The sequence below is a fragment of the Microcystis ichthyoblabe FBCC-A1114 genome (assembly GCF_050500245.1).
In the GTDB taxonomy this organism is placed as follows: domain Bacteria; phylum Cyanobacteriota; class Cyanobacteriia; order Cyanobacteriales; family Microcystaceae; genus Microcystis; species Microcystis ichthyoblabe_A.
Genome location: NZ_CP191408.1, coordinates 3,976,397 through 4,032,957 on the forward strand (window position 1 = coordinate 3,976,397; position 56,561 = coordinate 4,032,957).

57 protein-coding genes and 3 pseudogenes (2 of these 60 running past the window's edge) are annotated in these 56,561 nt (G+C 41.8%); 36 read left to right on the top strand and 24 right to left on the bottom strand.

Annotation, left to right across the window (positions count from 1 at the left end):
• From ACQY1Y_RS19255 to ACQY1Y_RS19290, 8 genes are all read left to right on the top strand, one after another.
• Positions 1 to 2,511: the 3' portion of a tetratricopeptide repeat protein gene (locus ACQY1Y_RS19255; RefSeq protein ID WP_430013370.1), read on the top strand. 87 nt of this gene lie to the left of the window's left edge; the window shows 2,511 of its 2,598 coding nt (coding positions 88-2,598); its start codon lies beyond the left edge, outside the window; its stop codon occupies positions 2,509 to 2,511.
• Between the two features lie 72 nt (positions 2,512 to 2,583).
• On the top strand, positions 2,584 to 2,805 hold the full coding sequence (locus tag ACQY1Y_RS19260) for a hypothetical protein (RefSeq protein WP_002736659.1): 222 nt from the start codon (positions 2,584 to 2,586) through the stop codon (positions 2,803 to 2,805).
• Positions 2,783 to 3,040: a hypothetical protein gene (locus ACQY1Y_RS19265; protein ID WP_002737575.1), complete on the top strand. Its 258-nt coding sequence runs from the start codon at positions 2,783 to 2,785 to the stop codon at positions 3,038 to 3,040. The genes ACQY1Y_RS19260 and ACQY1Y_RS19265 overlap by 23 nt, the downstream gene beginning before the upstream one ends.
• A gap of 16 nt (positions 3,041 to 3,056) precedes the next feature.
• The gene (locus ACQY1Y_RS19270) at positions 3,057 to 3,368 is read left to right on the top strand and encodes a tetratricopeptide repeat protein (protein ID WP_430013371.1); all 312 of its coding nucleotides are present in this window, start codon (positions 3,057 to 3,059) and stop codon (positions 3,366 to 3,368) included.
• A 93-nt stretch (positions 3,369 to 3,461) separates the two neighbouring features.
• Positions 3,462 to 3,704, top strand: coding sequence for a hypothetical protein (locus tag ACQY1Y_RS19275; RefSeq protein WP_002735297.1), 243 nt, complete (start codon positions 3,462 to 3,464; stop codon positions 3,702 to 3,704).
• Between the two features lie 2 nt (positions 3,705 to 3,706).
• Complete coding sequence (locus ACQY1Y_RS19280; protein ID WP_008197333.1) at positions 3,707 to 4,114, top strand: type II toxin-antitoxin system VapC family toxin; 408 nt, start codon at positions 3,707 to 3,709, stop codon at positions 4,112 to 4,114.
• Positions 4,115 to 4,615: 501 nt separating this feature from the next.
• On the top strand, positions 4,616 to 4,930 hold the full coding sequence (locus tag ACQY1Y_RS19285; protein WP_002737075.1) for a nucleotidyltransferase domain-containing protein: 315 nt from the start codon (positions 4,616 to 4,618) through the stop codon (positions 4,928 to 4,930).
• A complete protein-coding gene (locus ACQY1Y_RS19290) occupies positions 4,927 to 5,325 on the top strand; it encodes a HEPN domain-containing protein (RefSeq protein WP_002736237.1) in 399 nt (132 codons plus the stop codon). The genes ACQY1Y_RS19285 and ACQY1Y_RS19290 overlap by 4 nt, the downstream gene beginning before the upstream one ends.
• A gap of 291 nt (positions 5,326 to 5,616) precedes the next feature.
• On the opposite strand, the gene ACQY1Y_RS19295 is transcribed toward ACQY1Y_RS19290, so the two are convergent.
• Positions 5,617 to 6,138, bottom strand: a complete 522-nt coding sequence (locus ACQY1Y_RS19295) for a DUF2062 domain-containing protein (RefSeq protein WP_123230562.1) — start codon at positions 6,136 to 6,138, stop codon at positions 5,617 to 5,619.
• A gap of 64 nt (positions 6,139 to 6,202) precedes the next feature.
• Between ACQY1Y_RS19295 and mnmE the strand changes: the two genes are divergently transcribed.
• Complete coding sequence (mnmE, locus tag ACQY1Y_RS19300; protein ID WP_430013372.1) at positions 6,203 to 7,576, top strand: tRNA uridine-5-carboxymethylaminomethyl(34) synthesis GTPase MnmE; 1,374 nt, start codon at positions 6,203 to 6,205, stop codon at positions 7,574 to 7,576.
• 62 nt (positions 7,577 to 7,638) lie between these two features.
• Here the strand turns inward: mnmE and ACQY1Y_RS19305 are convergent, their stop codons facing one another.
• The 4 genes from ACQY1Y_RS19305 to ACQY1Y_RS19320 all read right to left on the bottom strand — a co-directional run bounded on the left by ACQY1Y_RS19305 (position 7,639) and on the right by ACQY1Y_RS19320 (position 9,175).
• A complete protein-coding gene (locus ACQY1Y_RS19305) occupies positions 7,639 to 7,956 on the bottom strand; it encodes a polyhydroxyalkanoate biosynthesis repressor PhaR (protein WP_104396203.1) in 318 nt (105 codons plus the stop codon).
• 112 nt (positions 7,957 to 8,068) lie between these two features.
• The gene (locus ACQY1Y_RS19310; RefSeq protein ID WP_287743092.1) at positions 8,069 to 8,365 is read right to left on the bottom strand and encodes a polyhydroxyalkanoate biosynthesis repressor PhaR; all 297 of its coding nucleotides are present in this window, start codon (positions 8,363 to 8,365) and stop codon (positions 8,069 to 8,071) included.
• A 112-nt stretch (positions 8,366 to 8,477) separates the two neighbouring features.
• Entirely contained in the window at positions 8,478 to 8,786 is a 309-nt protein-coding gene (locus ACQY1Y_RS19315) for a DUF4164 family protein (protein ID WP_002760170.1), read from the bottom strand.
• Between the two features lie 113 nt (positions 8,787 to 8,899).
• Positions 8,900 to 9,175 (bottom strand): polyhydroxyalkanoate biosynthesis repressor PhaR, encoded by a 276-nt coding sequence (locus tag ACQY1Y_RS19320; RefSeq protein WP_430013373.1) that lies wholly within the window; start codon positions 9,173 to 9,175, stop codon positions 8,900 to 8,902.
• Between the two features lie 368 nt (positions 9,176 to 9,543).
• Between ACQY1Y_RS19320 and alr the strand changes: the two genes are divergently transcribed.
• Positions 9,544 to 10,740 (top strand): alanine racemase, encoded by a 1,197-nt coding sequence (alr, locus tag ACQY1Y_RS19325; protein WP_430013374.1) that lies wholly within the window; start codon positions 9,544 to 9,546, stop codon positions 10,738 to 10,740.
• A 213-nt stretch (positions 10,741 to 10,953) separates the two neighbouring features.
• A complete protein-coding gene (locus tag ACQY1Y_RS19330) occupies positions 10,954 to 12,258 on the top strand; it encodes a cytochrome P450 (RefSeq protein ID WP_430014698.1) in 1,305 nt (434 codons plus the stop codon).
• A 122-nt stretch (positions 12,259 to 12,380) separates the two neighbouring features.
• On the opposite strand, the gene ACQY1Y_RS19335 is transcribed toward ACQY1Y_RS19330, so the two are convergent.
• A complete protein-coding gene (locus ACQY1Y_RS19335) occupies positions 12,381 to 14,372 on the bottom strand; it encodes an ABC1 kinase family protein (protein ID WP_430013375.1) in 1,992 nt (663 codons plus the stop codon).
• A 520-nt stretch (positions 14,373 to 14,892) separates the two neighbouring features.
• Between ACQY1Y_RS19335 and ACQY1Y_RS19340 the strand changes: the two are divergent.
• A pseudogene (locus tag ACQY1Y_RS19340) lies at positions 14,893 to 15,697 on the top strand (ISAs1 family transposase); the annotation flags it as partial.
• 282 nt (positions 15,698 to 15,979) lie between these two features.
• On the opposite strand, the gene arsC reads toward ACQY1Y_RS19340, so the two are convergent.
• From arsC to ACQY1Y_RS19360, 4 genes are all read right to left on the bottom strand, one after another.
• A complete protein-coding gene (arsC, locus tag ACQY1Y_RS19345) occupies positions 15,980 to 16,378 on the bottom strand; it encodes an arsenate reductase, glutathione/glutaredoxin type (RefSeq protein WP_430013376.1) in 399 nt (132 codons plus the stop codon).
• A gap of 23 nt (positions 16,379 to 16,401) precedes the next feature.
• Positions 16,402 to 17,049 carry an arsenical resistance protein ArsH gene (arsH, locus tag ACQY1Y_RS19350; protein ID WP_002750383.1) on the bottom strand — a complete coding sequence of 216 codons (648 nt, stop codon included), beginning with the start codon at positions 17,047 to 17,049 and terminating at the stop codon, positions 16,402 to 16,404.
• A gap of 9 nt (positions 17,050 to 17,058) precedes the next feature.
• Positions 17,059 to 18,204, bottom strand: coding sequence for an ACR3 family arsenite efflux transporter (gene arsB / locus ACQY1Y_RS19355; RefSeq protein WP_002750381.1), 1,146 nt, complete (start codon positions 18,202 to 18,204; stop codon positions 17,059 to 17,061).
• A 125-nt stretch (positions 18,205 to 18,329) separates the two neighbouring features.
• On the bottom strand, positions 18,330 to 18,668 hold the full coding sequence (locus ACQY1Y_RS19360) for an ArsR/SmtB family transcription factor (protein WP_002802329.1): 339 nt from the start codon (positions 18,666 to 18,668) through the stop codon (positions 18,330 to 18,332).
• A 194-nt stretch (positions 18,669 to 18,862) separates the two neighbouring features.
• Between ACQY1Y_RS19360 and psb30 the strand changes: the two genes are divergently transcribed.
• The 4 genes from psb30 to ACQY1Y_RS19380 all read left to right on the top strand — a co-directional run bounded on the left by psb30 (position 18,863) and on the right by ACQY1Y_RS19380 (position 25,023).
• Complete coding sequence (gene psb30, locus ACQY1Y_RS19365) at positions 18,863 to 18,982, top strand: photosystem II reaction center protein Ycf12/Psb30 (RefSeq protein ID WP_002736367.1); 120 nt, start codon at positions 18,863 to 18,865, stop codon at positions 18,980 to 18,982.
• Between the two features lie 237 nt (positions 18,983 to 19,219).
• On the top strand, positions 19,220 to 21,550 hold the full coding sequence (locus ACQY1Y_RS19370; RefSeq protein WP_430013377.1) for an NACHT domain-containing protein: 2,331 nt from the start codon (positions 19,220 to 19,222) through the stop codon (positions 21,548 to 21,550).
• A 10-nt stretch (positions 21,551 to 21,560) separates the two neighbouring features.
• Positions 21,561 to 22,928: a hypothetical protein gene (locus ACQY1Y_RS19375; RefSeq protein WP_430013378.1), complete on the top strand. Its 1,368-nt coding sequence runs from the start codon at positions 21,561 to 21,563 to the stop codon at positions 22,926 to 22,928.
• Between the two features lie 538 nt (positions 22,929 to 23,466).
• Complete coding sequence (locus tag ACQY1Y_RS19380; RefSeq protein ID WP_430013379.1) at positions 23,467 to 25,023, top strand: M16 family metallopeptidase; 1,557 nt, start codon at positions 23,467 to 23,469, stop codon at positions 25,021 to 25,023.
• Positions 25,024 to 25,288: 265 nt separating this feature from the next.
• Here ACQY1Y_RS19380 and ACQY1Y_RS19385 read toward each other — a convergent pair whose 3' ends face one another.
• Positions 25,289 to 25,690: a hypothetical protein gene (locus ACQY1Y_RS19385; RefSeq protein ID WP_002735395.1), complete on the bottom strand. Its 402-nt coding sequence runs from the start codon at positions 25,688 to 25,690 to the stop codon at positions 25,289 to 25,291.
• A gap of 72 nt (positions 25,691 to 25,762) precedes the next feature.
• Between ACQY1Y_RS19385 and ACQY1Y_RS19390 the strand changes: the two genes are divergently transcribed.
• Complete coding sequence (locus ACQY1Y_RS19390) at positions 25,763 to 26,044, top strand: DUF6439 family protein (protein ID WP_002735085.1); 282 nt, start codon at positions 25,763 to 25,765, stop codon at positions 26,042 to 26,044.
• Here the strand turns inward: ACQY1Y_RS19390 and ACQY1Y_RS19395 are convergent.
• From ACQY1Y_RS19395 to menA, 4 genes are all read right to left on the bottom strand, one after another.
• Positions 26,041 to 26,442 (bottom strand): ATP-binding protein, encoded by a 402-nt coding sequence (locus ACQY1Y_RS19395; RefSeq protein ID WP_002735716.1) that lies wholly within the window; start codon positions 26,440 to 26,442, stop codon positions 26,041 to 26,043. The genes ACQY1Y_RS19390 and ACQY1Y_RS19395 overlap by 4 nt on opposite strands.
• Before the next feature lie 344 nt (positions 26,443 to 26,786).
• Positions 26,787 to 28,151 carry a 23S rRNA (uracil(1939)-C(5))-methyltransferase RlmD gene (gene rlmD / locus ACQY1Y_RS19400; RefSeq protein ID WP_430013380.1) on the bottom strand — a complete coding sequence of 455 codons (1,365 nt, stop codon included), beginning with the start codon at positions 28,149 to 28,151 and terminating at the stop codon, positions 26,787 to 26,789.
• A gap of 82 nt (positions 28,152 to 28,233) precedes the next feature.
• Positions 28,234 to 29,928 carry a helicase HerA domain-containing protein gene (locus ACQY1Y_RS19405; protein ID WP_002750369.1) on the bottom strand — a complete coding sequence of 565 codons (1,695 nt, stop codon included), beginning with the start codon at positions 29,926 to 29,928 and terminating at the stop codon, positions 28,234 to 28,236.
• Positions 29,929 to 30,101: 173 nt separating this feature from the next.
• The gene (gene menA / locus ACQY1Y_RS19410) at positions 30,102 to 31,010 is read right to left on the bottom strand and encodes a 2-carboxy-1,4-naphthoquinone phytyltransferase (protein ID WP_430013381.1); all 909 of its coding nucleotides are present in this window, start codon (positions 31,008 to 31,010) and stop codon (positions 30,102 to 30,104) included.
• A 229-nt stretch (positions 31,011 to 31,239) separates the two neighbouring features.
• Here menA and ACQY1Y_RS19415 point away from each other — a divergent pair, with 229 nt between their 5' ends.
• Complete coding sequence (locus tag ACQY1Y_RS19415) at positions 31,240 to 31,533, top strand: hypothetical protein (RefSeq protein WP_430013382.1); 294 nt, start codon at positions 31,240 to 31,242, stop codon at positions 31,531 to 31,533.
• Here ACQY1Y_RS19415 and hrcA read toward each other — a convergent pair.
• From hrcA to ACQY1Y_RS19430, 3 genes are all read right to left on the bottom strand, one after another.
• Entirely contained in the window at positions 31,520 to 32,596 is a 1,077-nt protein-coding gene (hrcA, locus tag ACQY1Y_RS19420) for a heat-inducible transcriptional repressor HrcA (protein WP_430013383.1), read from the bottom strand. The two genes, ACQY1Y_RS19415 and hrcA, sit on opposite strands and share 14 nt — an antisense overlap.
• A 173-nt stretch (positions 32,597 to 32,769) precedes the next feature.
• Complete coding sequence (locus ACQY1Y_RS19425) at positions 32,770 to 33,813, bottom strand: IS630 family transposase (protein WP_069474877.1); 1,044 nt, start codon at positions 33,811 to 33,813, stop codon at positions 32,770 to 32,772.
• A 40-nt stretch (positions 33,814 to 33,853) separates the two neighbouring features.
• Positions 33,854 to 34,225 (bottom strand): rhodanese-like domain-containing protein, encoded by a 372-nt coding sequence (locus tag ACQY1Y_RS19430; protein WP_430013384.1) that lies wholly within the window; start codon positions 34,223 to 34,225, stop codon positions 33,854 to 33,856.
• 354 nt (positions 34,226 to 34,579) lie between these two features.
• Between ACQY1Y_RS19430 and sbcC the strand changes: the two genes are divergently transcribed.
• From sbcC to recJ, 3 genes are all read left to right on the top strand, one after another.
• Complete coding sequence (sbcC, locus tag ACQY1Y_RS19435) at positions 34,580 to 37,603, top strand: exonuclease subunit SbcC (protein ID WP_430013385.1); 3,024 nt, start codon at positions 34,580 to 34,582, stop codon at positions 37,601 to 37,603.
• 19 nt (positions 37,604 to 37,622) lie between these two features.
• Positions 37,623 to 37,877 (top strand): MoaD/ThiS family protein, encoded by a 255-nt coding sequence (locus ACQY1Y_RS19440; RefSeq protein ID WP_430013386.1) that lies wholly within the window; start codon positions 37,623 to 37,625, stop codon positions 37,875 to 37,877.
• A gap of 283 nt (positions 37,878 to 38,160) precedes the next feature.
• On the top strand, positions 38,161 to 40,443 hold the full coding sequence (recJ, locus tag ACQY1Y_RS19445; RefSeq protein ID WP_430013387.1) for a single-stranded-DNA-specific exonuclease RecJ: 2,283 nt from the start codon (positions 38,161 to 38,163) through the stop codon (positions 40,441 to 40,443).
• Between the two features lie 44 nt (positions 40,444 to 40,487).
• Here recJ and ACQY1Y_RS19450 read toward each other — a convergent pair whose 3' ends face one another.
• A complete protein-coding gene (locus tag ACQY1Y_RS19450; protein WP_002736180.1) occupies positions 40,488 to 41,435 on the bottom strand; it encodes a fused MFS/spermidine synthase in 948 nt (315 codons plus the stop codon).
• A 350-nt stretch (positions 41,436 to 41,785) separates the two neighbouring features.
• Between ACQY1Y_RS19450 and accA the strand changes: the two genes are divergently transcribed.
• The 3 genes from accA (at position 41,786) to ACQY1Y_RS19465 (ending at position 43,574) form a co-directional block, all read left to right on the top strand.
• The gene (accA, locus tag ACQY1Y_RS19455) at positions 41,786 to 42,775 is read left to right on the top strand and encodes an acetyl-CoA carboxylase carboxyl transferase subunit alpha (protein WP_002744097.1); all 990 of its coding nucleotides are present in this window, start codon (positions 41,786 to 41,788) and stop codon (positions 42,773 to 42,775) included.
• A 165-nt stretch (positions 42,776 to 42,940) separates the two neighbouring features.
• On the top strand, positions 42,941 to 43,231 hold the full coding sequence (locus ACQY1Y_RS19460) for a nucleotidyltransferase family protein (RefSeq protein ID WP_016516799.1): 291 nt from the start codon (positions 42,941 to 42,943) through the stop codon (positions 43,229 to 43,231).
• Positions 43,221 to 43,574, top strand: a complete 354-nt coding sequence (locus ACQY1Y_RS19465) for a HepT-like ribonuclease domain-containing protein (protein ID WP_002744095.1) — start codon at positions 43,221 to 43,223, stop codon at positions 43,572 to 43,574. The genes ACQY1Y_RS19460 and ACQY1Y_RS19465 overlap by 11 nt, the downstream gene beginning before the upstream one ends.
• Positions 43,575 to 43,606: 32 nt before the next feature.
• Here ACQY1Y_RS19465 and ACQY1Y_RS19470 read toward each other — a convergent pair.
• The 3 genes and pseudogenes from ACQY1Y_RS19470 to rplU form a co-directional block, all read right to left on the bottom strand.
• Positions 43,607 to 43,699: pseudogene (locus tag ACQY1Y_RS19470) on the bottom strand (PEP-CTERM sorting domain-containing protein); the annotation flags it as partial.
• A gap of 86 nt (positions 43,700 to 43,785) precedes the next feature.
• Positions 43,786 to 44,055: a 50S ribosomal protein L27 gene (gene rpmA, locus ACQY1Y_RS19475; RefSeq protein WP_002744094.1), complete on the bottom strand. Its 270-nt coding sequence runs from the start codon at positions 44,053 to 44,055 to the stop codon at positions 43,786 to 43,788.
• A gap of 34 nt (positions 44,056 to 44,089) precedes the next feature.
• Entirely contained in the window at positions 44,090 to 44,479 is a 390-nt protein-coding gene (rplU, locus tag ACQY1Y_RS19480; protein WP_002750362.1) for a 50S ribosomal protein L21, read from the bottom strand.
• A 195-nt stretch (positions 44,480 to 44,674) separates the two neighbouring features.
• Here rplU and murQ point away from each other — a divergent pair, with 195 nt between their 5' ends.
• From murQ to xth, 8 genes are all read left to right on the top strand, one after another.
• Positions 44,675 to 45,595, top strand: coding sequence for an N-acetylmuramic acid 6-phosphate etherase (gene murQ / locus ACQY1Y_RS19485; protein ID WP_002736540.1), 921 nt, complete (start codon positions 44,675 to 44,677; stop codon positions 45,593 to 45,595).
• A gap of 27 nt (positions 45,596 to 45,622) precedes the next feature.
• Positions 45,623 to 47,113, top strand: coding sequence for a site-2 protease family protein (locus ACQY1Y_RS19490; RefSeq protein WP_430013388.1), 1,491 nt, complete (start codon positions 45,623 to 45,625; stop codon positions 47,111 to 47,113).
• A gap of 180 nt (positions 47,114 to 47,293) precedes the next feature.
• Positions 47,294 to 47,671: a DUF4164 domain-containing protein gene (locus ACQY1Y_RS19495; RefSeq protein ID WP_002744089.1), complete on the top strand. Its 378-nt coding sequence runs from the start codon at positions 47,294 to 47,296 to the stop codon at positions 47,669 to 47,671.
• Positions 47,672 to 47,780: 109 nt separating this feature from the next.
• Positions 47,781 to 48,359 carry an esterase/lipase family protein gene (locus ACQY1Y_RS19500; protein WP_002750357.1) on the top strand — a complete coding sequence of 193 codons (579 nt, stop codon included), beginning with the start codon at positions 47,781 to 47,783 and terminating at the stop codon, positions 48,357 to 48,359.
• A gap of 94 nt (positions 48,360 to 48,453) precedes the next feature.
• Complete coding sequence (locus ACQY1Y_RS19505; RefSeq protein ID WP_002737039.1) at positions 48,454 to 48,813, top strand: hypothetical protein; 360 nt, start codon at positions 48,454 to 48,456, stop codon at positions 48,811 to 48,813.
• A gap of 69 nt (positions 48,814 to 48,882) precedes the next feature.
• Positions 48,883 to 49,341, top strand: a complete 459-nt coding sequence (gene rplI / locus ACQY1Y_RS19510; protein ID WP_002737358.1) for a 50S ribosomal protein L9 — start codon at positions 48,883 to 48,885, stop codon at positions 49,339 to 49,341.
• A gap of 99 nt (positions 49,342 to 49,440) precedes the next feature.
• Positions 49,441 to 50,025 carry a chromophore lyase CpcT/CpeT gene (locus ACQY1Y_RS19515; RefSeq protein ID WP_430013389.1) on the top strand — a complete coding sequence of 195 codons (585 nt, stop codon included), beginning with the start codon at positions 49,441 to 49,443 and terminating at the stop codon, positions 50,023 to 50,025.
• Positions 50,026 to 50,047: 22 nt separating this feature from the next.
• Positions 50,048 to 50,836, top strand: coding sequence for an exodeoxyribonuclease III (gene xth / locus ACQY1Y_RS19520; protein ID WP_002744083.1), 789 nt, complete (start codon positions 50,048 to 50,050; stop codon positions 50,834 to 50,836).
• A gap of 18 nt (positions 50,837 to 50,854) precedes the next feature.
• Here xth and ACQY1Y_RS19525 read toward each other — a convergent pair.
• Together ACQY1Y_RS19525 and purM are read right to left on the bottom strand one after the other, a co-directional pair.
• Positions 50,855 to 51,067 (bottom strand): annotated as a pseudogene (locus tag ACQY1Y_RS19525) (transposase); the annotation flags it as partial.
• Between the two features lie 243 nt (positions 51,068 to 51,310).
• On the bottom strand, positions 51,311 to 52,336 hold the full coding sequence (purM, locus tag ACQY1Y_RS19530; RefSeq protein WP_069475095.1) for a phosphoribosylformylglycinamidine cyclo-ligase: 1,026 nt from the start codon (positions 52,334 to 52,336) through the stop codon (positions 51,311 to 51,313).
• A 583-nt stretch (positions 52,337 to 52,919) separates the two neighbouring features.
• On the opposite strand from purM, the gene lysA reads away from it, so the two are divergent.
• From lysA to ACQY1Y_RS19550, 4 genes are all read left to right on the top strand, one after another.
• The gene (gene lysA, locus ACQY1Y_RS19535) at positions 52,920 to 54,323 is read left to right on the top strand and encodes a diaminopimelate decarboxylase (RefSeq protein WP_123230298.1); all 1,404 of its coding nucleotides are present in this window, start codon (positions 52,920 to 52,922) and stop codon (positions 54,321 to 54,323) included.
• A gap of 22 nt (positions 54,324 to 54,345) precedes the next feature.
• Positions 54,346 to 55,266, top strand: coding sequence for a diadenylate cyclase CdaA (gene cdaA / locus ACQY1Y_RS19540; protein ID WP_002790821.1), 921 nt, complete (start codon positions 54,346 to 54,348; stop codon positions 55,264 to 55,266).
• The gene (uppS, locus tag ACQY1Y_RS19545; RefSeq protein ID WP_430013390.1) at positions 55,263 to 56,012 is read left to right on the top strand and encodes a polyprenyl diphosphate synthase; all 750 of its coding nucleotides are present in this window, start codon (positions 55,263 to 55,265) and stop codon (positions 56,010 to 56,012) included. Before cdaA ends, uppS begins: the two co-directional genes overlap by 4 nt.
• 238 nt (positions 56,013 to 56,250) lie before the next feature.
• Positions 56,251 to 56,561 carry the 5' portion of a DUF1825 family protein gene (locus ACQY1Y_RS19550; protein WP_002738222.1) on the top strand. Its footprint extends 4 nt past the window's final position, so the window shows 311 of its 315 coding nt (coding positions 1-311); the start codon lies at positions 56,251 to 56,253; its stop codon lies beyond the right edge, outside the window.

The following is a 56,561-nucleotide window of genomic DNA, read 5'->3' on the forward strand; positions in this document are numbered from 1 at the left end:
GAAGCGGGTTATTCTGTCATTATTCAAGCTTGGGATTTTCGCCCCGGCAATAATTTTGCTTTAGAAATGCAGAATGCGACTGCTCAAGCTGAAAAAACGCTCGCTGTTCTCTCCAGTAACTACTTAAATGCGCTCTATACCCATCCAGAATGGGCGGCAGCTTTCGCTCAAGATCCAAAAGGTCAAAAAAGAACTTTAATCCCCATTCGTGTCTCAGAATGCGAAATTAAGGGGCTGTGGCAACAGATTGTTTATGCAGACGTGGTTAATCTTTCGGAAGCTGAGGCGAAGGATGTGGTTTTAGCCGCATTGCAGGAGAGGGCAAAACCGACGCAAGCACCGGGCTTTCCGGGAGTCAGTCTTCCCCCTGCTGAACGTATTACGCCGCAGCGAGTGGATTATCCGGGGGCAGAAGTTCCCCATAATTTAGCCAAGGCGCGTACTGGGGCGGTTAATTTCGTGGGGCGTGAAGATGCAATGGTACAACTGCACCACCAGTTACAGCAACAAGAAAGAATTGCGATTACCGCCGTCGTTACGGGAATGGCAGGAGTCGGCAAGACAGAATTAGCACTCCAGTATGCGCTATATCATAAGAAAAAATCAACTTATCCCGGCGGTATTTGCTGGATAGGGGTGCAAAGTGAAACAGTGGGGGTACAACTATTAGATTTTGCTAAGTCACTGTTGGGTTTGTTTCCCCCTGAAGATTTGAATTTGCGGGGGCAATTGGATTATTGTTGGGCGAGATGGCAACCGCCGGGGGATGTACTGCTAATTTTAGATGATGTGCATCAGTATGAGGAAATCCAAGATTATTTGCCTCCCCAAGAACAACGCTTTAAGGTATTGATTACGACGAGGCAACATTGGCTGGCGGCATCTTTTGAGCAGTTGCGCTTACCCGTTTTAAGCGAATCAGCCGCCCTTGCTTTACTGGAATCTCTGATTGGTGCGTCGCGTCTGCAAGCTGAATTAGAGGTAGGGAAGGGGCTATGTGCGTGGTTGGGTTATTTGCCTTTAGGGTTGGAATTGGTGGGGCGTTTCCTCAAGCGGCGTACTAATTGGACATTGGCGAGGATGCAGCAGCAGTTGATAGATAAGGGTTTACAGTTGTCTGCTTTGCAGAATCCTTCGGGAGATATGACGGCGCAAAGAGGGGTAGAGGCAGCTTTTGAGGTAAGTTGGGAGGAGTTGAATCAGCCAGCGCGGGATTTAGGCTGTTTTCTCAGTCTCTTTGCTTTGGCTCCTATTCCTTGGCGGTTGGTGATAGAAAGGTGTTTGTCTGCTGAAGATGAGGAGGAGTTGGAAGATATTAGAGAGGAGCAATTACTCAATCTTCATCTGTTGCAAGCAGTAGAAGGAGAAGTTTATCAGTTTCATCCGTTGGTGCGAAAGTTTTTTCAAGCTAAGTTAGCGCTGCGAGAGGATGGGGATGAGTTGAAATGCTCCTTTTGTCGGGGTATGGTTGAGGAGGCAAAGACTATTCCTCAAAATCCAACCAAGGAGCAAATAGAAGCCGTCGCCCCATCTATTCCCCATATTGCGGAGTCAGCGACAGAGTTGGAACAATGGCTAGAGGAGGATGATTTAGGTTCACCTTTTGCAGCATTGGGACGATTTTATAAGGGACAAGGATTCTACGATTTAGCTGAACCTTGGTATGAGCAATGTCTAGAAGTAAATCGCCGCCGATTGGGAGAAGAACATCCCGATGTTGCATCTTCCCTCAATAATTTAGCATTATTGTACCAATCTCAAGGAAAGTACGAACAAACAGAACTCCTCTTATTACAAGCTTTAGAATTGTGTAAACGACTATTAGGAGAGAATCATCCCAATGTAGCATATTGCCTCAACAATTTAGCAGGATTGTACGAATCCCAAGGAAAGTATGAAGAAGCGGAACCACTCTATTTACAAGCATTAGAATTATTTCAACGACTCTTAGGAGAAAATCATCCTAATGTAGCATATTCTCTCAACAATTTAGCAGGATTGTACGAATCCCAAGGAAAGTATGAAGAAGCGGAACCACTCTATTTACAAGCATTAGAATTATTTCAACGACTCTTAGGAGAAAATCATCCTAATGTAGCATATTCTCTCAACAATTTAGCAAGATTGTACGAATCCCAAGGAAAGTACCAAGAAGCAGAACCCCTCTTTTTACAGGCATTAGAATTGTTTCAACGACTATTAGGGGAAGATCATCCCGATGTAGCAACTCCCCTCAACAATTTAGCAAAATTGTACAATTCCCAAGGAAGGCACAAAGAAGCAGAACCCCTCTTTTTACAAGCTTTAGAATTGAGGAAACGACTCTTAGGGGAGAATCATCCCGATGTAGCTGATTCCCTCAATGGTTTAGCAAAATTGTACGATTCTCAAGGAAGGTATGAAGAAGCAGAACCTCTCTATTTACAAGCATTAGCAATTGCCGAGCAAGCTTTAGGGGAGAATCATCCTACTACTGTTAAGATTCGGGAAAACTTAGAGTCGCTCCCGTAGGATGGGTTATTAACCCATCCGATAATACAACAATATAAAATAATACAATCACCTTCAATCAACCAAACAATCATGACTACACTCAAAGATATTGAATCCGCAATTCTCCAGTTGCCTGACGAAGAAATCCATCAATTATCAGCTTGGTTACAAGACTATCTTGATGATAGTTGGGACAAACAGATAAAAAACGATCTCGAATCAGGGAAACTCGATCGACTATTACAAAAAGTCAACAATGATATCAGTAACAATCAAGTTAAGCCTTTAGATGAAATCCTTAACAACTCCTGATTTTTGGCAATGTTATGCCAACTTACCTCCCTACATTAAGCAACAGGCAAAAAAAGCCTATCGTCTCTGGATTAGTAATGTTTTCCATCGATCATTACATTTCAAGAAAGTAGGGAAAAATGTCTGGTCAGTCCGAATAACTGAGAATTATAGAGCTTTAGCATTGAAAAAAGGTGAAGATTATTACTGGTTTTGGATTGGTTCTCATGATGAGTATGAAGAGTTAATTAAATAGAAGGAGAAAATTAACCATGCTAGATCCTAAAGAATTTCGCAATATTATCCACCAAGATTTTACTGAAGTTACCTCACAGGAATTTCTGGCAAATCAAAAAAAATACTGTCCAGAAATTTTTGAAGGCGATAACTATCCCAATATCACTGAAAATCTTAATAATTTAGCAAAACTCTACCAATCTCAAGGAAGATACGAAGAAACTGAACCACTCTTAATACAAGCTTTAGAATTGAGAAAACGACTATTAGGGGAGAATCATCCTACTACTGTTAAGATTCGGGAAAACTTACAAACGCTGCGACAACAGCAACATCCATCGTCTTAACTGTGATTGATGGGATTATGGGATGGACTATAATTGAATTAATCACTGATAACTGATATAGGCTATAGTTGAAGAACTTACAAAGGTAAAATTATGACCATTAAAGAACAACTAATTCATGAAATTGAAACAGTATCCGATGAGGTAATAGAAGAAGTTTTTGACTTTTTATTGTTAGCCAAAATCAAACATCATCGATCGCAAGAACAATCTAAACCTTTCGCGCGATTTATCGAAGAACTCACTGCTGATATTCCTCAAGAAGTTTTAGATACCTTACCAACCGATAGTGCAGAGCAACATGATCATTACATCTACGGTACTCCTAAACATTAACCATGAAGCAAATTTTTGCCGACACCTTTTATTGGATCGCTTTACTCAACCCCAAAGATGACTGGCATCAAATCGCACTCAACTATGCTCATAATTGTATCAATGATCAACTAATAACAACGGATGGCATTATTGATGAGATACTGAACTATGCTTCATGTAGAGGAACTATTATGAGACAGAAAGCACTCTTAATGTGTACGCAAATGCTACGGGAAAAAACAATACAAGTTATTTCCTATACACCAGAATTACGTCAATTAGGTTTTGAATTATATAAACAACGGTCAGACAAAGGTTATAGTATTACAGACTGCATATCAATGATAATTATGCAACAAATGGATATTTTTGAAGTGCTTACCCATGACAAGCACTTTACCCAAGAAGGTTTTATTATTCTTTTTTAAAAAATAGAACTACTATAAAATGGAGTCAACGACTATTAGGAAAAATCACTCTACTATTGTTCAAATTCGGAAAAGTTTACAAATGATGCGACAACAGCAATATCCATCGTCTTAACTGTGATTTATGGGATTATGGGATGGACTATAATTGATCATTGATGAAGACTTGCTGAATACAACACAATCATAGTATTCATTCAATCATTTCAATCATAGTTTGGACTTATTATGGGATTATGGGATGGACTATAATTGATCATTGATGAAGACTTGCTGAATACAACACAATCATAGTATTCATTCAATCATTTCAATCATAGTTTGGACTTATTATGGGATTATGGGATGGACTATAATTGATCATTGATGAAGACTTGCTGAATACAACACAATCATAGTATTCATTCAATCATTTCAATCATAGTTTAGACTTATTATGGGATTATGGGATGGACTATATTGTTAATATTGTTTTGCAGTACAAAAAGGTAATAAAAAATCATGGACAAACAACTATTACTCAATAAAATTAAACAAGCAGTACAAGCGATCGAACCACAAGCGCAAATATTTCTTTATGGTTCACGGGCGCGAAACGATGCTCAACCAGACTCTGATTGGGATATATTAGTATTAGTTGATGGGATCACTAACCCTACTCGCACATCTCAAATCCGTCGTCAAATTTATGAAATCGAATGGGAAACAGAAGAAGTTATTTGTACCATTGTTCGCAGCAAAAATCAATGGGAACATCCCTTATTACAAACTACTCCTTTCTGGCAATCAGTTAACAAAGAAGCTATTATGCTATGAGTAAAAATTCCCCTCACGATCAACTAATTAGGTATCGTTTAAATCGTGCAGAGGAAGCTTATCAAGATGCTTGTTCTCTTGCTGATGGTGCAAGATGGAATAGTTGTATCAATCGTCTGTACTATAGTTGCTTTTATGCTGTTACGGCTTTACTTGCTTATGATAATCTCTCATCTCCAAAACATACAGGTGTCCGTAGTCTCTTCAACAAAAACTACATCCGTAGCGAAATTATTTCAAAAGACTTTGGTGCAGTTTATAACGAATTATTTGAATACCGTCTCGAAGCAGATTATACAGACTTTGCAGATTTTGATGAATTACAAGTTCTTCCTTTTATTGCAAAAGTGAGAGATTTTTTAAATATAATTTCAGACCTGCTTCCTACTGATTAAATGACAAAAGTATTGTATGTCAATACATTAAGTAAAGAGCATCTCAATACACAAATGATTCGTAATAATTTACAAATGATGCGACAGTCACATCCATCGTCTTAACTGTGATTGATGGGATTATGGGATGGACTATAATTGATCATTGATGAAGACTTGCTGAATACAACACAATCATAGTATTCATTCAATCAAATAACAGTTTAGACTTATTGTGGGATTACCGTAGGTGCTTCTCATCGATGCCTCTTAGATTACCAGATTTCGTCCCCCCCGAACGGTTACAATTTATCAGCGTTTTCTCCTTGTTTGTCGCCGGTGATACCGTTGATGAACTAGGCGATAGCTAACAAAATAGGTTATAGTAGCAAATACCGTCGCTGATAGTAAGCAACCAAAAAACAGGGTCAAAAGAAATTGGCCGCCAGAACTAGCTAACTTTTCGATGAAGCTTTGATTAGTTTGAAAAATGTCACCCACATTCGATCGCCCGCTTTGACCAAGAATAAACTCTCCCAATCTATAATTAAACAGGAAAATCGGCAGATCGGTCACGGGATTGCTGATATAAGTACCAGCAGCAGCGGCAATTTTGTTGGCACGAAATAGGGTAGCTAAAAAGATAGCGATGATGATTTGAAGGCCGATCCACGGGAAAAATCCCGAAAAAACTCCCAAGGCAAAACCCCTGGCAATTTCCCTAGGATGTCCTTGTAATCGCATTAAGCGAATATACCAATAGCGCAAAAATCGCAGTAAGCGATTACTTGAATATTTGCGGCTTTTTCTCGCTTTTAATGACCTTGAGCGCATATTTTCGGGATAAATGCTGACAAAATTGATCCTGACTTCAATTTTAGCAAGGAGTGATTAAGAGATGTTAAACACAGGGGATACGATCGCCGCCATCGCTACGGCGATCGTTCCGGAACAGGGTAGTATCGGTATTGTCCGTTTATCCGGTAGTCAGGCAGTGGCGATCGCTCGTCGGCTTTTCCATACCCGCAATCGTCAAAAATGGCAAAGTCATCGTCTTCTCTACGGTTATATCCGGCATCCCCAAAGTCAGGCAATTATCGATGAAGCTTTGCTGTTGCTCATGTTAGCGCCCCGCTCTTTCACCCGCGAGGATGTGGTGGAATTTCACTGTCATGGCGGCATTATTCCCGTACAACAGGTGTTACAGTTATGTCTAGAAAATGGGGCGCGTTTGGCCCAAGCGGGGGAATTTAGCCTGCGTGCCTTTCTTAACGGCAGAATTGACCTAACTCAAGCCGAAAGCGTCGTCGATCTCGTTGGGGCGCGTTCTCCCCAAGCGGCACAATTTGCCCTCGCTGGGTTGCAGGGGAAACTCGCGCAACCGATCCGCCATTTGCGGGCCACCTGTCTCGATATTTTGGCTGAAATTGAGGCCCGTATTGACTTTGAAGAGGATTTACCGCCCTTGGATTGCGAGGCGGTTCTCCATAGCATAGAACAGGTTTTTTGTCAAGTAAATTTAATTTTAGCCACCGCCGAGCGCGGGGAATTGCTGCGTAGTGGTCTGAAAGTGGCGATCGTGGGGCGGCCGAATGTGGGTAAATCCAGTTTGTTAAATGCTTGGAGTCGGAGCGATCGAGCGATTGTCACCGATTTACCCGGCACTACCCGCGATATCGTCGAATCTCAGCTAGTTGTGGCGGGAATTCCCGTACAAGTCCTCGATACGGCAGGAATTCGCTCGGCCAGCGATCGAGTTGAACAAATTGGGGTGGAACGTTCCCGTCAAACGGCCCGGTCTGCTGATTTAGTTCTCTTAACCGTCTCCGCAGAGTCCGGATGGACAGAGGAAGATGAGGAAATTTATCGCTCTGTCAGCGATCGCCGATTAATTTTAGTGATTAATAAAATTGATTTAGCTCATCCCGAAACGGTAATTTATCCAGCAGAAATTGAGCGAGTTGTCAAGCTTTCCGCCGCCCAAAATCAGGGTATTGAAGAGTTAGAAAAAACTATTATTAATGCTGTCCAAAATCAAGAAATACAGGCGGCTAATTTGGATTTAGCCATTAATCAACGACAGGCGGCCGCTTTAACTAGGGCGAAAATTGCTTTGCAACAGGTCAAAAACACAATTGACCAAAATTTGCCTTTTGATTTTTGGTCGATCGATCTGCGTACTGCCATTCAAGCTTTAGGAGAAATTACCGGCGAAGAAGTGACTGAATCGGTACTTGATCGCATTTTTAGCCGTTTTTGTATTGGTAAATAAGCAATGAGGAAATCTGGTCAACTGTGTTGGGTTAACTGTAGTCTTGTTGAGGATTGTATAACTCAGATATTACTGGAAAAAAAGACTTTCCAAGCGGCCGTAATAATGGCACTTCCCAAAAGGATAATCAATGTCCAGACCTGATTTTTTTGGGTTCCTTCCACTGATTTTAGCCGATTGTCGATGCCTTCAATTTTCCCGTCTAAAACTTTAATATCCCCTTTGATATCTGCTTGTCCTATCTCAAGTTTTGTTAAGCGATTATCTAATCGATCAAACCGTTCATCAATCTTATCGAATTTCTGGCTAACTTCCTTGATACTGTCTTTAATTTCTTTAAGGACGACATCCAGGGAATAAGTAACAGTTTCGTTAGACATTGGGTCAACTCCTATACTGCATCTGGTTGGATATAATTTTATCTTAGTCTAGGCTTTAAAAAAATTTTCTTTCAGGAGCGGTTAACTGTAGTTTTGTTGAGGATTGGAGAACTCAGATATTGCCGGAAAAAAATACTTTCCAAGCGGCCGTAATAATGGCACTTCCCAAAAGGATAATCAATGTCCAGACCTGATTTTTTTGGGTTCCCTCTACCGATATTAGCCGATTGTCGATGCCTTCGATTTTCCCGTCTAAAACTTTAATATCCCCTTTGAGATCGGCTATTCCTATTTCTACTTTGGTCAAGCGCTCATCAATCTTATCGAATTTTTGACTAACTTCCTTGATACTGTCTTTAATTTCTTTAAGGACGACATCCAGGGAATAAGTGACAGTTTCGTTAGACATTGGCTAAACTCCTATACTGCATCTGGTTGGATATAATTTTATCTTAGTCTAGGCTTTAAGAAAATTTTCTTTCAGGAGCGATTAACTGTAGTCTTGTTGAGAATTAGAGAACTCAGATATTACTGGAAAAAAATACTTTCCAAGCAGCCGTAATAATGGCACTTCCCAAAAGGATAATCAATGTCCAGACCTGATTTTTTTGGGTTCCCTCTACCGATATTAGCCGATTGTCGATGCCTTCGATTTTCTCGTCTAACACTTTAATATCCCCTTTAAGATCAGTTACTCCTATTTCTAGTTTGGTTAACCGATCTTCTACCTTGTCAAATCTTTCGTTAACCCGCTTCTCAAGCGAGTCGATCTTTCCCTCAATCCTTGTGAGGACAGCTTCTAGGGAATAAGTAACAGTTTCGTTAGACATTTGGTAAACTCCTATACTGCATCTGGTTGGATATAATTTTATCTTAAGTCTAGGCTTTAAGAAAATTTTCTTTCAGGAGCGGTTAACTGTAGTCTTGTTGAGAATTAGAGAACTCAGATATTACTGGAAAAAAATACTTTCCAAGCGGCAGTAATAATGGCACTTCCCAAAAGGATAATCAATGTCCAGACCTGATTTTTTTGGGTTCCCTCTACCGATATTAGCCGATTTTCCATGCCTTCGATTTTCTCGTCTAACACTTTAATATCTCCTTTGATATCGGTTAATCCTATTTCTACTTTTGTCAAGCGCTCATCAATCTTATCGATCTTCCCCTCAATCCTTGTGAGGACAGCTTCTAGGGAATAAGTAACAGTTTCGTTAGACATTGGCTAAACTCCTGTACTGCATCCGGTTGGATATAATAATTTTATCTTAGTCTAGGCTTTTTGGCATTCCTTACCCTATAGTTAACTTCACTTCTGTCCAACCACTGAGATAGTGTTAGGTGAAAACTTCGCTACTTTCTTGTCACTGATTACCCGTTACTGTTCATTCTCTACGGAAAAACCCTAACCCCTAACACCGATAACCCTAACTGCCAATTTTTTCGGGAACTTCCTAACATCCCATTCATCTTAAAGCCTAGATTCCGCCTGGAAAAAGGAGGAAATCCAGAGGAGTTTCCGGCTTTTTTCCTAGCCCTCTCGGTTTTCTTTTGGTATAAATTGGGTTATGCGTGCAAAGGAGTGAGCGAGTGACGTTTAGCATCGAACCAAAAATTATCAATCCGCCCAAAAACCGTCATGATTATCAATTGTCGGAAGTAATTCGCTATCGTGCTTGGGTAGAGATTGATCGATCTGCCCTACAACAAAACGTGCGAAAAGTCAAGGCCTTATTAGCCCCAAAAACGGAATTAATGGCGGTAATTAAAGCTGATGCTTACGGACACGGGGCAGTTAAGGTGGCTAACAGCGTTTTAGAAGCTGGGGCGCAATCTTTAGCCATCGCGACTATCGGGGAAGGTATCGAACTACGCGAAGCGGGAATCGTTGCCCCAATTATGATTTTAGGGGCAGTGAACACCCCGGAAGAAGTGGCAGCCTTAGCCCATTGGCAATTGCAACCCACCCTGGTGCAAATCGAACAGGTGCAAATTTTTGCCAGCGTGATGAGACACTTAGAGCAGCGGCTGCCGGTCCATATCAAACTAGATACGGGGATGTCTCGCTTAGGTACACCATGGCAAAACGGCACAAAATTCGTCGAACAGGTTTTAGAGGCTCCTAACCTGAAAATTGCCAGTATATACTCCCATTTTGCCACGGCTGACGATCCCAATCCCGAGATCATGCAGTTACAACGGCAAAGATTCCAACAAGCGATCGCCGAGTTAAGATCAAAAGGTTATCATCCCCCCTGTCTGCATTTAGCCAACTCTGCCGCTACCCTAAGCGATCGATCTCTGCACTACGATCGAGTTAGAGTCGGATTAGCTCTCTACGGTCTTTATCCTGCCGATCATCTCACCGATAAAGTCCCTTTGCAACCCGTCCTGCAAGTAAAAGCGCGCATTGCCCAAGTCAAAACCATTGCCGCTGGCTCCGGAGTGAGTTATGGTCATCAGTACATAGCGGCAAAAGACACCCGTATTGCTGTGGTCGGTATCGGTTACGCCGATGGAATTCCCCGCAATCTCTCCAATCGTTTAAAAGTATCCCTGAGAGGACGTTTAGTACCCCAAATCGGCGCGATAACCATGGATCAGTTAATGATTGACGTGAGCGAGATTCCAGAGGTAAAAACAGGGGAAATCGTCACACTTATCGGTAAAGATGGCCCGCAGTGCATCACCGCCGACGATTGGGCGCGGGATTTAGGTACGATATCCTGGGAAATTCTCTGCGGGTTTAAGCATCGTTTGCCGCGAATTACTATTAGCAACGGCTAATTATGGCAGCGATCTTAAAAAATGTCAATTGGCGGCAATTCTTGTTGTTGACTGACTGGTGAGATGTGTAATTAATTTTGCTTAGGTACTTACCGTTGTTAAGTGCGATCGCTAATTGTCCAGCTAGATAAGGGGATGAATTCGCCGGTGCTTTAGGTTAGAATAAACAGGGTTAATCGACGGCAAATGATTAGTTTTACCCTAGAGGCAGCGATGACTATAAGCAACGATTTACCCTTACCCCCCGGCAGTTTCGGATTACCCCTATTAGGAGAAACAATCGCTTTTTTAACCGATGGGGATTTTGCCAGTAAACGTCATAATAAATATGGTCAACTTTTCCGTACTCATATTTTTGGCAGTCCCACGATAATTTTATCCGGTGCCGAAGCTAACCGGTTTCTCCTCAGCAACGAGAATAAATACTTTGCGGCAACTTGGCCTAAAAGCACCAAAACTCTCCTAGGCAGCGCATCTTTAGCGGTGCATACAGGAGATGTCCACGCTTCCCGTCGTCGCTTAATCTATCAAGCTTTTCAACCCCGGTCCCTAGCAAGTTATATCCCTACGGTAGAAACAATTACCGCTCACTATTTAGAGCGTTGGCAAACCGCAAAAACCCTGTCATGGTATCCTGAATTAAGAAACTATACCCTCGATATCGCCTGTAAATTATTTGTCGGTCTTGACCAGGGTTCTGCTACCAAATTAGGAGAAGCTTTTGATACTTTTTCTGCGGGACTATTTACCCTTCCCCTTCCCCTTCCTTGGACAGCTTTCGGCAAAGCATTACGCTGTCGAGAAGAATTACTGCAAGCGCTCGAAACTATCATTTTAGAAAGACAAAAAAATGATAACCCTGGCCAGGATGCTCTTGCTATCCTTTTACAAGCTAAAGACGAAAACGGTCAAAGTTTATCCCTAGCGGAATTAAAGGATCAAGTGCTATTATTACTCTTTGCTGGTCATGAAACTTTAACCTCTGCTATCGCCACTTTCTGCCTACAAATGGCACTGCATCCCGATATTTTTCAGCTTGTCCTTGAGGAAATAACTAATTTTGATCTATCCACTCCTTTAAGCGTTGATACCCTCAAACAGATGACCTATTTAGATCGCGTTTTAAAGGAAGTTTTACGTTTTACTCCCCCCGTGGGAGGAGGATTCCGTCGGGTAATAGAAGACTGTCAATTTAACGGTTATCATTTGCCGAAAGGATGGATAGTGCAGTATCAAATCAGCAATACCCATAAAGATAATAATATTTATTCCCATCCTGAAACCTTTGATCCCGATCGCTTTTTAGCCGAAGAAAAACCCTACGGATATATCCCCTTTGGTGCGGGATTGCGCGAATGTATCGGCAAGGAATTCGCTCGTTTAGAGATGAAAATTTTAGCCGTCCGTTTAGTACAAAAGTATGATTGGCAATTACTCCCTAATCAAGATCTCACCCTCACCACTATCCCCACTCCCCACCCCCGGGACGGTTTACAAGTCACCTTTAAACCCCGTTAACCAGTTAGGATAAAAAAACTTTAAAAACAGTTTAGCGTTTTTCTCGTAGCCGTGAAATTTATTTCACGGCCTTTATTGTCGGAAATGCTCAGATTTTGAGCAGTCGGTGGAACTGACAGAGGTTAATCGGCAGCGGGTAAAGCTTTCGATAATTCTCCATTTTGCCGATGATTTGGTCTATCAAATTCGAGAACTAGGTAACGAATTAAACGCGCTAGGGATTTTTGTAGCAAACCTTCAGCAATTTTTTGTCCCATCTGTTGGGTTTCCGGTTTAGCGATTAGTTTCGTCATCACTGGCACCATAGCCATGGCATCGAATCCTTTTGTTTCCTGTAAAATAATAAAGATGTTGCGAAGATGCTCAAAACTCTTAGCATCACCCAACAATTCTGGGGGAGTTTCTTGTACCGTTAAACCGACCTGTTGCCGGAAATTAACCGTGAGATTAAACCAAGTGCGACGGCCGAAATTATCGAGGGTATTTACTAACTCATTCACTAATTTTTCGCGGATAAATATACCCCTATCTGACAGAAGAAAATCTAATGCTTGTTCGCTGACTTTCTCGAAGTTAAAATCATTAGAATCTTTAGCATTACGCAAGAGATTTTCTAAACGATTCCAGCGAAAAGTACCGTCTTTAAACAATAAATCCCGCAGGGAATCTCGCAACTCCGTGGAAGGATCGGTTAGCAGACGTTTGGCAATATAAGGATAGGCTTTACTCAGTACCTTAAAATTAGGATCGATGCCAATCGCTATTCCCTCTAAAGTCACCATCGAGCGAATAATCAGGGCATAATAGGCAGGAACTCGAAAGGGAAACTCGTACATCATCGCCGACATTTTATCGGTGATACTTTTAAAGTTTAATTCTGCCACACTCGCCCCCAAAGCATTACCGAAAACTTCCGAAAAAGCGGGAATAATTGGCTCTAAATTGGTAGTTGGTGATAGGAAGTCTAGTTTAACATAATCCTTGGCCAGAGACTCAAAATCCCGGTTGACTAAATGCACCACTGCTTCGATTAAACCGTAGCGTTGATAGGGTTCAATATTGCTCATCATGCCGAAATCAAGATAAGCTAATTTACCATCGGGAGTCGCTAATAAATTACCCGGATGGGGATCCGCATGGAAAAATCCGTGTTCAAGTAATTGACGCAAAGAACACTGCACCCCCACATTAACTAAGTAGGTGGCATCAATACCTTGCGCTTGAATTTCTTTGATATTAGTTAATTTTGTGCCGTCCACCCACTCCATGGTTAAAACCCGTCGCCCGGTATATTTCCAGTAGATTTTGGGGATGTAAATTTCGGCAATGTGACCATAAAGTTGAGCGAATTTTTCGGCGTTTTGTCCTTCGTGCAGATAATTAATTTCTTCAAAAATACGACCAGCTAATTCGTCGGTAATTGCCACTAAATCGGAGCGAAGTCTTTTAACATTAATTTTCGCCCAACTCGCCAAACTACGCATGATATACACATCTAAAGTTATACAGCGAATCAAATCGGGACGCTGTACTTTAACGGCGACTCTCTCTCCGGTTTTTAATTTACCTTTATAAACTTGTCCTAGGGAAGCGGCCGCTATGGGATTGGGGGATAATTCTGCATAAATTTCTTCAGGAGAATAACCTAATTCTTCTTCGATAAAACGATAGGCGATTTCGTTAGGAAAAGAGGGAATTTGATCCTGGAGAGTGGTTAATTCTTCTAAATATAAAGGCGGTACTAAATCAGGACGGGTAGAGAGAGCTTGACCGATTTTAATATAGGTCGGTCCCAATTTGGTCAACATTTCCCGCAATTGTACAGCCCGTCTAATTTCATTTTTCGGCGATTTTCCCCGCAGTTTATCCCACCAGATACCGATGAGAAAAGATAAAACTGGTAGAGTAATTTCGATTAATCTCCCCACAACGTCTAGAGGTCGCCCACGGTAATAGTCGTTAATAACTTGGGGATTGTAGCGCCAACTCTCGGCCACGTTGTCATCCATGGGGCCGATATCTTCCCGATGCTCTTCGGGAATATGGACGGGCTGCACTTCAACAGTAATCGCTTCTTCGGGTTGCGTCTCTGGGGAGATCATCTGTTCGGACATAGTTCGGTGACGGGGCAGGGTGATTTGTAAACTATTGTAACAAGTATCGGCTTTCTGCCCGATCTTGTTTTTGTCTCCCTAGTTCTAGGTTCAGGTTGGCCGTCAACTTTCCCCGGATGGTTATCGGTGTTTTTGACGATTTCGAGGCTGATACTGCCCTGATTATCCTTAATTGTAGGTGTCAAAAAATAGGGCGGTAATTTGGCTGATTTCTAGGACTTTGTTCAACAATTAGAAGGGTAAGTAGTCGTGCAAAATTAATTTCTTGGTTAGGATAGGCACTCATGCAATAGGCAATAGGCAGAAGCTTTAGGCTCTACCGAAACTGTCATGCAAAACTATCAACAACTCATGCTTGTAAAGCTTGTACAATAGGGCTTTGAGTTTTTATTAGATTGATATTTATCAACTTTAGAGCATTGCTGGACAGAGAGGAAGCTTGGGGAATTTTCTACAGTGTAAGTTCGGAAGAACCAAGCTTTATCAAAATGTGTAATTAATTTTGCTTAGGTACTTAATAATGGGAATTAAATGGCAGAGTTTGTTAAAAATGTTTAATGAATGGGGATTAGAAGAATATGGACAAAGATATGATATAAATTGGCTAGACATAGATAGAAAAAGTCTCAAAAACACCCTAAAGAATCCTAACAATGAACAACAAAATTTTATCATGCTTGTCTCATTGTTTAGTCAAGAAAGTGGATTAGTATTACACTTAAAAAGAGTCGAAAACAAAAAAGGGTCTGAAATCGACGAAGGTTAAGCTATAATTGAGGATTGCTCTTTCCAAAATAAAGTTTTTACTGGGGATGCTTGACACTGTCAGAAAAAAACAATCAGCTTAATAGCCAAGAGTAAAAATGATTATGTTATCACCGTCAAAATAATAGTCATGGACGAAAAATATCAAGAAAAATAGAAGTTTTTAAAGTGAGGAAAAACGAAAGACAAGGGTTTGAAAATCTGCGAAGAATTATTAAAGTAGAAAGAAGGGGTAGTCGCGGGGATAAAACTTATGAAGAAACAGCTTACTATATCAGCGGTCACTGAGCCTGTCGAAGTGTAGCCTAACCGAATCCGCTCAAGTATTTGCTAAAATTATTCGAGGATATTGGAAAATAGAAAATCAGTTACATTGGGTAAAAGATGTAATTTTTGAGGAAGATAAAAGCGAGATCAGTGATTTTCAAGCGGCAAGCAATTGGTCAATTCTCACAACTATAGGATTGAATCTTTTCAGAGGTTTGGGTTTTCTCTCAATCACGGAGGGACAGAAGTGGTTAGCTGAACGTTGGGAAAAACTGATAGTTTTATCGACGTAAGAAGCAGAAAAATTAGCTAAATTAACAGGATGTACTCTCAGACAACTTCAAGAGAGATAGGCTTTTAGTGGCTTGAGAACAAGTTTTATCAATTTATTCATAATAAATATTGGCAGAGGATTAAAGATTAGTTATTGTAACTAACTCTTTTGATTAGAAAAAGATAAACTTGAGAATCTTAAGTTAAATTTATTGACTCAAAATCAGCTGTACTTAATTTAAATGAATCAACCCTACCTTAATCCCCCCTTGATAAGGGGGGTGTCTGACAACTTTTAACAACTACCTACTTAACTGCTCGATTAATCCGATAACTTTAGCCTTAATTTCATCGCGAACTCGGCGAAAAGTTTCCATGGGTTGACCATCGGGATCATCAATTAACCAATCCTCGAAAATTTCCTGTAAAACCCATCCTTCCGGCAGATTGACACCGCAACCACATAGGGAGATAACGGCATCGTAATCTTCAGGATTAAAATCCCTAATTGGTTTAGAAGTTTGGTCGGTAATATCGATACCAATTTCCCCCATAACTTCGATTGCTCTGGGGTGGACTTTGGCCGCTTCTAATCCGGAACTGGTGACAGCAATTTTACCCGTGCCTAAAGTTTTAGCGAAACCTTCGGCGATTTGGGAACGACAGGAATTTTTTCTACAGGCAAACATAACTTTTTTCATGATTTTAACTCCTAGAAATTGATTTAATTAATAGCTTTATGGGCAATTGTGGCTATTTCTTGGGCGGCTTTTTCTTTCCTTTCACTATAGCGATCAGTCAGATAATCTACCTGATCTCGCAGGAGAATGGTAAACTTATAAAGTTCCTCCATTACATCAATAACTCGATCTCGATAGGGGGAATCTTTCATCGTGCCATCCTCGTTAAACTCCTGATAAGCTTTAGCCACCGAAGACTGATTAGGAATAGTAAACATTCGCATCCAACGACCAAGAATTCGCAGAGTATTAACCGCATTAAAAGATTGGGAACCTCCGCTTACTTGCATGACTGCTAAAGTGCGGCCTTGGGTAGGTCTAACCGCACCAATACTCAAGGGAATCCAATCAATTTGGTTTTTGATAATGCCACTAATATTACCGTGAAGTTCAGGAGATGACCAGACTTGACCCTCAGACCATTGACTTAATTCTCGTAATTCTTGCACCTTGGCATGAGTATCGGGAACACTGCCATAAATCGGCAATTCACGGGGATCAAAAAAGCGCACTTCTGCCCCATATTCAGTGATAATTCTGGCAGCTTCTTCTGCTAATAAACGACTGTAGGAACGTGGCCGTAAAGAGCCATACAGAAAAAGAATTCTTGGTTTGTGAGTCGATTGGATCATGGTGAATAATTATTTGTAAGGACTCAAGCAACGAGGATCGAGAAGGGTGGCTTTTTCTGGATCTCTGGGAAACCAAAAGGCGGTTTTTTTACAGAATTCTACCAACATTAACATCACAGGTACTTCAATCAATACCCCCACTACTGTTGCTAAAGCGGCCCCCGAATTCAATCCGAATAACATCACCGCAGTGGCGATCGCGACCTCAAAATGATTACTAGCACCAATTAAAGCAGCGGGAGCCGCATCTTCGTAAACTAAATTGAGTTTGAGAGCGGCCACATAACTAAGTAAAAAAATCAGATTAGTTTGAATAAAGAGGGGAATAGCAATCAGGAAAATATGCAGGGGATTACTAACGATTAAATCGCCTTTGAAAGCAAAGAGGAGGATTAAGGTTAACAATAAGGCAGTGATTGCCACAGGACTGAGATAGTGAAGAAAACGCGATTCAAACCAGGCCCGTCCTTTATGTTTAAAAATCCAGTGACGGCTATAGATACCGGCAATAAGCGGTAAACCAACGTAGATTAACACAGAAAAAACAATGGTCTGCCAGGGGACTACAAAATTATTAGCTGCCAGTAACCATTTACCTAGAGGAGCGTAGAGAAAAAGCATCGCTAGGGAATTGACTGCTACCATAATTAGGGTATGACCCTGGTTACTGTAGGAAAGATAGCCCCACATCAAGACCATGGCCGTACAGGGAGCAATTCCTAGTAAAATAGCTCCAGCAGTGTAGGAACTAGCTAAACTTACCGTCTGTCCTCGGATAATCTCCGTTTGACTCAACCAAGGCAGAAACAGCCAGCCGAGAAAAAATTGAGCCAGCGCCACCATGGTAAAGGGTTTGATCAGCCAATTAACCACTAAAGTTAAAATAACTGGTTTGGGAGTACGGGCAGCCCGGAGAGCCTGAGAAAAGTCGATCTTAACCATGATCGGATACATCATGAAGAAAAGACAGATGGCGATCGGAATAGAAACGTTATAGATACTCATGGCATCTAAAGTCCGCGCTACGTCTGGAAATAACCGACCGAGGGCAATTCCCGCCAAAATACAGAAAATAACCCAAAGGGTAAGATATTTTTCAAAAACACTAAGGCTACCGCCAGCTTTGGCGGCTTTAGGATTGATTTGATTAGTCATCGCACAAAGGTGGAAAGGGAATAATGGGAGATTGGGTAATCCACCTTTATTATTTCAAAAAAAGTTGATATGTCAAGAGGAAAAGCTAGTTATAAAGCTTTAATATTTCTAAAAATCTTGATTGGTTACTGATTTTCCTCGCAGAAACGAGCGGGGACAAGGGCGGCAAAACGACGATATTCGGATAGATATTCTTCTAGGAGAAGAAATTGAGATAGATTTAGGCTGTAGTAGATCCAACGACCCTCTTGACGACTGCGGACTAAATTAGCTTCTTTTAGCGTTTTTAGGTGAAAAGATAATTTAGATTGGGCGATATCGAGATGATCGCGCAATTCACAGACGCATAATTCCTGATGTCGCAACAGTTGCAAAATTTGCAGCCGTAGGGGATCCGAGAGTGCCTGAAAACCAGTATAAATTTGGGTTAACGAGTCGGGAGATGTGGCCAGAGAGTTGAACATTGAGATGGTCCCTCGGTGGGAAGGAAATAGGAAAGCGGGAAAATTCAGAATTGCAACAAAACTTTATGTATTTTTGTATCGAATCAGGAAAACCAGCGAATCATCCCCTGTATGATAGACAATGGTTTTGACCAGAGACAATGGTTTTGACCAGATTAGCCTTTTAAATCATTGTAAACAGGTTAGGAGACATCATGGAATTATTTGCGGCTCTCAATTTAGAACCCATTTTTCAACTCACCTTCGTGGCGCTAATCATGTTAGCTGGCCCCTTTGTCATTTTCCTACTAGCTTTTCGTGGTGGCGACCTATAAAAATCGCCTCCCACCCATTGTTATTCGTGCTTTTTTTGACTTCTCTCCTCTTTAGGGAGAGATTTTTTGTCTAAAAGTCAGGAGTCAGTTATCAGTCATCAGTTATCAGATGTGAGTTTTCAGTTATCATACTAAATCTGGTTATTAAAAACTGATTATTTATTCCCCCTCGTGCATGAGTGCCTCTCCTTATATGTAGCCTATACTGTATAAATCAGTGTTATATTGGTAGCCAGGATGTGGGAAAAAGGCAAAGAAACGGTACAGACAATGAAGTTTATTCACTGGAAAAAGCAGCAGTTATTGATGATTTTTGTCCTAGCGCTGGCAATTTCAGTCGCGTGGGGGACAATTTTGCCTGTTTTTACTCAAAAGCTTCCTGCACCTAATCCCTGTAACCAACTTAGGGGAGATATTCAAAATCGGGCAAAACAAGATGCAAAAGCTGACCAGTGGAATTTTTTCAATACTGATAAAAAGAAAAAGACAATTGGTGATATTTTAAATTTGTATAAAGAGGCAAATTCTCAAGCTTCTTGTTTTCCACAGGATGAATTATGGGATATCTATGAACAACAATATGATAGTAATAAATATCCTGCCTGGATACCTGTGCTTGTTATTCTTGTTTTGGGTGGTATTTTGGGGACTGTTATTAGTGATACCTTAAAAAAATGGCTCAATCAGTCTTTAGATGCGATTAGTAAATGGATTTATAAAACCTTTGCTGGAACACCATTATTTGAAAATATTGCTCTTAAAAAGTATCGACAAGCATTAATTGATAAATATCAAAAACTTAATATACCTTTTCGTCCTCATCGTCCCCTAGAAATGCGGGAGATTTATGTTTCTTTAAAAGCTTTTAAAGCGAGCGATCGCTCTTTGATTGAAGCAGAAAATGCGGTGCAAAAATACCGCCGCTTAGTGGTTAAAGGTGCGCCTGGTTCGGGAAAGTCGATGTTATTAAAGTATCTAGCACTTTCCTATTCAGAAGGACGATTCAAAAATTTATCCGATCGTCCCGTGCCAATTTTACTAGAATTGAACCGCCTTAATGAGGCTAATTTGACAGTAGAAAAGTTAGAACAACATTTAGTAGAAGTTTGCGATCGCCATAATTTTCCCAAAGCTAATCGTTTCATCTCTCAAGGTTTAAAAGACGGACGTTTGCTGCTGCTTTTAGATGGGTTAGATGAGGTTAGTAGTGGCGTTCGCTCTTCTGTTGTTCGGTGTCTTAAGGACTTTTTAGAATTAGAAAATTATAAAAAATGTCGAGTAATTATTACCTGTCGGACGGCTGTTTATCATAATGAGTTTGTCGATAATACCAAGGAAACTTTAGAGATTGACGAATTTAGTGATCAACAAATGCGCCGCTTTTTGCAAGCTTGGAAGTCGGAAATGCCGCCGGATAAGTCAGTAGAACAATTGATTCAAAACTTGCGAGCTAAACCGAAAATTATGGCACTGGCGCGGAATCCCCTACTGTTAACAATCATCGCCTATCTCTATACGGATACTCCCTTTGTTTTACCTCATTCGCGGGCCGAATTTTACACTAAAGCTACTGATGTTTTATTAGAATTGCGCGATCAAGAAAGAAATATCCCTAATCAATATAGTGGTGTCAACAAGCGGCGAGTTCTGCAACATTTAGCACTCTATGCTCAGGATAGCGCTAATCGACAACAGCAAGATCGCCGCAGTCTTCTTGATTCTGAAGTATGGGAACAAGTTAAACAAGTCTTACCTTCATTAAATCTAGAGCCTAAAGAGGCTAATTCTATCGTTGATGAAATCGTCAAACGCAGTGGAATATTGCTTCGCATTGATGGCGGACAGCGTTATCGTTTTCCTCATCTCACTCTACAAGAATATTTCGTAGCAGCAGCTTTAACAGACAAACAAGATGAATTAATTCAAAAATGGCAAAATGCTTCTAGCGACTGGCTAGAAATTGTCAAGTTATGGTGTGGATTGGCAAACAATAGTACGGATTTAATTACGGCGGTATATCAACAAGATGCACTGACAGCATTTGAATGTCTAGCAGATGCTCAAGAAGTAAAACCAGAAGTTGCTCAGGAGATTATAGATTATTTTAAAACACAATTGAGAACCGATGAATCAATTTGTAGTGCTTTTGGCTCAGTAGCGGCTGATTTTCGTCCTAGAGGGAAAGCATTATTTGATTTTTTAGTTGCTAGTTTAGATAATTCAGACAGCCAAAAAGCAGCGGCTCAAGCCTTATCCGCCACTAATTTGCCTCAAGCAGTAGAAAAATTAGTTATTTACTATGATCCCAATCAACCCCATTTTATAGAAGTGCGAGAAGCCTTAATCAGAATGGGAGGTTTAGCAGTTAATCAACTAGAATCTTTAGCTCGAAAAGGCTCTATAGAAGCAATGGATGATTTAGTTAAAATTGCCATACCAGAAGCGGCTGAGGCACTTGAAAGATTGCAGGAAGATCCGAACTTAAGCGGAAAAGTAAGTTTTCGACTTGCAGCACTGTTGAAGGAGTTAGAAGATAGTCAAGCTGAACGCAATCGCACTCTATCATGAAGGAAAACTAATGCTATTCAGATTCATTCGCCGACTAAAAAATCGAGCCGTTAAACAAAAGCGCCAGCCACAAGAGGTAATCGAAACGGACTTAAGTTGGATTTGGCAACCTTTTGAAAATTCAAGCAATTTTCAGTTCTCTGCTACTGTCAAGAAAGTTGCTGCTGCAATTATTGAAAGCTCTGCTGATGATATTCCCACAATCACTCTTGAAGTCGATCCTCGGTTAGTCATTCCTTTATGTGCGATTCAGTTACAAGATGAAATTAATCTGACTCAATTAAGTTATTTAAAAAATGAATTAGAATCAGTTTCAATTAAAAATTTAGCTGCTAAAATAGAGTTTGTTGATCGAGTGTTAAGTAAAATCACTCCAAAGCAGCGTTGGTTATATTTATTTAATAGTCTGACACCTGAATTACAATTTGCCTTACTGTTTCGCTTAATCAACTACCGCCTACCCACAAGAAACGACTGGCGCAATCTTTTTAAAAAAATAGAATACGAGTTTAAAAAAGGCCGAGAATATCTAATTGTTATAACTGTTGTCTTCTTGCTTTCTCTTGGATCTGTAATTGAAATATTTGCCATTATGCTGAATCAGCCAAAAAGTTGGGTTAATGGCTTGATGGCAATCACAATTGTTGTTGTCCTGTATTTTTTAATAGTTTTATGGCGAGAAATTATAGCCGAAGAAGATAAATCAGAGCCAACTTTATTGATGCAATTGGGCTTACTGGGACCCTTGACGTTTTGTCAGGAATGGTATCGGCTATTCAGAAAAAACCTAGTTTGGGAAGGGGTGACAGCTTTGTATGAGGCTACGGGTGTGGTTGTGGATGTGGCTCTGGTTGTGGTTATGGCTGTGGCTGTGGCTGTGGCTGTGGTTATGGTTGTGTGTGCTACATTTCTGCTTATGTCTGTGGTGGCTATTTTTCTGGCCGCGCCTCTGAATCTGGATACGGTTGTATTTCTAGCTTTTCGATCTGTGTTTTTGTGGGCGGGGGTTACGGCTGTGGCTGGGGTTATGGCTGTGGCTGGGATTATGGCTGAGACTGGGGCTGAGACTGGGGCTGTGGTTGCGGCTGCTGTTGGAGCTATCGGCTCGGGCTTGGGAATTTGGTATCGGGCTAAAGAAAAAACAGATTTAGGATGGGTGCGATTCTTGTCGATATTAGCTTTTCCCTGGTTTTGTTGGTTGCCCATTGTATTTGGGTTTACCTCTTTTGCTCTGTATCATCGCCTATCTTGGGAATGGCGATCAATATCCCTATTTTGGCTAGTTATCTTCGGATTTTGTACTGTCCTTTGGGTGCGAGGTAAAGAATTAGAAGAAAAAGCCCGCAACCCCCTCAGAGGCATTTTAGATGGGCAGTGATAGTCCCCCAAACAGTAATAAACTTGACGATGTTATAGAAATTCTTCTACTGTTGAGATACAGTAAACAATGAAATGACAACTGATAAGGGACTTGCGCTTTGATAATGTACCTTTTGGGCGAACGCAGTTCGCCCCTACATTGTGGGCAAAATCCGTTACTGTAGGGGCGCAAAGCTTGCGCCCTCCGATCGATTGGGATATTATTCCCACGCAAGTCCCTAAGCTGTTCGTAATTTAAATTGCTTGTTGAGACGAGGCAAAAGGCAAGAGGCAAAAGGCAACAGTAAAGGGATTGGGGGAGGTTCAGCTAATCTAAGAATAAGCGGTTTAAATGCGTCTTAGCTTAACTGTTTACTGATTACTGTTTACTGAAAAGCCCCCATTGCCACTTCCCCACTTCCCCACTTCCCCACTTCCCAATTCATAATTTATAATTCATAATTCATAATTCCCACTCCCCCTCTCCTAACAATCGACTGCTAAGATCGAACAGAGCGATCGATCTCTCGCTCCCACGATACCTGATAAAACTATCTATGATCATTAAAAATAACCCCCATTATCGGGCTGTAATCGGCTTTTGGGTGGCTTTCCTTGTGTTTTGGAGTTTTGGGAGTTTCTCACCCCTTCTTGCCCAAGCGAAAGAGCAACCAGCCGATGTACAATCGATTACCCCCTACCTTAAGCAATTTCAACAAAAAATTACCGAATTTCGCCTGGACAACGGACTAAAATTCATTATCCTAGAAAATCGCGATGCCCCAGTTATTTCCTTTGTCACCTATGCGGATGTGGGAGGTGCCGATGAACCGGACGGTAAAACAGGAGTTGCCCACTTTTTGGAACATTTAGCCTTTAAAGGCACAAAAACCATCGGTACTACCGATTATCTTAGCGAGAAAAAAGTCCTCGATCGCCTTGAAGCTATAGACAAAGAACTGCAAGCGGCCAAAAAAGCGGGTAAAAGCGCAGAAGTGGCTAAATTAACGGAAGAATTTCAAAAAACTAAGGCAGAGTCCGAGAAATTCGTCCAACGCAACGAATACGGGCAAATTGTCGAAACTCAGGGAGGAGTCGGTTTAAATGCCACCACTTCCAGCGATGCAACTAGCTATTTTTACAGTTTCCCGTCGAATAAATTGGAATTATGGATGTCTTTGGAATCGGAACGATTTTTAGAACCGGTGTTCCAACGGGAATTTTACAAAGAAAAAGACGTAATTCTGGAAGAAAGACGGATGCGGACGGATAATAGCCCCTTGGGTCTATTAATCGAAGCTTTTCTCGATCAAGCTTATACTGTCCATCCCTACAAACGTCCCGTTATCGGCTACGATCGAGATATTCGCAATCTGGAACCCTCAGATATCCAAAACTTTTTCGATAAATTTTATCCTGCCAGTAATTTAACCATAGCTATCGCCGGGGATGTGGACCCAGAACAGGTCAAACAGTTAGCTAAGGTTTATTTTGGTCGTTTTCCCGCTAAACCGAAACCCCCACAGGTGAAAGTAGTGGAACCGAACCAAACCAAAACCAAGGAAATTACCCTAAAATTAGCCTCGCAGCCTTGGTATTTAGAAGGATACCATCGTCCCGCCCTCAATCATCCCGATCATGCGGTTTACGAGGTTATTGCCACTTTAATGAGTGAAGGAAGAACTTCGCGACTGTATAAAGCTTTAGTGGAGGACAAACAACTTGCCCTCGCTGCCCAGGGATTTAACGGCTTTCCGGGGGATAAATACCCGAATTTGCTGTTATTCTATGCTCTGAGCGCTCCTAATGTCAGCCTAGAGGAAGTAGCGCAGGGTTTAAATTTGGAGTTGGAAAGATTGAAAAATGAACCGGTTTCGGAACAGGAATTAGAACGGGTTAAAAATCAACTACGGGCAGCCCTATTAAGAGGTCTTGATTCTAACATGGGTATGGCGCGATCCTTGATTGAATACGAGGTAAAAACCGGCGATTGGCGTAATTTATTCGCCCAATTAGATGCTTATAATGCTGTCACGGCAGCTGATATTCAACGGGTGGCTAAAGAGACTTTTACCCCGGAAAATCGCACTATTGGCCGAATTTTACCGAAATAGAGAGATGGGGAGATAGGCGATTTTTCAGTGAGCGGTATTAGGTGAGCATTCCCTGAAAAAAAGCTACCTTCTCTCCTCTTCTAGGTTCTGTGTGATAAGTTTAACTTACATGGGATCGATCTTTGTGTCCTTTGTGTCTTTGTGGTTCGTTCCCCCCCCTCGCTAGGAGGAATGTATCTTAGAATACATTTTACCCACCAAATCCAAGAGAACCCCTTCTCTCCTCCCCAGTGCCGTCTTAACAAGTAATTTAGATACCAGTTCATCACCCACTGCAGGATCGCAGAATCCAACCCAGTAAGACTCCAATACCACCAAAGCGGACAATTTGCCAAAAAACTTCCCCCAGCAGTCCGCGACGGATTCCTTCCCAGAATAGGCGCTTTAATTCCCCTTCTTTAAGCAAATTGCTTTCTAAAATTACCTCTAATTCTTGAATCTGTTCGCGAATTTGTACTAATTCCTTTTCTAGTTCAGGTAGGGGATTTTCGCGCCATTGGGGTTCTATTTGGCTAAATTGTGCTTCTAGGTCTTTTTTTTGCTGTTCTGCTTCATTGATCTGTCGATAACGGTCTTTTAGTGATGCGATCGCCGCTTCGACTTCTTCAATCGCTTCGGTAAATTCTGCCGATTCATCGTTAGGGTAGGGGTTTTCTTCTAAGGACATGGACTCGATCCGATTGCCTGCGTCTAAACTATAGTTATAGACGATTTTACGGTTTTACGAAACCTTTTGATTATGATTCCATCCCCTGTCTCTTCCTCCTCTCAGACTGTTGATGATCTATCTACCCTGGAATTGGCGCGGATTTTGGCGGAACGTTTGGCGATCGCACCAATTGACTGGCATCGTCTGAAGGCCAATCGTAATGCTCGGGCTGCTGAACAATTGGGGACGGCTTTGGTGTTTTTATTAGATAATCAGCCAGAAGAAGCACTTCCTCGGCTACAACAGGCTACAGGCTGGCTCGATCGCTCGATTTCTGCTCCTCCCTGTCCTTCTCACGGTCATGGTCATTAATTCAACCAGCGTTCCTGTTTAATTTGTTTAGAAAGTTTTAGTTGGGTTCCTGTTTGATTCCAGTGAACTTGGTCGAAGATTTGATATAACATACACAGTCCTCGGCCATTTTCCGCTTCTTCAGGGGGAAAATTGGGGCAATCGCAACTACAGCCATGATGGTGACAACCTGGCGTAAATCCACCACCTTCGTCGGTAATTACCCAAGAATACTCGTCTTTACTGCTAGAAAATTGAACAACGACGGTTTTGCTGGGATCGAGATGATTACCGTGTTTAGCGGCATTAACTAAAGCTTCCTGCAATCCTAATCTAATTTCTGGTTCTAATTCTTCGGGAATACTAGCGGTCAATAAATCTAAAATCGGACAAAGATACAAGGTGGAAGCGAAACTCATGGTGTTCCAGCTTCGTTTGCTTGTTGGCAGTGAAATAGCAATCACGCGCTTTACCTCTAGCTTTTATTCAATGACTGTTCTCTTGCAGAAAGATTAAGGTCTCTTAACCGTCGATCTAGATGATTGCCATACCTAATGAGTCATATTTTGTCCCTTTTCTGTCTCTGAGATGGATTAGATATTTTTATGATTGATCTACAAACCAATCGAGAATCAAGGCAGCTTTGAGCGAGTAGTTAATCAAAAAAGTAGTTAACTGGAACGGTTCCTAATATGCTATTATCCTTAACCGTTGACTTTTCAGCTATAAACGGCTAAAGGGTCAGGTTTTCCCCCTTATTTCATCATACCATATTTGTGTTTTTTTGTCTAAGAAAAGCAGCGCATTCGACGTGGGGAGTTTGGGGAAAGAAATCGGCGGTTTGCACTTCTAGCAGTTGATAATCGCCTGTTTGACAGAGATATTGCAAGTCTCTGGCTAAAGTTGCACTTTGACAACTGATATAAACAATGCGTTGACTTTGCAGCTGTAACAGGCTATCAAGGACAGAGCGATCGCAACCTTTGCGGGGCGGATCGAGTAGAATAATGTCGGGTTTAACTGTCAGTTGCGGTAAAGTTTTTTCTACGGCCCCTAAAATAAAGGTTGTGTTGGTAATATTATTTAATTGGGCGTTAATCTTGGCTCGATCGAGGGAAAAGCTATAGGATTCTAGTCCAATCACCTCTTTAACCCGTTTAGCGAGGGGTAAAGTAAAAGTACCGATACCACAGTAAGCATCAATAAGAATTTCTTCACCTTTAAGCTCTAATTTCTGGCAAATAAGCGCCAATAAAGCTTCAGCAGCCTCTGTATTAATCTGAAAAAAGGTATCGGCAGCCAATTGATAGGTTAATCCGGCGAACTTTTCGTTAATATAGTCCCTTCCGGCGATAGTTGTGGTCTGAGTGCCAAAAATAGCATTACCTCGATCGGGGTTATAATTCAGGGTTACACCGACTAAATTGCCGTATTTTGCCAGCCATTGCCGCGCTTGGGTTTCAATTCCCTGTAAATTATTATCGGTACTAATCAGGGTTAATAAAATTTCTCCCGTGTGGCGGCCAATTCTTAGGGATAAATGGCGTAATTGTCCTTGATGGGTCTTTTCATCGTAAATTGACCAGCCTTGCTCCTGAATATCCCGTTTTATCTCTTCTAGAAACGGATTTAAAGCCTGATCTTGAATTGGACATTGATTGAGATTAATTAGATGATGGCTGCCGCGACGATAATAACCCGCTTGCACATTGCCGGTGGGGGAAAATCCGAGGGGATAGGTAGCTTTATTGCGATAAGCGAGGGGAGAATTACCAGTGAGGGGAGGATAAACTAAAGGATCGGTAAAACCGCCAATTCTGGTTAATACCTCTTGTACTTGCTCTTTTTTGACCTGCAGCTGAAATTGATCCTCGATGTGTTGCCATTGACAGCCACCACATTTATCGGCAACGATGCAGCGGGGCCGGATACGATGGGAAGAAGCTTGTAGAATAGTTTGTAGTTTGCCGATCGCATGACTTTTTTTGATATAGGTGATGCGAGTTTGAATGCGATCGCCAATAACCGTATCTGGTACAAAAATCACCTGTCCTCGGTATTTTCCCACACCTTCGCCCGTATGGTTGAGGTCGGTAATCTCGATCTCGATTAAATCACCTTGTTGCATAGTTAGGGAAACCAGTTTTCATCTAGGGTTTCTTCTCAGTAAAAATAACCCAACTCTATTCTACAATCAAAAATTAATTTTTCTAAAATCCTAGATCAGCTTTGGCAATTTTGGCCGCCGCTAAAACTTCCTCGTCGGGTAATTCTCGCCAGTCGGTCGCACCTATTTCAGTATAGAATTTTTGATCGTAGGCGCGAGTACGAATTACTACCGGCATAGGGACCGCATGACCTAAAACTAAAGCTTGTTGTTTTGAGTCTAATTTTGCTAAAACTGATCGCAAACTTCCCCCTCCAGAAACCCCAGTAAATATGGCTTCGATGTCCTTTTCATCGTTTAATAAACAGGTGATTCTCGTCCCTACCTGAGACATAACTTCGTTATCAATTCCTGAAGGTCTTTGATCGACAATTAAGAGAGTAACAAAGTATTTTCGCATCTCCCTGGCGATGGTTCCAAAGATAGTTTGATGTACCACAGCAGAATCGAGAAATCGATGAGCTTCTTCAATGGTAATCACTAACTGTTGCGGCCGATCAACGGGGTTTTTAGTTTGTAAAAAATATTCAGCTTTTTTAACATAATTAGCATGAATCCGACGGGTGATCATATTGGTGGCTAACATATAGGAAAGCATATTACTTTGGGAGCCAAATTCAATGACAACGTGCTTACCTGCATCTAAAGCTTGTAAAACCTGATCGATATAATTGTGAGGACAAACACTTCTTAAATATTTCAAACTATCTAGACGCATTAATTTTCTCTGGAGGGACATGATTGATCCCGCATGGCCTTGTTTTTCCGTACAGAAGATTTTAATATCCTCGTTACTCATATTCAATAACTGAGTAATCCAAGATTCTCCATACTCGTTATAGAGAATATTGGCATTATCTAAACTAGCTTCCGAGATGCCTAATTCCCGACCGATTAAACGAATATCCTCGATTTCAATCTGATTATAACTTAAGAATAATTCCTGCGCCCCTCGTACTCCCCGGCGTTTGGTAGAATCGGGATCGAGGGTATAAATTTCTACCTGTCCGGGAAATAATTGACATAATCCTTTCACCGTAGAAACCTCCTTCCCTTCTTTCATCGCTTCCCAACCGTATTCCGAGTGCATATCAAACATGAGGTTAACCCCTGCTTGTTTGCGAATAATACCCGAAATTAAGAGCCTGGTTAAAAAGGATTTTCCCGTCCCGGATTTGCCAAAAACACCGTTACTACGTTCCACAAAGCGATCGAGATTAATACATATTGGCACGTCCATGTCAAGGGGTTGACCAATAGCAAAATTCTTTCTGGTGGGATCATCTTCCCAACCGAAAACCATGCGAAAATCCTGCTCACAAGCTTCATAAACTTGGCTAAAATGCGCGGGAATAGTTTTAACTGGCAGTAATTCTAAATCGGCGCTAGTTTGGGGTTGAAAAGAGCCTAAGGAAGTGTCGGAAACTGCCGGGGAATTACCTCCAGTCGGAGTAAACATGAGCATAGGCGATAGTTCAATAGTACCATAAGTACCGCTACCCGCTAAAACATCGCGCATAAAACTATCATCGGGATGGGGAGGATTCGCGATAATCCGGGGACTAGAGTTACCCAGGGAGACATCGGTGAGGAGACAGAAAAAACGCGAGCGAGTGCCTTGCACAACCAAAAACTTACCGACGCGCATATCCTCCACGGAAATATCCGGATAAAGACGGATTTCTAAACCTTCACTCAGGGAACCTTGAATAACCGATCCGAGGGGCTGTTCACTCATGCTAACCTTGATTTGTGGCGATCTATCTCCCTATTCTGTCACTTTTCCGTTAATCGGTGCAAACTCGATCGGGGACAGTCATCAGTGATCAGTAAACAGTAATCAGTGAACTTAAAACTCAAAACTAATAACTGATAACTGATAAAGGGGTTTAAGAAAAAAAATCGGGTTGATCAACGGGAAGCAAGGAAATAGCCAAGGGAGAAGAGAATGCCACTAAAAAAGTGAAGATTAACCGCTATAAACTTGCAGTTACTGACTAGCTGAGGTTGATCGTGATTTTGGTTAACGTGGTGGACTAATTGCCAAGCGAAAGGGAGACTAAGGAAGATTAAGAGGGTGAGAGGGGGATAAACTTGCAGCAGGACAAAAACTACCGTTAAAACGTAAACGAGAACCGTCACTACGGTTAAAACTTTAGAACCTTTTAAAGTACCTAAACGAGCAATGGGTGATTTTTTACCCGCTTTGAGATCATCGGCAACTTGATGGAAATGGGAACAAAAAAGGATGATAGAAGTGGTAATCCCGATAATAATTGAAGCCGCTAGACTAGGGACAGAAAAAGCACCTGCTTGGGAATAGTAGGCAGCAGCAATCGCCAAGGGTCCAAAAGTAAAGAAACAGATAATTTCCCCTAATCCTTGATAACCGAGACGGAAGGGAGGTCCTTGATAGGTATAGCCCAAAAAACAACAGAGGGCGATTAATTCTAGGATAATCCAATCGCCTCGCCAATAACTAATGGCAAAAATACCAGCAATACCCACTAATAGAAAAAGATTACTGAGCCAGAAAATTAAAGATTTATTGCCAGTTAAATTAACGATCGAATGAGCTTTATTAACATCGATCCCAGTATCGGCATCAAAAACATCATTACTGAGATTTAACCAAGCGAGAATTAAAATAGCTGAGAGGATAAAAGTGGCAAAAATCGGCAGGGAAAATTGACCTGTTTCCTGATAAGCGATCGCTGTTCCCAAAATAATCGGTATAATCGCCACACTATACATTGGTGGTTTCAGGGCTGCTAACCAGAGTTTTTTGGGTGAGGGAGTGGTGATAGTATCGGTGGTCATAGCTGAATAATAATCAGGAAAACTCGATCGCTCTAGGGATAAAAAACGAGGGTTTAAGGTAGAATTATAGCTTTTTGTGCCTCCACTAGAAAAGCGGCATTTCCTATTTGTGATGATAAACAGAAGTTATTAAAAATGGTAGGAGTGCAGGGGATGCGCCCAAAATTTCCTATAGGGTGTTATTCTCTAGACGGTAAACTGAAAATTCCTATAACTTTCCTAGCCACCGATGAGAGCGACCGCTAAAGATGATATTCTTTATATTCACCATGAGGATGTGCCAGTTTATAAAAAAGGCGGTTCGGTGGTGAGAAATAGTTATTTTTGGGCGCTAAAATCGATCGCCTGTGGAGCGCGTCGGGGACAGGATTGGGAGTTCGATGCACAGGTGTGGGTGGCGCTGGTGCGGATGTTGCTCTGTTTTGCCAATTCTGGCTATTTGGGGGATGGTGAGACAATTTTAGAGTTTACTGTCGATTGTCCCATTCCCGAACCTTTACGGGGGATATCTACTTACTTATAGCCTCGCTGAGATAGTTAGCGGTGGATTCCACTAGGGGAATAGTATTTTCGTATAACATTCGCGTCGGTCCGATAATGCCAACACTACCGACGGGAGTATCTCCCTGTTTATAAAAAGCGGAGATAAGAGTACAAGGGCGCATGGATTCCAGAGGATTTTCGGAACCAATGGTGATTTTGACTTTTTTAGCTGATTTTTCTAGTTCTGGTCTTTGTAAAATCAGGGGTAAAAGGCGATCCTGTTCTGCTTCCAATAGATGCAGTAACATTTGTACTTGTTGCCATTGGGCGAATTCTGGCTGTCGAATGACTTCAGCGACACCATGGACGATAATCTCTGGGATGGCAGTGGATTGGAGACTAGCGCTGATTTCTTGGCTTAATTGTCGGAGAAAATGGGTATAACGGGCAAATTCTCGCTCGATTTGCTGCCAATCGAGGTTAATTAAATCTGCCAAGCAATAACCTTTTAATTTTTCCCCGAGAAAATTAGAGAGGATTTGTAATTCTTCTGCTAATCCATCCTCCTTGTCCGTTGCCATAGACTCGGGAATCTCTATCATAACCGAGCGTGTTTGTAAACTATCTGTAACAATAATTAACATGATCTGCCGGTTCGAGACAGGGATTAATTGCAGATGACGCAGGGTATTAGTGAGGGTGTGGGGAAGGGTAACGATAGCGATATAACCGCTTAAACCGGCTAAAAATTGGGTGGCCCGTTGCAGCAGACTTTCGAGACTCCAAGCGGGAGATTTAGCGTTTTTATGCAGATAATAGCCGATTTTTTCGCCGATACGGTCATCGGGAGTCATTAACTCATCGACGTAGAGACGATAACCCCAATCGGAGGGAATGCGTCCGGAGGAAGTGTGGGGTTGATAGAGTAAACCTTCTTTTTCCAGTTTACCGAGAGCATTGCGAATCGTGGCGGAACTAATAGTAAATTTGTACTCCTCTAGCAGAGTTTTCGAGCCAACCGGTTCGGCTGTGGCGATATAATGTTGGATTGTCGCCTTTAAGATATGTTGATAGCGATCGCTGAGATGGGTTCTAGCGGACATAGGGGAATAATCTTAACAAAAGATTTATAACATTTTTCTAGACAGTATAACGCTTATTCAGTTATCAGTTATCAGTAATCATTAGTCAGTCCTCCGTGGGGAGAAAGGGGATAGTTTACCCCTCTCTTTTCCCGATGGGGGCTATAAAAATTAGTAACGGGGAATATTATACTTTAGACGTTCATAATCTGAGATTTATTAAACTTCTGAAATCGTAGAGTCAGCAAGGAATCCAGTTCTTTTTTATGTTTCAGATGGGCATCATTCAGACATTCATAAATGGCTGAAGAAAAGTCAGAAAAGTTTTCATAATATTTACCATGTAAACATTTCTTTTTGACAAATTTCCACAGCCTTTCAATTAAATTTAGATTAGGCGAATAAGACGGCAGATAGAGTAGCTCTATTGACAAAGAAAGAGCCAATTCTTCAACAATTTTACATTTCTGATAGCGGGCATTATCTAAGACTAGAGTGATGGGAATCATTAGTCCTAAAGCAGCTATTTTTTCAAGAAGTTCACAGACTTGAGTTGCCGTAATATAAGTGTCATTAGTAACTAGAATAACTTCATGAGTTATTGCATTTAATGCTCCTAAAACATTGAAGCGTTTACGCCCGCTCGGTGACTTAACAAAAAGTCTCTCAAAACACCAAACAAAACCGAGAAATGCTCCCATGACGAAGTGAGCGGCATCAACAAAAAAAACAGCCCTTTTTCCTTCTTTAGCCTCATTTAGTCTGGGTTCTAGCTTTTTTTCTTTGTAGTCTTCTTGTTCATCTGGGTCAGCTTTAGAAGGAAGAGAACCTATTTTTAAACATTTCATTCCCAAGGATTTTAAGAATTTCCTCACTTGGGTAGGACTTCGTTTTATCCCTGTCAATTCTTCTATTCTATATACAGCTTCATTTATTGTGGCTGGTGGATTTTTCTCGAAATATTTTTTGAGTGTTTCTCTTTGAGACTCTAATTCACTTTTAGGGCGATAGAAGTTGATTTCTTTTAATTTTTCTATTCCGCCCTCTTGATAATCTCGAAGATAGGTTAATAAGGTATTTGGCGAGATTCCTGCTAACTGACAAATTTTTTTGTGCGGTATCTTTTGGCTTTTTAACCAGAGAACTTCCATCTTCAGTTGAACCCGGGGATGAGGATGATGAAATCTTTCATAATACAGTGAGTTCTTTTCTTCTTCCGTGAATTCTAGGTTAATCATGTTTTTAATGAGTGCTTTGCTTCTAATTATGACTCTTGAACTATATTATTGTCTTTGAGTAAAAAATGCAAGTTATAACCGTGCAAAGTATAGGATCGACGAGGAGGGAATAAGCATCGATGCCGCCGTTAATATTTTTAACATTAGTAAAACCCTGACTTTGTAGCCATTGGCACATTTGCAGGGATCTCATGCCATGGTGACAGATAACGAGGGTTTCCGCTTGGGGGTTGAATTGGGTGGCAATAGTGGGCGACCATTCTTGGTATTGACTCAAGGGTAAAATGGTAAAACTGGCTACAAATGCGATCGCAACTTCCTCCGGTTCGCGCACATCAATAAGTTGTAAATTAGGATCATGATCGGCTAAACGGAGAGCGAGTTCATGGACGCTAATTTCGGGAATGCTCATAGATTTGGTCTTAAGAATCGGTTATCTTTCCTTTAGAGTAGCAAATCGAGGGACCCTGAGCGTTTATCTGTGAACAGTGCCTAGGTTGTGATAATGGTGAGGAGAATTCTGAGGAACAAAAAAAGCGCATTTGTCCCCGGCTGGATTTCAGTTAAGCTTTGATTAGAGGTTATTGTAGGAGAGAGTTATTGATACCGAATAGATTCACCCAGATGTATTGCGCTGAAGCTATCTTGTCCTCGGTTTTTTGTCCTCTGATTAATTTCTAATCTGTACTGCATTCTCCCCTCTCCTTTCTCCCCATCTCCCCACTTCCCCACTTCCCCACTTCCCCACTTCCCCACTTCCCAGCTTATGATTCCCCTACAATTAACCCTAAAAAATTTTCTCAGTTATCGCGAGGCAGTGCTAGATTTTCGCGGATTACATACTGCCTGTATTTGTGGTGCCAATGGTGCGGGAAAATCCTCTTTACTCGAAGCAATTACTTGGGTAATTTGGGGGGAAAGTCGCGTCTCGATTGCTGATGATGTGATTCATGCGGGCAGCGATTATGCGCGGGTAGATTTCGAGTTTAGTTATGGGGGAGAAATCTATAAAATTATCCGTAGTCGTCACCGGGGGGGAAAAGCTTCTAGTTTAGATTTTCAGGTGATTAATGATCAAAGTTTTCGTCCTTTATCGGGTAAAAGTATTAAAGATACCCAAGCACAGATTAATACTTATCTAAAAATAGACCATAAAACTTTCATTAATTCTGCTTATTTACGACAGGGACAAGCGGACGAGTTTATGAAACAGCCTCCTAGTGGTCGTAAACAGATTTTAGCAGAATTATTACAACTCGATCGCTATGAAATTTTAGCTAATAAAGCCAAGGAGATATCGAAACAATTTGATGGACAATCCCTCCAGATCGAGCAGCAAGTAGAAACTATCAAACTCCGTCTTCAGGAGAAAAATTCTTATCAGGAACACCTGCAAGAGTTAAGCACCCAAATTAACCAAATTAATCAAGAACAAGAGGTAAATAATCGCCGTTTACAGCAACTACAGGGGGAAGAAAATCAGCGTCAGAATTGGGAAAAACAGCTGCAGTGGCAACGAGAACAGGAGCGAGCTTTATTAGCAGAAATCGAGAGATTAGACCGGGAAAAAGTTAGTCTAGACAATCAATTAAATCAAATAAGGACTATTCTTCATCGCAAAAATGACATTATTACTGCACACGAGCGCCTAATCAATTTAGACCAGAAAGAGGCAAGTTTGTCAAGTCAATTGCAAGCTTGGCAACAGGCCCAGTATGATAAACAACAATTAGAACAGAAATTACAGCAAAAAATTAACGAATTTACCCTTCCCATCCAACAAACGAGCGCTCGTTTAGAAGAATTGGGAAGACAGGAACAAGAAACTCAAAAAATTATCGAGCAAGCGGGGGATATTCAAGCAGGATTAGAGAAGTTAAATTACCATCGTCAACGTCTTCAGGAATTGGATAGATTAGCTTTAAAATATGCTCCTTTAAATAGCCGAAAAGCTGATCTAAATATGCAGTTGGAACGGGAAAAAGCCAGGATTAATGCTCGTCGGGAACAACTGCAAAGAAATCGGCAACAATTAGAGACAGAAATCGCTCGTATTCCGCTTCTAAGAGAGGAAGCTCTCAATTTAGCCAAGCGAATTAAGGAACTAGATAAAAAACAAACCTATTGTGAACGAGTGGAAGAAAAGGAAACTGTTAAACAAGTGGATAAAAAAAGTTTATTGGATCAACAGAAAAGATATGAAGAACAACTTTTAGAGTTAACTGATAAATTGGAAAAATTAAATATTCCTGATTCGGTTTGTCCTCTGTGTGAACAGAATTTAGACAGTCATCACCGTCATCAGGTAATCAGAAAAACCCATCAACATCAAGAACAAATTCAAGAGCAAATTTGGTCCCTACAGGAACAGATGGCAGACTGCGATCGAGATTTAAAACGTTTACGCGAGGAATTAGCCCAAATTAAACAAGAATTGCCAGCAAGATCGAATCTACAACAAAAATATGTGCAGTTGGAAGTCAAGTTAGAAACTATTGAAGAAAAGGAAATAGAACTAGAGAAAACCGAGGAGATACTTGTGGAGTTAGAAGCACTTTTACGCAGTGGCAATTATGCCCTAGAATTACAGCAAGAATTGCAAATTGTCAATCAAGAAATCGCCTTATTAAATTATGATGAACAAAGTCATGCTTTAGTCAGAGGAGAAGAAAAAAGATGGCGTTGGGCAGAAATTCAAGAATCAGAACTTAAGCAAGCAAACCGTCGTTTATCTAATATCAAGGCTGAGAAACCTAATTTAATTAACCAATTAGCTAAACTAGAACAAGAGAAGCAAGAACTAGGTCAAAATTCCCCACTTAAACAGGAAATTGAACGCTTAGAAAAGCTTATTCAAAACTTAAATTATGATCGCAGTGAACATCAGAATATTCAAAATCTGATTCGACAATTACAGGGGGTAAGATTACAGTATCAAGACTGGCAACAAGCGGAAAAAATTTATCCAGAAATAGCCGCTAAAATCGCTGACATTGAGCAAAGATTACAGCTGCGAAATGAGGATCGCCAGAAGCTGAATCAGGAGTTAGCAAATATTATTCAAAAGATTGGTACTTTGACCGACTATCGCCAAGAAATAGCCGCATTATCGACTAATATTCAACAGCGGAGACAGATAATTGATGGATTGCTCTCCCAAAAAGGTCGGGTTGAGGAGAAGTTACATCAACTGGAAACTTTAGGTAAACAACTGACAGAAAAAGAGAGCGATTTAGCTAAAGTTAAAAAACAATATAGAGTTCATAAAGAGTTAGCCCTAGCTTTCGGCAAAAATGGTTTACAAACTCTAATGATTGAGAATGTTTTACCAGAGTTAGAAGCACAAACTAATCATATCTTAGCTCGCTTAACTGGTAATCAATTTCATGTGCAGTTTTTAACCCAAAAAAGCGGTAAAGGTACGAAGAAACAGCGAGAAAAGTTAATCGATACTTTAGACATTATTATTGGTGATACCCGGGGATCCCGTCCCTACGAAACCTATTCAGGAGGGGAAGCTTTTCGGATTAATTTCTCGATTCGATTAGCTTTAGCGAGATTATTGGCACAAAGAGCCGGAACAGCTCTACAAATGCTCATTGTTGACGAAGGATTCGGAACTCAGGATGCGGAAGGATGCGATCGCTTAATCGCGGCAATTAACGCTATATCCGCCGATTTTGCCTGTATTTTGACTGTAACTCATATGCCCCAATTTAAAGAAGCTTTTCAACATCGCATCGAAGTCCGCAAAACCGAACAGGGTTCCCAATTGATGTTATTATCCTAGGAAAAATATTGATGTAAATATGGAAAAAATTACGGTAACAGTAAAACTATTTGCTATTTATCAAGAAGTCTATCAAACTTCACAATTAAACCTCGAATTTCCTGCCCACACTTCCCTTACAGAAGTGTTAAACTATATTACAGCCCCCTATCCTCAATTAGAAAGATGGCGCAATGTTACTCGTTTTGGAGTTAATCTTCAGTTTGTTTCGGGAGAGAAAGTCCTCGAAAATGGCGATGAGATAGTTCTAATTCCCCCCGTTAGTGGTGGCTAAATGGGGTTTGCTGAAAAAGTACGGGCGAAGCATTCGGATAGAAAATCTACGGTTTCACCGATAGGTTATTGTCCGAATGCTTCGCCCCTACAGGACGCGGGCTGATGAAGACGCAAGGTTTTGAAGCACGATTCTCTCAAAATCTTGCACCTGTTTCGCGAGAAAAGCCACAAAACCCTTACCTTGCCTACATTTCACATTTGTTCAGCAAGCCCTAAATGGAGATAGGGAAAATCACAAAAACTGCCACCTTTTTCCCTTTTTACTTTTTCCTTGATATCCCGTGTCTAACTGGCAAATTCCCCCATCGGTAACTCTTCCCCAAGAGTTTTTAAAAATAGTCCAAGACTACACCCCAGAGTCGGATGGCAGCGTCGTGGCACAAATATTATGGCATCGCGGTGTCCGGGATGGGGCGACTCTGCGGACGTTTCTGGATGAGAAAGCTTATCAGTCAAAAACTCCCTTTGATTTTGGGCAAGAAATGAACTTCGCCGTCAAAAGACTGGAAAAAGCCCTAAATAAAGGCGAAAAAGTGACTATTTGGGGTGATTTCGATGCCGATGGTGTCACCGCTACCAGTGTCCTCTGGGAAGGATTGGGGCAGTTTTTTCCACCCTATCAACAGTTAGATTATTACATACCCGATCGCCAAAAAGAATCCCACGGCCTCAATTGTCCAGGTATCGAGAAACTAGCGCATCAAGGAACCCGTTTAATCGTCACCTGTGACACGGGAAGCACGAATATCGCTGAAATTGACTATGCAAACGGTTTAGGCATCGATATTATCATCACCGATCATCATACCCTACCCGACGAGCGCCCCGAGGTGATTGCCCTGATTAATCCCCGCTACTTTGTGGAAACCCATCCTTTCTATCATCTTTCTGGGGTTGCTGTTGCTTATAAATTAGTGGAAGCGATGTATTTAACCCTAGCAGATATTCCCAGAAAACCCCTAGAAAATTTACTTGATTTAGTTGCGATTGGTTTAATTGCCGATTTAGTCAAATTGACGGGAGAATGTCGTTATTTAGCTCAAAAAGGTATGCAAAAACTGCAAAATACTCAGCGTTTAGGAGTTAAAAAATTACTCGAGTTATGTAACAAAACCGGAGATAGACCGATGGATATATCCTTCGGTATTGGACCGCGAATTAATGCCGTCAGTCGCATTTATGGCGATGCTAAATTTTGTGTGGAATTACTCACCAGTGAAGATGAAAAACGTTGTCACGAATTAGCTGAACAAGCGGAATTAGCCAACATTCGTCGCCAAGAAATCCAACGGGATATTATTAAACAAGTTCAGAAAAAACTAGAGAGAATTGATCTTTCCACCACTAATGTAATTATTTTAGATGATCCCCAATGGCTGGCGGGAATTTTAGGATTAGTTGCGGGACAAATTGCCCAAGAATACCAGCGACCAACAATTTTATTAAGTACCAGTGAACCACCTTTTGCTAAGGGTTCCGCTCGGTCAATTCGTGAGATCGATCTCTATCAATTAGTATCCTCTCAATCCCATCTTTTACATCGTTTTGGTGGTCATCCTTTGGCCGCTGGTTTAAGTTTAACCATAGAAAATTTACCCCTATTTATTGAGGGAATTAATCAACAGTTGCGACGCACAGGAATTGATTTAACTTCCCTTTCTTCTCAGATAGAAGTGGATGCAGTGGTGACGGTTTCCCAATTGGGAAAAAGTCTATTTCGAGAATTAAAATTACTGGAACCCTGTGGGATGGGTAATCCGACACCGAAGCTATTAATTCAAAATTGTTATTTTCACAATCTTTGGCATAAAAATCTTGAGGATTTCAAAGGCAAAAAAATCGCTTATCCCCGGACAACTTTTGATCTCTGGGATAGTTCAATCGAGCAGGGATTCCCCGGTATGTGGTGGGGTCATCAGAGAGACGAAATTGCTGCCGATACCCATTATGATGCCGTAGTTGAATTAGATTTTAATACCTCCAAAAATCGCTATGAAGTGCGATTAATTGCTCTGCAACCCTATCAACAAGAATTCCTAAGCTATGGCAATAAAAAAGATTTTTTAATCGACAATCGTAATCGAGAAATTAATCAAGAAGTTAACCAATTAAATCCCCTTTTTCTCCGGGAATGTCCCCGGGATTGGACAAAACTTTCTAGGGAATATCAACAGGCAATTTTACGCGATAAAAAGTTAGTTCTTGCCTATGCTAGTCCTTTAAAAAAATCCGCTCACACCTCATGGATAAACCTTGTGGGGATTGGGAAATATTTAGCTAGAACTAAAACCAGTATTTCCCGTCAACAATTACAAAACCGCTTAAACCTCAGTTATTATACCCTAGAATTAGGATTAGTTTCCCTAGCAGAAAATGGCTTTAAAGTCAAGGAAAATCAAGAAAATTTATCCTTTGAATTAGTCAATCATGAGGCAAAAATTAATAAGATTGAGCAATTTCTGGAAGCGGTGGCCTTAGAAAACTTTCTCCAGCAATACTTTGCTACTGTTCCCCTAGAAATTCTGCAAACAATTCTTAATCATGAAGACTCGATCGATTTCTAATTATAACTCTTATTTACTGATAACTGATAACTGATAACTGATGATTACTGATTACTGATAACTCCTTGACCGAAGAATTTCGGGGGTTTTGCTAGGGTATAAACTTCCGTATTTTGTGCGATTGCTTGACGAATATAGAGAGGAGTTTGTAACATTCCTAGTAAAGTCATGCCATCAATTAAACGTAATCCTCCCGTAGTTGTATCGCTGATTAATTCATCCACCACATCGGGATCGGGACGAGTATTTAAAGGATGATTAGCACAGAGAGTAAAACCCCAAGGGGAACCATAACTAGGGGTGGGAGCGCAATAGGAATGAACGTAGGGAAAAACTGCTTTTAAAGTATTCACCAAACGAGCATGATACATCACTGAAGGAGGAGAAACCGGGCCAGATTGGACAACAACAATGCCATTTTCGGCCAAAACTCTTTGTAGTTTTTCAAAGTATTCTTTCGTGAATAGGGGGAAAGAAGGACCCTCTCCGATGGGATCAACCAGATCAGAAATAATAATATCCCATTGATCGTTAGTAGTGTCTAAAACTTCTAAAGCATCGGCCACAACTAACTCAAAACGAGGATCATCAAAAGTGCCTTGGTGCATTTCGGGAAGATGTTCCTTACAGGCTGCCACCACATCCCCATCGATATCGATCATCATCACTTTTTCGATTGTTTTCCAACGCAATAACTCCCGCGTTGTCGCACCTTCACCACCTCCCAGAATTAAAGCAGTTTTTGGTTCTTGGTGGGCAATCATTGCCGGTTGCACTAATGCTTCATGATAAATAAATTCATCCCCCGTACAAGATTGCCATTTCCCATCCAGTACCAAGGCTTTTCCATAGGCCCCAGACTCTACAATATACATCTCCTGAAAAGCGGTTTTTTTGTAGGCTAAAATCCGCGAAACCCCATGACTATAAATGTCCCAGGGGGTAATATATTCGTTAACCCATAGATCCGCTTTTAGTTCACTTCCTGCCATAACTAATCCTCCTTGGGGTGAAAAAGGCACGATCTATCATTATACAACAATTGACAAAATTCGATCGATAACCTGAAATTATCTCCCAGTCATCCCGAAGCTGCCGATAATCGATCGCTGAAAAACGTTAAGCTAGAAAAGATTAAGTAAGTAGTTATAATTAAATTGAAGATAGATTTTGCCTCTGATCCCCCCTGCCCCCCTTGATAAGGGGGGTGCCGATAGGCGGGGGGATCTCCCTTGATAAGGGGGGTGCCGATCCCCCCTTGATCCCCCGTTGATAAGGGGGGTATTTGATAATTTTTAACGCCTACCTACTTAGCGAACAGTAAACTTCTAGCCACTAACCTATGACCAAAAACGAGACTACCGAGAAAAAGATTTTTCTCCTAGATTTTGAAAAACCCCTCTACGAATTAGAATCCCGCATCGAACAGATTAAAGAATTAGCCCAAGAAAATAGCGTAGATGTCTCGGAACAAATTAGTCAACTAGACGAACGAGCTAATCAATTACGTCGTGAAATTTTTAGCAATCTCACCCCTTCCCAACGGCTACAATTAGCCCGTCATCCCCGGCGCCCCAGCACCCTAGATTATATTCAAGCCATCACCGATGAATGGTTCGAGTTACACGGGGATCGCGGTGGTTACGACGATCCCGCTCTTGTGGGTGGTGTTGCCCGTTTTAACGGTCGTCCCGTGGTGATTATCGGGCATCAAAAAGGCCGGGATACTAAGGATAATGTGGCTAGAAATTTCGGCATGGCTGCCCCCGGTGGTTATCGTAAAGCCATGCGTTTAATGGAACACGCTCATCAGTTTAATCAGCCAATTTTAACCTTTATTGACACCCCCGGCGCCTGGGCGGGGGTAGAAGCGGAAAAATTAGGTCAAGGAGAAGCGATCGCCTATAATCTTCGGGAGATGTTCCGTTTAGATGTGCCGATCATTTGTACTGTTATTGGCGAAGGTGGTTCGGGCGGTGCTTTGGGGATCGGTGTCGGTGATCGCCTGTTAATGTTAGAGCATTCTGTCTATACCGTGGCGACTCCCGAAGCTTGTGCAGCCATTCTCTGGAAAGATGCCAAAAAATCTGATAAAGCGGCAGTAGCCCTCAAAATTACCTCAAAAGATTTAAAAGAGTTAAATATTATCGATCAGATCGTTCCTGAACCCTCCAGAGGGGCCCATGCTGATCCGATTAAAGCGGCAGCCAATTTAAAAGCCGCTATTAGTGAAAATTTAGAGGCTTTATCTTTATTAACACCCCAACAACGACGCGAATCTCGTTATCAAAAATTCCGCAATTTAGGCGTATTTTTAGAGGCTACAGCTTAATCAGTGAGCAGTGATCAGTTATCAGTTATCAGTTATCAGTTATCAGTTATCAGATGTGAGTTTTCAGTGATTAGTTTGTTTTGTAGATTTGGAAGATTTCAGCTTCAGTTTAAGGGTTGCACCGACAAAGCTATAATATTGATGGCAGGTTCAAGGACACACCAAATGAAACGGGACGAGGTGCTGGCAATTCTAGAGGCACACCGAGAACAGTTACAAAAACTAGGGGTGAAATCTTTGTCTTTATTTGGTTCAGTGGCAAGGGATGAAGCTGATGCCGATAGTGATGTAGATTTGTTAGTAGAATTCGATCGACAAGGTGGTTTTTTTCAACTTCTGCAAGTACAGTATTATTTAGAAGATATTCTGGGATGCTCTGTGGATTTAGGAACTCAGGATGCCTTAAGAGAACATTTACGAGAACCTGTGCTTGAGGAGCTGATCAATGCCTTCTAGAGATTGGCGACTTCGCCTTCAAGACATTTTAGAATCTATCAGTGAAATTGAACAGCGAACAAAGGCAATGACGTTTGAGGAATTTGCCAAGAATCAAACAAATATCAAAGCGGTTCTCTATGATTTTATTATTATCGGAGAAGCAACTAGAAATGTACCGAAGGAAATTCAGTCTCGCTATCCTCTTATTCCTTGGCGTTTAATGGCAGGAATGAGAAATGTTGCAACTCACGAATATTTTCAAGTTAATTTAAGTAGAATTTGGGCAACAATTCGAGAAGATTTGCCGACCTTAGTACCACAACTACAAGAAGTATTAGCAAGGGAAACAGACCCGGAATAGTTGCGGGGCATTTGTCATATTTATCGGGCAATTTAGCCTACTTTTGTGGTTTCTTTTTCGCTGGATTGGGAGGGTTTTAGTTTGCCCTTGATGGTTGAAGCTGCAGGGAGAGTAGCGAGGGTAAGGAGGACTTGAGTCCTACGCCCCCTCATAACAACTAATATGTAGTAATGTCGGGGCGCAATTGACACCATGATGTCGAGAGAGTCGATTAACTAGCGCTAACTTCAGCAGGATAAACGCTAACTTGACGGCGACTTTTATCCTTGTATTCAAATTTGACCACACCATCAATTAAAGCGAATAAAGTATCATCGCCACCACGACCAACATTTTTACCCGGGTGAACTTTAGTACCCCGTTGACGGATGAGAATATTTCCCGCTTTTACCACTTGACCACCGTAGCGCTTAACGCCTAGTCTCTGGGAACGAGAATCGCGTCCGTTGCGGGTACTACCCGTACCTTTCTTATGAGCCATAATTTCTCTCCAAATGCTTTTTTGATTGTAAAAGTTATTCTTCTTCGTCGCTACTATCTTCCACAACTTCAGCGACGGAGGTAGCAGCAGTGGCAGTTAGGGTTTTACCGTTATAATTGATTGAATCAATCATAAAACGGGTAATTTCTTGACGATGACCGCGTTTTTTACGGGTTTTCTTTTTCGGGCGCATTTTATAGACAATAACTTTTTTGCCCCGACGATGTTGCATGACAGTCCCTTCCACGCTGGCCCCTTCGATAAAGGGCTGACCGATGCTAATATCATCCTCATCATGGATTAATAGCACTTTGTCGATGGTATGGGTACTTTGTTCATCGACGTGAAGAAGTTCGATATCGTAATAGCGACCGGGTTCTACCCGAATCTGTTTGCCACCGGTCTCAATAATTGCGTAACTCATGAATTTTCTGCGCTTGTTTTGCCGTACAGGTAGCTGAAAAAAATTCCAGCTTTTGTGCTAATGTCTTCACCTGATCCGAGCAGGAATTGACACAATTTACTATCATCTAACATTCGGGGGGCAATTGTCAAGCTTTTTACCCACCGATTGGCTATATACTAAAAATAATCTTACAAAAAGCTCAATTAAACCGTTATGGAACAGTGGGAAAGCAGAGGACACCTGTTAACCGAACAAATTAACCCAAACAGCCTAAATTTAGACCAATTAAACCCGCTCGAATTGGTGGATCTCTTCAATCGCGAGGATGCCCAAACCCTAAAAGCGATCGCCATAGCCCGGCAAGAATTGGCCCTAGCAATCTCCCTGACCAGTCAAGCTCTGGCTAAGGGTGGTAGGCTCTTTTACATTGGGGCGGGAACCAGTGGCCGGCTGGGGGTTTTGGACGCGGCCGAATGTCCCCCCACCTTCTGCACTCCCCCGGAATTGGTACAGGGAATTATCGCCGGTGGAGCAGCGGCGCTGGTGCGTAGTTCCGAAGATTTGGAGGATAAAGCGGAAGATGGGGCGGCGATTATTGCCCAGCGAGAAATTCACGAATTAGACGTGGTAGTGGGGATTACCGCCGGGGGGACAACCCCCTACGTTCACGGGGCTTTACAGGCGGCAAAACAGCGAGGTGCGACGACGATTGCCATTAGTTGTGTCCCCGCCGAACAGGTGGAGATCGCCGTGGATGTGGATATCCGCTTATTGACCGGACCAGAACTTTTGGCTGGCTCCACCCGCCTGAAAGCGGGAACGGTGACGAAAATGGCTTTAAATATCCTTTCCACAGGGACAATGGTAATGTTAGGCAAGGTTTACGGCAACCAGATGGTCGATGTGGCTGTTACTAATCATAAACTCCATGACCGCGCCCTACGGATTATCTGCCACCTTAGCGATATTAGTCGTGAGGAAGCGGCAATTTTACTGGAAAAAAGTGGCCGCCGGGTTAAACTGGCTTTGTTAATGCAGAAAACGGGACTTTCGGCGGCGGCAGGACAAGAATTGTTACAAAAGCATCGAGGGCAATTACGGGCTGCCCTGCAAGCTTATAATCAAATTGATTGATAAAAACCTGTTAATTTTGACTTTCCTATGGTTAATATTTCTTCGGAAATTGCTGCGGTCGCTGTTATTTTCCTCGTCGCTGGTGCTATCTTGACTTGGAGTTTTTATCGAGCTAAACCCTACGGCCAACTGGGAATTTTACCTTGGTTACAGTCCTTGGTACTAATTGCTCCTTGGTTGATTTTTTTCGGGCTATTTGCGGCTGGAATTGCTCTCAATCTAGCGGTAATTCTCTTTTTACTGGTTGCTTCCACAATTATCTATATTTATTTAGGCAACCGTTTACGCTTACTGAAAACCAATCAGATAATTGAACCAAAAGTTAACCCAGCAGTTAGCCAGTCCGTTACTCCCCTAGAAACCCCGGCAGCGGTGACAGTAATTGTGCCGGATGTGATGCCAATTTCCGAACAGGATCTAAAAGTTATTCAGAGTATTTTTGGGATAGATACTTTTTTTGCCACCGAAACTATCTCTTTTCAGGAAGGGGCAATTTTTAAAGGCAATTTACGGGGAGAACCGGATATAGTTCACTCGCGCTTAACCCAGAAATTAAGTAATCATTTTGGTGATAAATATCGTTTATTTCTGGTGGAAGGAACCGAGGAAAAACCGGTGGTAATTATCCTTCCCAAAACTAATGATCCTAGTCCTGCAACTCTTGCTCAAAAAAATCTCTCTTTAGTTTTGTTAGTCGCTACCATTGTCACCAGCTTAGAAGCGGCGGGAATTTTATTAGGTTTTGATTTGTTTAGTAATTGGCAGAGATATCGAGAAGCAATTCCCCTCAGTTTGGGTTTATGGTCGGTATTAATTGCCCACGAAATTGGTCATCTAATTATCGCTAAACGCCATAATGTTCGTCTCAGTTTACCCTATTTTCTTCCCACTTGGCAGATTGGTTCTTTTGGGGCGATTACTCGTTTTGAATCTTTATTACCTAACCGCAGTGTCCTATTTGATATAGCTTTTGCTGGTCCTGCTTTGGGAGGTTTGGTTTCTTTAATCTTGTTAATTGTTGGACTGACTTTATCTAATTCTGCCAGCCTTTTTCAAATCCCTAGTACCTTTTTCCAAAGTTCAATTTTAGTGAGTTTTTTAGCGCGGATAGTTTTAGGTGACGAGTTACAAAATGCCGTTATCTCCGTGCATCCTTTAACTGTTATTGGTTGGTTAGGATTGGTGATTACTGCCCTTAATTTACTGCCCGCCGGACAGTTAGATGGTGGCAGAATTGTTCAGGCTATTTATGGTCGCAAAATTGCCCGCCGTACCACTGTGGCCACTTTGGTTATTTTGGGCATTATTTCCTTAGTTAATTCTAGCAATCCCATTCCTCTCTATTGGACAATTTTAGTCGCTTTTTTACAAAGAGAGTTGGAAAGACCTAGTTTAAACGAGTTGACCGAACCCGATGACACCCGCGCTGGTTGGGGTTTATTACTGCTCTTTTTAATGTTAGCGACTCTGATTCCTTTAAGCCCTAGTTTAGCGGGACGTTTAGGCATCGGTGGCTAAATACTTCCCCGAAATTCTTGCCATTGATTGCCGTCAAAAAAAAGCTTGACAAAAACTCAAGTCTTGACTTATTATTTTATTATAATGGGAATCCGCGTCCGCCTATAGACCCCTGATTTTTCCGTAAGATATAGCCCCCAGCATTTAGCCCTGGAGATTTGACTTTTGGAGTTGCTCAAAATGTCTAACGAAACTGTCACTTATTCCCTAGAAGCTGTCCTGACAAGAATTGAGGGGAAAATCGACTCTCTGGAAAAACGCCTTGACGAGAAAATCGACTCTCTGGAAAAACGTATTGACGAGAAAATCGACTCTCTGGAAAAACGTATTGATGAGAGATTTGACAAGATAGAAGACCGGTTAACTAAAGTAGAAATAGGACAGGCCGAACTCAAGGGAGAAATCAAAGCTTTGGATGAACGAGTAAGTACAAAAATCGAGGGATTAACTGCAAGGGTTGCCTATCAGGAATTCACCAATCGAGGGATTCTGATAGCATTGGTAGTCGCTATTTTAGGAGGTGCCGCTAAACTTTTTGGTTTTTTCCCTAATCCTTAGAAGTTGCCGGTAGCCGCACCTAGTAGATAGGCTCTTCCCAAAAATTTTTCCCTCATTACCCCGATCATCCGTTAGAATAGATTCAGAATTTAAGGATAAAACCTCATCTATGAATCCCGTTGTTTTGGTGCATGGTTTTCTGGACACTACGGCTGTTTTTAAACCGATGAGCGAGTATTTAAACTATCATGGTTGGCAGGTGCATAGTTTTAATCTAATTCCCAATCATGGTTACGAAAAGTTAGAAGTTTTAGCCGGTCAGGTGGACAATTATATCGAGAAAAACTTTGCTAAAGAGCAGAAAGTAGATCTGATTGGGTTTAGTATGGGAGGATTAATTACCCGCTACTACCTGCAAAGATTAGGAGGGGTGGCAAGAGTGCAACGTTACCTAAATATTTCTGCCCCGAATCGAGGCACTTTAACCGCATATAGTTTACCCTTAGATGGGATTAGACAAATGCAGCCAGGGAGTCAATTTCTAGAGGATTTAAATAAAGATTGTCAACAAATTTTAAATAAAATTAAAACCACAATTATCTGGACTCCCTACGATTTAATGATATTTCCTGCCCATAGTTCCCGTTTATCGGTGGGGAAAGAAATTTCGATTCCCGTATTGCTTCATGCTTGGATGGTCAAAGATAGCAAAGTTTTAACAACAATTAAAGAGACCTTATTAGAATAGAAATACTGGTTGTCTCCAATACCGGAACAAGGTCAAAATATTACCAATAAAAACGTTAATTATCATCAAAAAAGCTTGACTTAAGGTTATAATTGTGTTAGGCGATCAAATTCCCGAAGGTGTCACCATGTCCACTCAAGAACCCACCCTAACCGATGTTCTCAACGAACTGAAAAGCTTCCAAACAGCAGTAAATCAACGTTTTGAGGCGATAGATCTACGTTTTGAGGAAATAGACCAACGTTTTGATGCTATGGGACAACGCTTTCAGGAAATAGACCAAAGATTAGACAAGCTCGACTATAAATTTGACACCTACGAAAAAGCCTCCGAGAAAGTGCTGAGATTGGCCACGACAATTATTATCGCAGCCGCCACCGTAGCGGTTTTACCCTCGGCTTTTCAGGCAATCGGTCCCCTATTAACCCAAATCATCGCCGCCGGCAATAACTAACTTGTGATCGAGACTTGACGATTGCATGGTATGATAAAGGTTTTGGAACTATTGTTTTAGGTCAAGATCATGGCGAAACGAATGCAGGTTATCCTCAATCAAAAAGTCAGCAAATTAGGTGAAAATGGCGATGTGGTGGAAGTGGCACCCGGTTATGCGCGCAATTACCTTATCCCCCAAGGTGTGGCCGTTTTAGCCACCAAAGGCGCGATTAAACAGGCAGAATTTAGGAAAGAAAAAGAGCGTCAACGTCTCCTCGCCGAAAAACAAGAAGCGGAAACCAGAAAAACTGCGATCGAAAAACTCAGTCCCTACACCATCCCTAAACAGGTGGGTGAAAACGAGGCGATTTTCGGTACTGTCACCAGTCAAGATGTGGCTACGGTTATTCTAGAAAATGCCAAATTAGAAATTGATCGCCGTGGTATTACCGTTCCCGATATCGGTCAATTGGGAGTCTATAAAGTACAAGTCAAACTCCATCCCGAAGTTAGTGCCGATATCGAAATTAAAGTAATTGCACAATAAAAATTGTCGGGGCATAGTTATCAGTAATCAGTGAAAATTTATCAGAGCGATTAACTAGCTGATCGCTGATAGCTAATAGCCATTAAAATATCAAAAATTATGACTCATTCTACGGATATAAAAACCCTAGCACGCTGGATGGCGGCCGATTTTAGTAATCAAGAACAAGCTTTTGCTAATCCGCCTTTTTTTGCCCATATTCGCGTGTGTATGCGTCCTTTACCCGATGAATTACTGAAGGGAACCAGTTTATTTTTAGAGCAGGCCTACGATTTTATGCTCAATACTCCCTATCGTTTACGAGTATTTAAATTATCGGTAGTCGATGACCATATTGAACTAGAAAACTTTAAAGTTAAAGAGGAAGCTAACTTTTTTGGTGCTTCTAGAGAACCCCAGCGTCTCAAAAATCTCAGCTTAGAATTATTAGAACCGATGCCGGGTTGTGATATGAATGTAACTTGGACAGGTAAGAGTTTTAAAGGGGTGGTGAAACCGGGGAAACAATGTTTAGTCTTTCGCAAAGATAAAATGACTTATTTGGATAATAGTTTTGAAATTAGTGAACAGGGATTAATTAGCGTTGATCGCGGTTTAGATCCCGAAACCGATCAATTAGTCTGGGGTTCGATCGCCGATCCCTTTGAGTTTGTGCGTCGCAGTAGTTTTGCTGAGGAAGTGTGAGAAAAATTCTCGGTTTTTAGCTATGAAAATCGCCACATGGAATGTCAACTCGATTCGCAGCCGACAAGATCAGGTAATTAATTGGTTACAACTCAATCCCGTTGAGGTTTTATGCTTGCAAGAAACCAAGGTAATTGATCGAGATTTTCCCAGAGAAGCTTTTGAATCTTTGGGTTATCATCTCTATATTTCTGGACAAAAAGCCTATAATGGTGTAGCGATTTTTAGCCAGAAACCCCTGGACGATATCACTGTGGGATTTAGTCCGATTATCGGCGAAAATTTAACGGGAGAACTAGACGAACAAAAACGTTTAATTACTGGAGTAATCGGCGATATTCGGATTATTAATCTCTACGTTCCTAATGGTTCTTCCCTAGATAGTGATAAATATATTTATAAGCTTAAATGGTTAGAAACTCTTAGGAAATATCTAGATAAAATTATTAATTCTCAACCCCAGGAATTATGTATCTGCGGTGATTTTAATATTGCCTTAGAAGATAAAGATATTTATGATCCCAAAGGCAAAGAAAATCATATTATGTCTTCAGCTAAAGAAAGAGAAGCTTTAGAAAAGGTCTTAGAAATTGGTTTACAAGATGCCTTTAGAAAATTCACCTCAGCAGCAGGACATTATAGTTGGTGGGATTATCGCAGCGGTGGTTTTGCTCGTAACCGAGGTTGGCGAATCGATCATCTTTATTTAACTCCTCAGCTATACGAAAAAGCCGTTAATTGTCTGATCGATCGAGAACCCAGAAAACAAGAAAAACCTAGCGATCATACCCCCGTTATTCTCGAAATATAAGGCAAAAATAGCTAACTTCAAGGAGGGTTTTTTCGGCTGGTGACAGTAAGCAATCAAACCACAGAGAAGATTAACGCAAAAATTAACAGGACTGCGGTGGTGGGAATGTTCAATCCCAGAGATGTTCTTGAGTTGGTCAATAATAGTCTCGACAATAGAACGCTTACGGGATAAAAGCTGGTCATGAAGGCGGATTAAGCGATTTTTCAGGTTCCGTTTGGGTTTAGCAAAAAACTCAATATCCGTCGTCGACAGGACAGAAAAGAGCTTCTCGACTAGACATAGATGGGTTGGGGGTGCTGAGTTTATATATTTTTCAGCTTACTAGCCCCCGCCTTTTCTTTCCACCCTTATCCCGAACTGACGTTAATATAAATTGGGTTAGGGATAGGCCGAAACGCTGCTGCTATCCCAGCCAGTCAACCTGATTTTTTGGTGGAATTGATGGCAAAATCTTCTTAGCCTCAACTAACTTTAATCAAGCCCAACAATTTCTCCCTTACCGGCAATCACTTCGCCGATTTGGTAGGCATTAATCCCAGAGGATTGTAGTTGATTAATAGTCAATTGCGCCAGATCTGATGGGACAATGATCACAAAACCGATACCCATATTAAAAGTATTAAACATGGCTTCGGGATTAACCGAACCCATCTGGGCTAACCAGTGAAAAATTGGCAAAACTGGCCAACTTTCGCGGTAAATCCGCACAGACTGCCCTTTACCCAAGCAGCGGGGCAAATTTTCCGGGATGCCACCCCCAGTAATGTGGGCCATGGCGTGAATATCTAACCCAGAGCGTAGCAGTTCTAGCACAGGTTTAACATAAAGTCTAGTGGGAGTTAACAAAACTTCACCTAAGCTAGAGCCGGCTAAAATTGCGGGGCAATCTTGCCAATTTAAGCCCTGGGTGTCGATAATCTTACGAACAAGACTAAAACCGTTACTGTGAACCCCACTACTGCCTAAACCGATAGCCACATCGCCGATTTGCACCTTACTGCCGTCGAGTAATTGACTTTTTTCGACAATACCGACGCAAAAACCCGCCAAATCGTACTCTCCCGCCGAATAAAACCCCGGCATCTCCGCCGTTTCCCCTCCCAAAAGAGTACAACCACTATCACGACAGGCACTAGCGATTCCCGATACCACCGCCGCTAACTGTGACGCTTCCAGTTTACCAGTGGCGAGATAATCCAAGAAAAATAAAGGTTCGGCCCCGGAGGTTAGGACATCGTTGACGCACATGGCCACCAGGTCAATTCCCACCGTATCATGGCAATTGAGACTATGGGCAATTTTCAGCTTGGTTCCCACACCATCAGTTCCCGATACTAACACCGGTTGCTGATAACCAGAAGGTAACTGAAAATAGCCGCCAAAACCGCCTAAACCGCCGATAACTTCGGGACGGAAGGTACTTTCCACATTTTGGCGAATTTTCTCGACGAAAGCGCGTCCCGCTTCCACATCCACGCCTGCTTCTTTATAATCCATGCCCAATTGACCGATTGTATCTCTCAAATTTTACCCGGATTTCAGTCCTATGGGAATTATGAGTTATAAATTATGAATTATGGTTCTTCGGTTTGTCTTATGCAACGGACAGGGTTATAAGGAATGAAACTCTTACAGAGAAAGGCATTTGGCAATTTAGGCATTAGGCAATAAGCAAAGGAGAATAAATAATCAGTTTTTAATAACCAGATTTAGTAAGTAGTCGTGCAAAATTAATTTCCTAGTGAAGATAGGCAAGAGGCAAGAGGCAAGAGCGGGGTTAGATATGTGTAATTAATTTTGCTTAGGTACTTAGCAGGATTTCCTAGGGATTTTTACTGATCAGAGAAAGGTTAGAACTGGTCGTAAAGTGAAAGAGATAACTATTTTGGTTATCGTCATTTCAGATAAGTCTGATACAATCTAGACTGGTTGAATCCTTATGAACTCTGGCATTGATATTCTCAATCTGAATTGAAATGACTATATCTAGATCACCGACGGTCAAAATTCCCTTGACTGAATCGGGGATGCGCGGAGATTGTAACAAAAATTATCGATTTCTTGACAAAAAACACCGATCATGCTATCAACTGAACCTAAAATCAGCAATTCCGGACAAAAATATTTAGCCTATCAAGATTGTCTATCCCCGAATCAAACCCTGTTACCCCTGACAGCCAAGGTTAATAACCGCGATTGTCTAGAAATCGGTGGTTGCGATGTGACCACCCTAGTGGAACGTTTCGGTTCACCCTTGTATATTATCGATGAAGTCACCCTCCGCACTGCCTGTGGTCAATACCTGCAAGGTTTCCAGACACATTATCCCGGAGAATCTAGGGTAATTTATGCCTCGAAAGCGTGGAATTGCCTGGCCGTATCGGCCGTGGTCGCTAGTGAAGGATTAGGTTTTGATGTGGTGTCGGCCGGAGAAATTCACACGGTGTTAACCGCTTTAGACCAGATCAATAAAACCGCTGTGCCAATATACTTTCATGGTAATAACAAATCGATCGCCGAATTAGAATACGCGATCGAGCATAACTGCATTATTATCGTTGATAACTGGCTAGAGTTAGAAAATCTGGTTAAATTAGGCGAAAATCGTCCTGATACCCCTATTCCGGTTCTATTGCGGTTAACCCCCGGTATCGAGTGCCACACCCACGAATACATTCGCACGGGTCACTTAGACAGTAAATTTGGTTTTGACCCCCATCAAATCGAAGCAGTATTTGACTATGTTTTAGCTCATCCGCAGCTGAATTGTCTGGGTTTACACGCTCACATCGGTTCCCAGATTTTTGAACGTCAACCCCACCAAGACTTAGCCTCTGTCTTGGCAGATTGGTTTAAATTAGGTTTAGAACGGGGTTTACCCCTAGAGCAATTAAACGTCGGTGGTGGTTTAGGGATTCGCTACCTTGAAAGTGATGACCCCCCAAGTATCGAGGAATGGGTACAAGCGGTGTCCTTAGCAGTGGCCAAAGCTTGTCAGGAAAGAGGTATCGCTTATCCGCTGCTTATTGCCGAACCGGGACGCTCTCTGATTGCCACCGCTTGCGTAACAGCCTATACAGTGGGTAATCGCAAAGAAATCCCCGAAATTCGCACCTATATCGCCGTCGATGGCGGAATGTCCGATAATCCCCGACCGATTACCTATCAATCGGTTTACCGGGCCGTGGTCGCCAATAAAATGAGTCAAGAATGTCAGGAAGTGGTGACAATAGCTGGAAAACATTGTGAATCTGGCGATATTCTAATTAAGGATATTGCGCTACCGAAAACCAACCCAGGGGATATTTTAGTGGTTTTAGCCACGGGGGCCTATAACTACAGTATGGCTTCTAATTACAACCGCTTACCCCGTCCAGCGGCGGTAATTGTCCAAAATGGAGAAGCTAATCTGATCCTTGAACGGGAAAATCTGGCGGATCTGCTGCGTCAAGACCGCTTACCCAATCGACTCTCCTTAATATAAACCTCATCGCTATTGTCCCCCCATGTCGGGTTTTTTTCTGGACCCTCGCCGGTTATTGTCCTGGATTCTCAGCCATGGTCTGTCATTCCTAGACTTTGGGTTAGTTCTCCTCCTTACCTATATGCTGCTGCTAATTATCGGCGAGCGGCGTACCTTTTGGATGGTGCGAGGACTAATCTACTTAATGCTGGCCTCGGTGATTAGCGATGCTCTAGGATTGCGCTTGCTGGGGTTAGTCCTAGAAAAATTGATTTTGGGGGCAGCTGTGGCGATCGCTGTGATTTTTCAGTCGGAATTCCGCCGTTTTTTAGAATTATTGGGCAAAGGTCAAGTGTGGGAGTTATTTCAGAAAAGTTCCCCCACTCCCAAGACCGATAATGTCATTGATGAGTTAGTGGACGCGGTGAAGGATCTATCTCAAAATCGCACCGGTGCGCTGATGGTATTAGAAACCAGTGGCAATCTCGACACCAAGGTGTTTGTCAATCCGGGGGTGATGCTAAATGGCCAAGTATCTAAGGAATTAATTCAAACTATTTTTCAAACTAAAACTTTACTGCACGATGGAGCCGTATTTATTCGGGGCGATCGAGTGGTGGCCGCTGGTGTTATTCTACCCCTATCGGAGCGCAGTACCTCTAGGCAATTAGGCACCCGTCATCGGGCAGCCATGGGCATTACCGAAAGGCTAGATAATTGTATCTGTATTGTGGTTTCTGAGGAAACCGGCTCGATTTCCCTCGCGTCCGGAGGTAATTTGGATCGGCCTTTAACCAGTAGTAAACTAAAAGAGCTGCTCGAAGCGAAGTTTTCTCCGTCGGGAGAGGGGGAAGTGGTCGCACCGAGTTGGGGACGTTTAGGGCGTACAATTGGCTTAAAAGGCCGTCTAATCTTAGAAAAATTCTCCCGTTCGCCTAGCGCAACCCCCAAAGATAGAAAATGACTGTTAAACCGAGCTTGTCACCAGAATTACCTACGGATTTAGATAAAAACCGTTTGCCTCAGCACGTCGCAGTGATTATGGATGGGAACGGTCGTTGGGCGAAAAGTCGTGGTTTGCCACGGACTATAGGCCATCAACGGGGAGTAGATGCACTCAGAGACTTGCTGCGCTGTTGTGGTGAGTGGGGGATTCCCGCTTTAACCGCTTACGCTTTTTCTACGGAAAATTGGGGTCGTCCCCTTGAGGAAGTAGAATTTTTAATGACTCTATTCGAGCGGGTTTTGCAGCGGGAATTGCAAGAAATGATGCAGAAAAATGTCAAAATTCGCTTTATTGGTAATTTATCAGCCTTGCCAGAGTCTTTAAGACGGGAAATTGCTAAATCTCAAGCAGAAACTAGCAAAAATTCCGGTATTCAATTTACGGTGGCTGCTAATTATGGTGGCCGAGAGGAGATCGTGCAAGCTTGTCAGGCGATCGCTCGTCAGGTGCAACAGGGTTTAGTCTCCCCAGAAGCGATCGATGAATCTCTCTTTGCACAGTATCTTTATACTGCCGGGATTCCTAACCCAGACCTGTTAATTCGCAGTAGTGGGGAAATGCGAATTAGTAATTTTTTACTCTGGCAAATGGCCTACGCGGAAATCTACGTTACTGACACCCTCTGGCCCGATTTCGATCGAGTGCAATTTCACCACGCTTTAAAAGATTATCAGGGTCGTCATCGTCGTTTTGGCAAATTATAAGGGCTACAGCCCAAATTTAGCGAAATAGCCCCTGTGGGGCAGTTAAAGGACAATTTTTGATTTTTCACTTTTTATCTTAAACTTCCTGGGGCAACGGTTAAACCGCGACGGGGGCCGTTTGTGATCCTCTCCATTTCCCCAATACGGTAATCCGTAAATCGGCCAGAGCTAGACTTTTTCCCCGGCTAAAATAAAATAGGATGGAAAATAACTATCGACGATAAGCAGTTTTAAGATTATGGGATTCTTTGACTCAGAAGTGGTTCAACAGGAAGCTAGACAGCTATTTGAGGATTACCAGTCCCTCACACAACTGGGCAGCGAGTACGGGAAATTCGATCGAGAGGGTAAAATCATCTTTATCGATAGGATGGAGGAGTTAATGGAACGCTACAAGATATTTATGAAGCGTTTCGAGTTATCTGAAGATTTTTCCGCCCAAATGACCGTAGAACAGCTAAAAACCCAATTAGGTCAATTTGGCATGACTCCCCAAATGATGTTCGACCAAATGCAGCAAACCCTTGAGCGGATGAAGGCAGAAATTCG

Coding starts and splice junctions, on each gene's coding strand:
- ACQY1Y_RS19360 (WP_002802329.1), bottom strand. CDS start 18,668: ATGTTCAACTCTCTGGCCACATCTCCCGACTCGTTAACCCAAATTTAT.
- ACQY1Y_RS19390 (WP_002735085.1), top strand. CDS start 25,763: ATGATTCCATCCCCTGTCTCTTCCTCCTCTCAGACTGTTGATGATCTA.
- ACQY1Y_RS19500 (WP_002750357.1), top strand. CDS start 47,781: ATGAATCCCGTTGTTTTGGTGCATGGTTTTCTGGACACTACGGCTGTT.
- ACQY1Y_RS19310 (WP_287743092.1), bottom strand. CDS start 8,365: ATGTCTAACGAAACTGTCACTTATTCCCTGGATGTCGTCCTTAAAGAA.
- ACQY1Y_RS19335 (WP_430013375.1), bottom strand. CDS start 14,372: ATGTCCGAACAGATGATCTCCCCAGAGACGCAACCCGAAGAAGCGATT.
- arsB (WP_002750381.1), bottom strand. CDS start 18,204: ATGACTAATCAAATCAATCCTAAAGCCGCCAAAGCTGGCGGTAGCCTT.
- ACQY1Y_RS19430 (WP_430013384.1), bottom strand. CDS start 34,225: ATGAGCATTCCCGAAATTAGCGTCCATGAACTCGCTCTCCGTTTAGCC.
- hrcA (WP_430013383.1), bottom strand. CDS start 32,596: ATGTCCGCTAGAACCCATCTCAGCGATCGCTATCAACATATCTTAAAG.
- ACQY1Y_RS19265 (WP_002737575.1), top strand. CDS start 2,783: ATGAAATCCTTAACAACTCCTGATTTTTGGCAATGTTATGCCAACTTA.
- ACQY1Y_RS19305 (WP_104396203.1), bottom strand. CDS start 7,956: ATGTCTAACGAAACTGTTACTTATTCCCTGGATGTCGTCCTTAAAGAA.
- accA (WP_002744097.1), top strand. CDS start 41,786: ATGACCAAAAACGAGACTACCGAGAAAAAGATTTTTCTCCTAGATTTT.
- ACQY1Y_RS19275 (WP_002735297.1), top strand. CDS start 3,462: ATGACCATTAAAGAACAACTAATTCATGAAATTGAAACAGTATCCGAT.
- ACQY1Y_RS19380 (WP_430013379.1), top strand. CDS start 23,467: ATGATCATTAAAAATAACCCCCATTATCGGGCTGTAATCGGCTTTTGG.
- menA (WP_430013381.1), bottom strand. CDS start 31,010: ATGACCACCGATACTATCACCACTCCCTCACCCAAAAAACTCTGGTTA.
- rplI (WP_002737358.1), top strand. CDS start 48,883: ATGGCGAAACGAATGCAGGTTATCCTCAATCAAAAAGTCAGCAAATTA.
- ACQY1Y_RS19280 (WP_008197333.1), top strand. CDS start 3,707: ATGAAGCAAATTTTTGCCGACACCTTTTATTGGATCGCTTTACTCAAC.
- rplU (WP_002750362.1), bottom strand. CDS start 44,479: ATGAGTTACGCAATTATTGAGACCGGTGGCAAACAGATTCGGGTAGAA.
- ACQY1Y_RS19425 (WP_069474877.1), bottom strand. CDS start 33,813: ATGATTAACCTAGAATTCACGGAAGAAGAAAAGAACTCACTGTATTAT.
- ACQY1Y_RS19270 (WP_430013371.1), top strand. CDS start 3,057: ATGCTAGATCCTAAAGAATTTCGCAATATTATCCACCAAGATTTTACT.
- ACQY1Y_RS19460 (WP_016516799.1), top strand. CDS start 42,941: ATGAAACGGGACGAGGTGCTGGCAATTCTAGAGGCACACCGAGAACAG.
- lysA (WP_123230298.1), top strand. CDS start 52,920: ATGCTATCAACTGAACCTAAAATCAGCAATTCCGGACAAAAATATTTA.
- ACQY1Y_RS19320 (WP_430013373.1), bottom strand. CDS start 9,175: ATGTCTAACGAAACTGTTACTTATTCCCTAGAAGCTGTCCTCACAAGG.
- ACQY1Y_RS19330 (WP_430014698.1), top strand. CDS start 10,954: ATGACTATAAGCAACGATTTACCCTTACCCCCCGGCAGTTTCGGATTA.
- ACQY1Y_RS19315 (WP_002760170.1), bottom strand. CDS start 8,786: ATGTCTAACGAAACTGTTACTTATTCCCTAGAAGCTGTCCTCACAAGG.
- ACQY1Y_RS19290 (WP_002736237.1), top strand. CDS start 4,927: ATGAGTAAAAATTCCCCTCACGATCAACTAATTAGGTATCGTTTAAAT.
- ACQY1Y_RS19495 (WP_002744089.1), top strand. CDS start 47,294: ATGTCTAACGAAACTGTCACTTATTCCCTAGAAGCTGTCCTGACAAGA.
- uppS (WP_430013390.1), top strand. CDS start 55,263: ATGACTGTTAAACCGAGCTTGTCACCAGAATTACCTACGGATTTAGAT.
- purM (WP_069475095.1), bottom strand. CDS start 52,336: ATGGATTATAAAGAAGCAGGCGTGGATGTGGAAGCGGGACGCGCTTTC.
- ACQY1Y_RS19285 (WP_002737075.1), top strand. CDS start 4,616: ATGGACAAACAACTATTACTCAATAAAATTAAACAAGCAGTACAAGCG.
- ACQY1Y_RS19450 (WP_002736180.1), bottom strand. CDS start 41,435: ATGGCAGGAAGTGAACTAAAAGCGGATCTATGGGTTAACGAATATATT.
- ACQY1Y_RS19260 (WP_002736659.1), top strand. CDS start 2,584: ATGACTACACTCAAAGATATTGAATCCGCAATTCTCCAGTTGCCTGAC.
- mnmE (WP_430013372.1), top strand. CDS start 6,203: ATGTTAAACACAGGGGATACGATCGCCGCCATCGCTACGGCGATCGTT.
- ACQY1Y_RS19375 (WP_430013378.1), top strand. CDS start 21,561: ATGCTATTCAGATTCATTCGCCGACTAAAAAATCGAGCCGTTAAACAA.
- arsC (WP_430013376.1), bottom strand. CDS start 16,378: ATGAAAAAAGTTATGTTTGCCTGTAGAAAAAATTCCTGTCGTTCCCAA.
- rpmA (WP_002744094.1), bottom strand. CDS start 44,055: ATGGCTCATAAGAAAGGTACGGGTAGTACCCGCAACGGACGCGATTCT.
- arsH (WP_002750383.1), bottom strand. CDS start 17,049: ATGATCCAATCGACTCACAAACCAAGAATTCTTTTTCTGTATGGCTCT.
- murQ (WP_002736540.1), top strand. CDS start 44,675: ATGGAACAGTGGGAAAGCAGAGGACACCTGTTAACCGAACAAATTAAC.
- ACQY1Y_RS19440 (WP_430013386.1), top strand. CDS start 37,623: ATGGAAAAAATTACGGTAACAGTAAAACTATTTGCTATTTATCAAGAA.
- rlmD (WP_430013380.1), bottom strand. CDS start 28,151: ATGCAACAAGGTGATTTAATCGAGATCGAGATTACCGACCTCAACCAT.
- xth (WP_002744083.1), top strand. CDS start 50,048: ATGAAAATCGCCACATGGAATGTCAACTCGATTCGCAGCCGACAAGAT.
- ACQY1Y_RS19385 (WP_002735395.1), bottom strand. CDS start 25,690: ATGTCCTTAGAAGAAAACCCCTACCCTAACGATGAATCGGCAGAATTT.
- ACQY1Y_RS19465 (WP_002744095.1), top strand. CDS start 43,221: ATGCCTTCTAGAGATTGGCGACTTCGCCTTCAAGACATTTTAGAATCT.
- ACQY1Y_RS19295 (WP_123230562.1), bottom strand. CDS start 6,138: ATGCGCTCAAGGTCATTAAAAGCGAGAAAAAGCCGCAAATATTCAAGT.
- ACQY1Y_RS19370 (WP_430013377.1), top strand. CDS start 19,220: ATGTGGGAAAAAGGCAAAGAAACGGTACAGACAATGAAGTTTATTCAC.
- ACQY1Y_RS19490 (WP_430013388.1), top strand. CDS start 45,623: ATGGTTAATATTTCTTCGGAAATTGCTGCGGTCGCTGTTATTTTCCTC.
- ACQY1Y_RS19395 (WP_002735716.1), bottom strand. CDS start 26,442: ATGAGTTTCGCTTCCACCTTGTATCTTTGTCCGATTTTAGATTTATTG.
- sbcC (WP_430013385.1), top strand. CDS start 34,580: ATGATTCCCCTACAATTAACCCTAAAAAATTTTCTCAGTTATCGCGAG.
- ACQY1Y_RS19405 (WP_002750369.1), bottom strand. CDS start 29,928: ATGAGTGAACAGCCCCTCGGATCGGTTATTCAAGGTTCCCTGAGTGAA.
- psb30 (WP_002736367.1), top strand. CDS start 18,863: ATGGAATTATTTGCGGCTCTCAATTTAGAACCCATTTTTCAACTCACC.
- cdaA (WP_002790821.1), top strand. CDS start 54,346: ATGTCGGGTTTTTTTCTGGACCCTCGCCGGTTATTGTCCTGGATTCTC.
- ACQY1Y_RS19515 (WP_430013389.1), top strand. CDS start 49,441: ATGACTCATTCTACGGATATAAAAACCCTAGCACGCTGGATGGCGGCC.
- ACQY1Y_RS19415 (WP_430013382.1), top strand. CDS start 31,240: ATGAGAGCGACCGCTAAAGATGATATTCTTTATATTCACCATGAGGAT.